This window comes from Haloferax sulfurifontis ATCC BAA-897, from assembly GCF_000337835.1.
GTDB classification, from domain to species: domain Archaea; phylum Halobacteriota; class Halobacteria; order Halobacteriales; family Haloferacaceae; genus Haloferax; species Haloferax denitrificans.
This window is the reverse complement of sequence record NZ_AOLM01000008.1, coordinates 287,536-345,206: the sequence shown is the minus strand read 5'-3', so window position 1 is coordinate 345,206 and position 57,671 is coordinate 287,536. Positions and strand designations below refer to the sequence as shown.

Genomic DNA, 57,671 nt, shown 5'->3' with positions numbered 1-57,671 from the left:
CGCAACTGCGCCCGACCCGCGCGAGGGTTTTTGAGACGACACTCGCCGACGAGAACGCGCTTCCGAGCGCCCGGTGTCGTCGCTTGCGACTACTTCAACCGCATGTTCTCGGCTCGCTCCGCCGCGAGGTCGGTGATTTCGTCGACGTCGCTTTCGGAGCGGTCCGCGAGAACCCGAACCAGCATCCCGAGTTGGACGGCCGCCGTCTCGCGCAACTCCGATGCGTCCTCGGTGTCGTTGGCGAAGTAGTACTCGTGCCGACCGTCGTCGTGGACGAGTCCGGTGTACACGGACTGGACGTCGTCTTCGCGAGTCGCGTCGGCCGCCTTTGCTCGAACGTCGTCGAACCGTGGGTTCGTCATCATCACGGTAGACGACGCGTCGCCGCCTTAGCTCTTTGCTCCGCTCGCTGTCCGGTCGGGAACGGTCACCGACCACCTGCCCAATCGCGCTCGAACCGGCTTCGAGTTCGGTTCCCCGAACGCCTCGAAGGCGCACTCCGACGCGAGCGGGTTGGGATGATTTTTTTAACCCCGCCGTGTCTCTTCAGCAGTGAGAATGAATCGCACAGGAGACGAGGTTCAGTCGCCGACCGTCCGGGTCTCGGGTGCCGGGCGAACGGAGCACGGCGAGCGCGTCTTGAGCGCCGCACGCGCCGCCGCCGACTCCGTTCGGGTCCTCCGAACGGGGCCCACCGGAATCAGCGCGTACGACCCGTTGGTTCTCGCGACCGATGCGGGGCGGACCGCGTTCTTCCCGGCCCCGGAGACATCGAGGGTCCGAGACCTCGTCGCCGACGTGGAGGACGGGGCGTTACCGACGGACGGTGCCGCGGCAGTCGTCCAACACGACGTCGAGACGACGACGCTTCCGGTTCCGACCGACGGGCCGCTCGCGGTGGGGCAACGGAGCGTCCTCGGTCCCTGTGGGTGGGTCGACCCGCTGGACCCGGCGGCGTGTCAGTTTCGCTCGCTCGACAGAGACGCGGGCGCTATCGCGGACGCCGGCCTCGTCGGTCGAGGCAGAGGAGATGCCACCGCCGACGAACCGGTCGCCGACGCCTGGCGACAGGCACGAGAGACCGACGGCGACCCAGTCGTCGTCGTGAACGCGAACGACGCGGACGACCGCCAGCGGGCGGACCGAACGCTCCTCGCCGGGTCGACGATGTCGGTGCTCGACGGGGTGGCGGCCGTCGCCGAGTACCTCGATACGACTGATGCGGTCATCCATGTCGCTGAAACCGACACCGAACTTCGAGCGCGTCTCCAGCAGGCCATTGACGCCGCCGCGGACGAACTCCCGGTCGTTCCGGTACTCGTCGAAGGCCCGGACGAGTACCGCGCCGGCGCGCCGACGGCGGCGCTGGAAGCCATCGAGGGCGCGGACAGAATCGAACCACGTCTCCAGCCACCGTCGCCGGCCGAGTACGGACTCTACGGTCGCCCGACGGTCATCCACACGCCGCGGACGTTCGCGCAGATACATCTCGCGCTTTCGGCCCCGGAGGAGTCCGACGCAGACGGCTCCGCCTCGGCGACGCGACTGCTGACTGTCACCGGCGACGTGGCCGCACCCGCGACGATAGAAATCGGCTCGGACGCCCGCCTCTCGACGGCTCGGGACGCCGTCGAACTGGAGGGCTCGTTCAAGATGGCCTGCGTCGGCGGGGTGTTCGGCGGCATCACTCGGACGTTGGACGTGACGCCGACCACAGCGGAACTGACCGCGGCCGGCCTCGGAACCGAAGGCGTCGTCGAACTGTTGAACGACGAGCGGTGTGCGGTCGCCACTGCCGGAGAGCGAGCGCGCTTTGCGTCGGAAGCCAACAGCGGGCGGTGCGTGCCGGGACGGGAGGGAACCGTCCAACTCACCGAACTGGTGCGAGCGGTCTACCGTGGCTCGCTCGACCGGGAGAAGATACGCGAACTCGGTCGGGTCATGGCCCGGTCGAGCAACTGTCGAATCGGGGCCCGTGCCCCGCGCCCGGTGCTGACTGCGATGGACGAGTTCGAATCGAGTTTCGAAGCACACGCGAACGGCCGCTGTCCGAGCGGTGCCTGCACTGACAAACTATGAGCACTGACGACCCACTCCCGGGCGTTCCGGAGATAGACGACCCACAGCACGAGACGCCGGTCACTGCGGAGTTCGAGACCGGGACCGCGAACGACCCGCCCGTCGGAACCGGCGGCGAGCGCCCGACGACGGTCACCGTCAACGGGACTCCGGTCACCGTCCCGCCGGGTTCGACCGTCATCGACGCCATGCAAGCCGTCGACGACGAGGTCGTGAGCGTGGACCCCGGTGCCGACAGCCTCGACGAGGACGCCGACGTTCCGGCGCTCTGCTACTACGACCGCGAGGGCGACGCGAGCGACGAAATCGGCCCTCGGAGCGAGTGTCGGACCTGCATGGTCGAAACGGACGAACACGGGGTCGTCCCCTCCTGTTCGTTCCCGGTGACGGACGGGCTGACGGTCGAGACCGACACGGCGACCGCCGAGGAGTGCCGGAGCGTCAACCTCGACCTCGTCCTCTCCAACCACAACCTGCGGTGTACGACCTGTAACGGAAACGGTCGGTGTGAGCTACAGGAGACGGCCATCAGCGAGGGGGTCGACCACCCGCGCTACGGCGTTTTCGACGACCGCAGCGAATACGAACCGCTCGACGACAGCTCCTCGTTCATTCAGATCGACCGCAACAAGTGCATCCTCTGTAACCGGTGCGTCGAGGGCTGTAACGACGTTCAGGTCGAAGGAGTGCTCCGTATCGAGGGCTCCGGAGCGGACACCCGAATCGGGTTCCAGTCCGACGCCGAGACGATGGCCGACTCCGACTGCGTCTCCTGCGGGCACTGTGCCACCGTCTGTCCGACCGGTGCCTTGACCGAGAAGGACATCGGTGGCGCGGGGACCCTCCCGCTCCCGGGATTCACACAGCGGAACTCCGTCGGGCGGGTCATCGAACACGAGGAGGTGGAGACCCTCGACGACACGACGGCACCGAACCGCTCGCCCGCTCCCGGTGGCGCGAGGGGTGCTGGGGGCGAAGCCAGCGCCAGCGGGGAGAAACAACGCGGCGTCGCCCGATATATGGCCCAGAGCAAACGCCGAGCGTCCGATTTCTTCGAAAAATACGGTCGGAAGGCCATGCTCGCGGGCGAACACACCGCGGAGAACCTCGCGGCCCAGACACTGCCAGAGGGTCGGCTGTTCGACATCGCGTCGCTCGTCAGCGACTACCGGCTGGGCAACCTCGACAAAGCGGAGACGACCTGTGGATTCTGTGCGGTCGGCTGTCGGTTCGAGATGTGGGGCAAAGACGGCAACGCCCTCGGCGTCCAGCCCGTCGACGACCCGGACAACGCACCGGCCAACAACTTCTCGACGTGCGTTAAGGGGAAGTTCGGACACGAGTTCGCCAACAGCGAAAACCGGCTCACGAAGCCACTGATTCGAAACGAGGACGGCGAGTTCGAGGCGGCCTCGTGGGACGAGGCGCTCGACCACGTCGCCAGCGAACTCCGCGGGATTCAGGACGAACACGGCGTCGACGCGGTCAGTTGCCTCGCGTCGTCGAAGGGGAGCAACGAGGAGGCGTATCTCGTCCAGAAGTTCGCTCGACAGGTGCTCGGCACGAAGAATATCGACAACTGCGCCCGACTCTGTCACTCGTCGACGGTGGCGGCACTCCAACAGACGCTCGGGTACGGCGCGATGACGAACCGCATCAACGAGGACATCGGCGAGGCCGACGCCTACCTCATAAGCGGGTCGAACACGACCGAATCGCATCCTGTGTTGGCGACTCGCATCAAGCAGAACGTCCGCGACGGGGCCGACCTCGTGGTGTTCGACCCCCGGAAGATCGGCATCGCCGAGCACGCCGATCAGTACACGAGGACGACGCCCGGCTACGACGTGGCGTGGCTCAACGGGCTCATCCGATACCTCATCGAACACGACCTGCACGACGAGACGTTCATCGAACGGAATACGAAAGGGTTCGAGGAGGTCAAGCGGAAGGTCCAGGCGTTCACACCCGAGAAAGTCGAGGAACTGGCCGGCGTCCCACCGGCAGAACTGCAGTCGGCCGCCGAGACGCTCGCCGACGCCGAGAGCGTCGTCTTCGGCTGGGCGATGGGCATGACCCAATCCAGCCACGGCACGGAGAACCTCCTCGCGATGGCCGACCTCGCGCTCACGCTCGGGCAGGTCGGGAAACCGGGTGCCGGACTCTCTCCCTTCCGGGGCCAGAACAACGTGCAGGGCGGCGGCGGCGACATGGGTACCCTGCCCGGCAGTCTCCCCGGGTACCAAGACCCGGCCGACGACGAGGTCGGCGAGAAGTTCGCCGAGGTGTGGGGCGAACGTCCGCCGGCAGAACCCGGACTCAAAGTCCCGGAGATGCTCAGCGAGGCCCACGAAGGCAATCTCCGCGGAATGTACATCGTCGGGGAGAACCCCGCGCTCTCGGAACCCGATATCCAGCACGCCGGTGAGGCGCTCGATAGCCTGGACTTCCTCGTCGTACAGGACATCTTCATGACGGAGACCGCGGAGTACGCCGACGTGATTCTGCCGGCGGCGACCTCGCCGGAGAAACACGGCACGTTCACCAACACCGAGCGTCGCGTCCAGCGGGTTCGAGCGTCCGCGGAACCGCCCGGAAAGGCACGCCAGGACTGGGTGATAACGCAGGAACTGGCGGCCAGGCTGGGCTACGACTGGGGCTACGACCACCCGCGGGAAGTCATGGACGAGATTAGCGACCTGACGCCCATCTACGGCGGCGTCAGCTACGACCGCCTCGAATCGGGCGACGAACACGGACTCCAGTGGCCGTGCTGGGACGACGACCACCCCGGCACGCCGTACCTCTACGACTACGACGAGGGGAACTTCAACTTCGACGACGGGCTGGCCCGCTTCGTGCCGGCAGACGGCGGCCATCCCGGTGAACTACCGGACGAGGAGTATCCCTTCACACTCACGTCCGGGCGGGTCCTCTATCACTGGCACACCGGACAGATCACCCGACGCGTCGAGGGTCTCATGAGCCACGTCGGCGAGAGCTTCGTCGAAATCAATCCGACGACCGCCGCGGAACTCGGCGTTTCGGACGGCGAGTACGTCAGGGTCGAGTCCCGCCGTGGTGATATTGTCGTCAAAGCCGTGGTGACCGACCGCGTCGGCGATGGAACGCTGTTCATCCCGATGCACTTCGCGGCCGGCGCGGTCAACAAACTCACGCAGGAGACCTTCGACCCGCAGGCCGGCATTCCGGAGTACAAAGTGTCGAGCGTGCGCGTCGAACCGCTCGGACCGGACGCCGACCCGGACGTGCTTCGGACCCCGGACGCGGGCGCTGGGAGCGCCCCACGCGGCGACGACTGATTGCCGCGAGCGTTTCGCCGCTTGGTGCGTCTTCAAATCGGTGCGTGAACGGGTGCGACCGACTCCCGCGAACGACGACTCGTTCTTCACGAGAGCACGGCGCGTACGGTTGTCCTCGACTGCCGAGTCAGGTGCTTCTCATTACCTGTTCGAAGTCGTGTCAACACACGTATTTGATGGACAGGTCACGATGGAGAAGTCGAATCGTCGGGGGCTCTCGACTCTCAACGTCGCTCATTGCCCGTCCAACCCCTGATTGTATCAGTTATCTCCGTGCAACAGACTTCTGGCTTCGACCCCGTGGGTGTCGAGGTCGACGTGCCTGCTGTCCAAGCTATCGACCACCCGTTTTGAGAGAATAACGCAAGACAATTCGGTATGACTGCACCCCTCGCCGCCACACGGTCCGGGGCCTCCAGAACTGTCCTCGTCGCTCGGTTCACCGCAGGGGTATTCGAAATGAGAGAAGTATAGGCCGTTAAACAGATGAATAAGCGGTTCTCATACGGGGTGAATCACCATCGACAACGGGTTTCGGCCACCCGAGAGAAGTCGAATGAGTCCGCAATCCGCGGGTCGTCGCACCCAAATGGCCGGAGGAGTATTGTGTAGTAGAAGCTATTCGAATGCACTTACCGAACGGGATACCGCTCGATGGACGAACACAACTGCCTTGTGCTAATTAGGGTATGACAGAGAGGAGTACATCTATTTATTTTGCCATTTGTGGCGAGTGACTCGAAGCGCCGGACGTACCCGCTCGACGGTTAAGACTAACAATTGAGTCGGGTTGACCGCCGACGGCGAGCGAAATCGCGTTTATCCGGCCCGTAGCCTGTCGCGTCGAACGTGTCGCGTCGACGCGACTCGTAGCCGGAGCGCCGTTCGCCCGGACCGACGCGCGTCGTGACTACTCTTCGATAGCGGAGACGAGCGTGCCGTCGGCGTCGAATTCGAGGCGTCGACGGTCGCCAATTTCGACGTCGTCGCGTCCCGCTAGCTCATCGAGGACGGGTTCAGAAGCCAGCATCGTCCCGGGTTCGAGAGTGTTAGTGATGCGGCCGATACGCATCTCACTCAGGTCGGGAACGCCGGTCATCGAAGCCGCGAGGATAAACGCCGTTGCATCGCAGGGGACGACGAACGGAATCTTCGAGCGTTCGGGCTCGCCGCTCGTGGTGATGTTGACGTACATGTCCTCGAAATCGACGGCTTCGACGAGGGATTGGTTGACGTAGTCTGCGAGGCCGATGCCGATTGCGTTACCGTGTGACTCCGGTGTGACCGACCGAACGTAGATTCGCGTTATCTCCGGCGAGTTCACTTCGGGCTGGTTGTGGAACCAGACCCGGCCGACGACGTTCGTGTCCATCCCCGTCCCGCTGATGTTCTTCCCCAGTTCGTCGACCATCAGGAAGTCCAACTGGTCGACGGGGAGCGAAGGGAACAGCTCTTTCGACCGTTCGAGCAGTTCCGACTCGCGTTCGGGGAGTTCCTCTGCGGAGACGCCTTCGATGAAGGCGGCGCGCTCGTGGTCGTTCTCTACGATGGCGATGCCGCCGACGATATCGGTTTCATCGAGCAGTATCTCCGCGCGTTCGGGGATGACCTCGTCGAACCCGCGAGCGATTGCGGCGTTGTGCATGTTCTCGGCACCGCGGTGTTTCCCGAGTCCGACGACGGCCATCTTACAGAGCCCAGACTCGATTGGACCGCGGTAGTCGGTGTGGAGTTTCACGCGGTTCGCGAGGAGGACGGCGTCGGCTTCGAGCGCGTCTTTCGCCGCGAATATCGGCTCGCCGTTCGGGTCTTCGGCGACTCGCTCGACGGCCATCGACGAGCGGACCTCACAGCCCATCGACGCCTCGGTGATGCCGAGTGAGGCCAACGTCTGAATCTGACCCTCCGCGGTCGCGCCGCCGTGACTTCCCATCGCGGGCATGATAAACGGGTCGAAGTTCCGGGTTTGGAGTTCCTCGACAACCGCCGCGAGGACGGCCGGCATGTCGTGAATCCCGCGACTTCCCGCCGTAATCGCCACCGACGATCCCGATGGAAGCGTCTCGAACGCCGGTACGTCGTCGACTGCCTCGACGGCGCTCGCTCGGACGTCGTCTACCTCCGGCGGGTCCGAAACCGAGCGGACGGTCGCGAAGGCTGGAAGGTCGTCGAGCGTGGCGTCGTTCACCGCTTCGAGTCGCTCTCGGCTGGGGAGGTCGAGTGTCACCATCTGTGCCTGAGTCCCGTGTTCACTTTTCGTCCATGACCGCGACGACGGGGACGTCCGCGCTCAGGAGGACCGACTGGGTCGTACTGCCGAACAGCGCCTTCCCCACCGCCGTTCGCTTTCTCCCGCCGATGACGAGATACGACGCGTCTAGCCGCTCCGTCTCGCCCAGCAGTTCGTCGACGACTTCACCGACGAGGCCGCGCGTCTCGACGTGTCCCGGCCGGTCAGTCGTCGCTTTGACGACGGACCGAGCCACCGATTCGGCATCTTTCTGGCCGTCCTCGACCGTATACCCCGCTTGGTGGACGTCGTCTCGCTCTTCGAACTCTTTCTGGTTGAGGACGTTGACGACGACGAGTTGGTCGTCGTACGCGTTCGCGAGGTCTTCGCCAATCGTCACGACGCGGTCCGGTTTCTGCTCGCCATCGACTGCTGCCAGTATCGTCATCGTGTGCCATGTATTCTCATGTGTACATAAATCTTGACGCCTCGCGCCGAGTCGTGAGAACATATAACTGCCACCGGCGGGAGTACGAGACGATGACAGACGGAGCACGACGGTTCGATGGTGTACACTGCCCGCTCGTCACGCCGTTCGACGGGGGTACGGTCGACCACGAAGCGCTCGGAGCGCTCGTCGACCACGTCGTCGATGGCGGCGTCGACGGACTCGTCCCGTGCGGGACGACAGGCGAGTTCGCGAGTCTCGACGACGCCGAGTCCCGGGCGGTCCTCGAAACCACGGTCGAACGGGCCGCCGGCAGGCCTGTGATGGCGGGCACCGCGGCGACGAGCGTCGCGGCGACCGTCGACCGAATCGACGTCGCGGCCGAGGTCGGCGCAGACGCCGCGCTCATCACGCTCCCGTATTTCCACGGGTCGAACGACCCCTCCGGTGACGTCGCGTTCGTCGAGTCGGTCGCCGACGAGAGCGCACTCCCGCTGTACCTCTACAACATCCCCGCCTGTGTCGGCCGGTCGCTCGGCGCGGACGCCGTCGTCGACCTCGCCGAGCACGGCGCTATCCGCGGTCTGAAGGATTCGAGCGGCGATTTGAACTACTTCTCGGAGCTCCTTCGACGGACTCCCGACGCGTTCCAACTGTTCGAGGGGTTCGACAGCCACCTCGTCCCGGGGCTCGTGCTGGGCGCGACCGGGGGCGTCAACGCGCTCTCGAACGTCGTCCCCGAAGCGTTCGTCGCCGCCGCGACCGCGGCCGACCGCGGCGACGTCGCCGAGGCGCGCCGAATCCACGAGCGACACATCGCACCGCTGTTCCAACAGTGCGTCGAACACGGCTTCGCGCCGGCGACGAAGGCGGCGCTCCGTGCCCGCGGCGTCCTCGAAACGGCCGAGGTCAGACCCCCGCTCGTCGGCCTCGACAAGACTGCCCGCGGCGAGATTTCGTCGCTCGTCGAGACGAGCGTCGCCGCGTATCGCTGACGGCGTTCGCACCCTCACATTCTCCGGTCACCGTGGGCTCGACAGCGACTCGGAGGCGATGCGAAATCCGTCCGAGGAGCTACGCGACAGCGTCGCAGACCGAGGGGAGAGTGTCGGGGCGACCGAACGGCGGGCGCGCCGTCGCAGTGTCACTCGCTCAGAGTGGTACTGTGGTCCAAAGCCTCGACGGCACCGTCGGAGAGGTGGAGCGCGTCGACGCCGGCGACCAGGTAGTCGACCCCCCAGTCGAGGCGGGTCGCCCGCTGGTCGGCGTCGGTCGCAAGGGTCCCGACCGCCACCCCGGCGTTGGACGCGGCCTCGACAACGCGGTCGACCGCTTCGAGGAAGTCTCCGTCGTCCCACTCTCCGAAGCGGTCCATCGACATCGAGAGGTCGACCGGTCCGATGAACACGCCGTCGATTCCATCGACCGCCGCGATGGCTTCGGCGTTCGCGACCGCGCGCTCGGACTCCAGTTGAACGTACCTCACGACGGTCTCCTCCGCGGACTCGACGTGCTCGCCGAGCGCGCGTCCGTACCCCGTCGCGCGGCCGAGGCCGAGCCCTCGCGTTCCCGTCGGCGGATAGCGACTGGCGTCGACGACGGCCGCGGCCTGTTCCGCCGTCTCGACCATGGGAACGAGCACCCCGGTCGGGTCGAGGTCGAGCGTCCGTTTCAGCGTCGCGGGGTCGTCGTCCGGCACCCGGACGAGAGTTTCCGTCTCACCCGGTGCCGCGTCGACCGCGCGGACCATGTTCTCCATCGTCTCGTACGACATCGGGGTGTGTTCCGCGTCCAAGACGACGAAATCGTATCCGACGCCGGCGAGTAGCTCCGCGGTGCTCGGGTGGGGAATCACGGCCCACGTTCCGATCAGTTGGTCCGGCGACTGGCCGGCGCGTTTCAGCCCATCGTGTTCGACCATGTGAGCACTCTCGGATTTCGAGCAGGTATAGCTTCGCAATACTCGGGGGGTCCAGCGGTCGCCTCACGCCTCAGTCGCACAGGCGTAGCCGGCGTCTGCCGCGCTCGCTCGGAGCGACTCGCCCGCACTGACGAGGGCGCTCGCGTCTCCCGCGACGTTCCCCGACTCGACGCGGCTGGTTATCTTCGCGGCGACCCGGCACTCCGCGGCGTGCAGGTCTGCTTCGATCGCGGCGACGCGTTCGCGCTCGCCCGTCGCCGACGCGTCTTCCCGGACCGCGCCGAGCTGTGTCGATACTGTCTCGGAGAGGAAGACCGCCTGTCGCCCGTGGGTGGTGAGCTTGTCCGCGTCGTCGCGGTCCCAGCCGATTTCGACCGCCTCTTCGCCGAGTGAGTCGACGAGGAACGCGGCCTTGTCGAGCGTGGCGTCGGTCGCGTCGTATCCGGGGGTTGCCACCGCGCGCGTATCGTAGCCGACGAGGACGACCCGTTCCGGCGCGCTGTACGCGTCGGCCGGATAGGCCGCCCCCACGACACCGCCGGCACCGAAGACGAACACCACGACGAGGACGAGCCCGAGGAACGCTCTGGGCGCTCCTCGAACTGGCTTGCGTGCGAAGAAGGGGTGCATTCGCGTCCGCTCCATCGTCAGCGACGCGACGCGCTCGACGAGCGCCGCCAGCGAGTGCGTGTTCTGCGACGCTCCCGTCACGACGAGGCGGCCGTCGCCGGCGACGCGAACGAACGAGTTGTGGAACCCGGTGTGACGAACGTTGAGGCCGCGACCCTCACCGAATCTGTCGCGGCGACACTCGTCGTACTCGTCCGCCGCTTCGACGGCCGCTTCGATGTCGCTGAGCGTCTGCTCGGCGTCGCTCACGGAGTCCGCAGAGACGAAGATAGAGTCGCGCTCGAAACTGAGCCCGGAGCCGTTCCGTCGGTACTCGGCGAGCCGTCGGAACGCGAACTTCGCGTGTGCGGCTACCAGCGGAATCGTCGGGAGGAGGGCGACGGCGGCGAGCGCCGTGACGTACCCGTCTCTCGAAGCGGGACCGAGGCCGTAGTGGAGGCCCACGAAGGCGAGCGCGACAGAGAGCGTCAGACAGCCACCGACGACGAACGCGCGGAGTTTGTTCATCTCATCACCCCCCGAGGAACGTCTGTTTGAGGCGACCGAAGAACCCGACTTTCCGCCGCTTACTCTCGGCTTCGAACACCGGCCCGAGTTTGGTGACGAGGTCCTCGTAACTCTCGAATCGGTCCACCTCGGCGTCTCCGAGTAGCTCTGCGAGCATGATGGAGTTCCCGTCAGCGTCCACCTGCACGTTCGCCAACGCGTGCTCGCGCTCTATCCGGCGAACTGAGACGGGGTACTCCCAGCCCGACTCCTCGACGAGAGCGTGAACCGCGTCCGGTCCGTGTGTCATGTTCGTTCGTCTGGTTTCTTCGACCATAAACCTTTCACGGAGTGGTCGGGTTTCGCGGCCGTCGATGGCGCGGATTCGTCGAGCAACGAGTCGACACACCGGTACCCCAGCCGACTCCCCGACGGGGACCGCACCTCCGAGAGGAGCGGGCGGGACCAGACGATCGTCTGGTTTCTCCCGAGGAGTTCACCGTTCGGCGTGGTGCCCCCGACGATGAGCGTGTACTGACCCCACCGTGTGGCCGTCTCGTTGCGCGGTGCAAACGCCGATGCAACCGACTGCGCGGCTCGACGCGACGGCCACAGACTGATTCCGAGCGTCAGCTTGTGACCGGACGGCGGCACGTACGTCACCGCGTGCCGTGCAGTCGGGTCGCTGAGTCGGTCCGGTTCGGTGGTCGGGTCGGACGTCGCCGGAGCTTGCGTCCACCCGTCGAGTCCCCCGGCGCTCGCCCCCGGCACGACGGCCGGGGCGAGTTCTGCTGGGCGAACGTCTCTCGGTGGAATGGGACACCCGAGGGCCGAGTACGAGATTGACTCGACGTCGGAAGGCGCGTTCTCGGCGCCGTTTTCACTACCTTGGGCGCCGGTTTGGGACTTCGGTTGCCCCGTTGTCGCCGCGGCTCCCCCTTCGCGCTGGTCGCTCGTCGCAGCGGCGGGCGAATCCGCGACCGATGGCAAACCGCCATGAGTGAGGACCGCGCCGACGCTCGCGAAGAGGAGTACTACCACGACTGCGACGACCGCACCGCTCGTGGGCGTCGGCCACCAGTCGATGCCGCGCGCTTCGTCTGCGGAACCGAATCGCGGCGAGCAAAACCGGTCCGCCGAGGGACCGAGATAGTCCACGAGTATCTCGGCCGAGCGCTCTCTGTCGACCGCGTACCGAACGACATCGAGCACCTCGGCCGCGTCAACGACGTCCGGGTCATCGGACAGTCGGGACGTGACGACGACATCGCCGGCGACCGTCGGCGGAGGGCGGTGACACACCACGAGGCGACGCGTGGTGCGCCCGTCGTCGACAGCGACGGTGGTCCCCTCCCGCGTCACGGACCGGCCGCGTTCGACCCAGAGGTCAGACACGAGTCGGGCGAGCGTCTCCGCGTCGAGACGGCGCAGTCGCGCCGAGAACCGACGCGCGTCGTCATCGCGGTTCCCGGTGAGGCGGCGCATCGGACGATTAGAGGCGCGTTCTGATGTCTTCGACGACCGCTTCGGTGGTGGCTGACCCACCGAGGTCGGGGGTTCGCGGTGCGTCGGCGTCGGCGAGTTGCGACTCGACCGCGCGCCAGATGTCACGGGCGACCTCGCTCTCGCCGAGGTGGTCGAAGAGCATCGAAACCGAGAGGACAGTCGCGAGTGGGTTGGCGATTCCCCGCCCCGCGATGTCCGGGGCGCTCCCGTGGACCGGCTCGAACATCGACGGGGAGTGACCCTCGACGTTGATGTTCGCCGAGGGGGCCATCCCCATGCTCCCGCTGACGATGGCGCCGATGTCGGTGAGGATGTCGCCGAAGAGATTCGACGCCACGAGCACGTCGAACTCGTCCGGTCGACGGACGAGGTCCATCGACGCCGCGTCGACGAGCAGGCGTTCGACGGTCACGTCGGGATAGTCGGACGAGACCTCCTCGACGATTTCGTCCCAGAACACCATCCCGTGTGCCTGTGCGTTCGACTTCGTCACGTTCGTCAGCCGGCCCTCGCGCGACCGGGCCGCCTCGAACGCCGCACGGACGATTGTCTCGGTCCCTTGGCGGGTGTAGACGGCCGTCTGCACCGCGACTTCGTGCGGGTAGCCCCGATGTTCGTGACCACCCGCATCGGCGTACTCGCCTTCGGTGTTCTCCCGGTAGACGACGAAGTCGATATCGCCCCCGTCGTATCCGCGGAGCGGGCTCTCGACGCCGTCGAAGAGCACCGAGGGGCGCTTGCAGACCTGCTGGTCAAACGCCTTTCTAATCGGAAGCATCATCCCGCGGAGCGTCACGTGGTCCGGGATGTCCGGGTGTCCGACGGCACCGAGGAGAATCGCATCGTACGTTTCGAGCGTCTCGATGGCGTCGTCCGGCATCATCGACCCCGATTCGAGGTAGCGTTCGCTCCCCCAGTCGTATCGCGTCGTTTCGAGTTCGAACCCGCCCGCGTGTGCGGCGTCGTCGAGGAGCGGCCGCGTCGCCTCGATGACTTCGACGCCGATACCGTCCCCCGGGAGAAGCGAGATAATGTATGTCACACACGAACGTCGCCGAGTGAGGGCAAAAGCGTTCCCCCGCGGGGGCGGAAATGCCGACGGCGCCGCTCCGGCGCGGTTCGAGCGGTGTCGGTTCGTCAGGCTTCTTGTTCTATCATCTTCGGTGCCGATTCCGCCCGTTCGTGCCCGTGGACCAGCGCTTCTTCGGTGTTGCGGTCGAACAGATGGAGGTCGTCTTCGTCGAAGCTCACAGTGATGACGTCGCCCTCTTCGGGTTCGGTTTCGGACGGGGCGCGGAGGCGGCACTCTTTGCCCGCGACGTCGAGGTAGATGAAGTTGTCAGAGCCGATGACCTCGACGACGTCGACGGTCGCCTCGAAGGACTGTTCGTCGGGGGCCGACGGGTCGACGTTGAGGTTCTCCGGCCGGATACTGAGGATGTATTCACCCTCGCCGCCGACGAGGTCGACGAGCGACTCGGAGACGTTGTAGGTGAACCCGTTGCCGACGAGCGTTCCGGTCCCGTCGCTTGCGACTTCGAGGTCGACATCGAAGAAGTTCATGCTCGGACTCCCGATGAAGTCGGCGACGAACGTGTTCGCCGGGCGGTAGTACACCTCCTTCGGCGAGCCGACCTGCTGAAGCTGTCCGTCGTTGAGGATGACGATTCGGTCGGCCATCGTCATCGCCTCTTCCTGGTCGTGGGTGACGTATATCGTCGTGATACCGAGTTCGGAGTGGATGCGCGACAGCTCCGTCCGCATGTGTTTGCGGAGTTGGGCGTCGAGGTTGGAGAGGGGTTCGTCGAACAGGAACACCGCCGGTTCGCGGACGATTGCGCGGCCGGTCGCGACGCGCTGTTGCTGGCCGCCCGAGAGACTGCCGGGTTTCTTGTCCAAGAGGTCCTCGATGCCCATCATCTCCGCGGCCTCGACGACTCGACGATCGACCTCCTCGTCGTTGAGGTCGGTGCTCAGGCTGAGGCCGTACCCCATGTTACCGCGAACGGTCTTGTGAGGGTACAGCGCGTACGACTGGAACACCATCGCGATGTCGCGGTCGCGGGGTGAGACGGTGTTTACCGGTTCGCCGTCGAGGCGAATCTCTCCGTCGGTAATCGATTCGAGTCCGGCGAGCATTCGCAACGTCGTCGACTTCCCGCAACCCGACGGGCCGACGAAGACGACGAACTCACCGTCGGGGATGTCGAGTGACAGCTCCTCGACGGCGATGATTGGGCCGGACGTGTCTTCGAATACTTTCGTAATGTTGTCAAATTCAACGCGTGCCATGGTAACGTACTGTGTGATTGGTTTGTCGGTCTGTTATTTATGCGTGTCCCCGAAGTGGCGGACGGTGGCCGCCACTGGACCCCGTCGCTTCAGGCACCTCCGAGGCCTTCTCCGACGTACCGCTGTGAGAGGCCGTAGAAGACGACCGGGGGTGCGACAAGAAGCACCACGGCCGCCATGAGGATGTTCCACTCGCGGAGCACGTCGCTCCCGAGGATGAAGTGAATCGCCACGGTTGCGGTTCGGACGTCTTCGTCGCTCGTGAGGACGAACACCCACAGGAAGTTGTTCCACGCCGTGAGGAACGAAAAGAGGGCGGCCGCGCCCACCGCGGGTGCCGAAAGCGGGAGGACGATGCGGAGGAACGCACCGATTTCCGTGTGCCCGTCGATGAGCGCCGCCTCTTCGATGTTCTCCGGAATGCCCTGTCTGAAAAAGCCCTGTAGCAGCCAGATGGTCTGTGGCAGGACGAAGATAGACAGCGCGATGATGATTCCCGGCAGGGTGTTTATCAGTCCGAAGACGTAGAACACCTCGTACACCGGGATGGTGATGACTATCCACGGGAACATTATCGTGAACACGGCGGTGTAGAACAGGAGCTTCCGCCCGGGGAAGTCCAGTCGCGCGAACGCGTAGGCGCCCGGAATCGAGAACACCAACGAGATGAGCGTCGCCGATACCGACACGATGACACTGTTCTGGAAGAACGTCACGAAGTCGAACTGGTTCCAGATGTCGGTGTACGCTGTGAGCGTCAGGGCGTCCAGCGCCGGGAGGTAGCCCGTCTCGGGGTTAATCGCGGCGAAGTTCGTCAAAAGCGACGTTCGGACGACCCAGAAGTACGGCGTCAACGCGAAGAGCGCGAAGACTCCGAGAGCGGCGTACAGCAGGTATCGACTGCGGCGAGTTTCGTTAATCATGGTTAGACGTACAGCTCCTCTTCGTCCTTGATGACGGTCACGTAGAAGATGGCCGCCGTCATGGAGACGAGAATCATGGCCATCCCGAGCGTGTACGCCCGCGAGAACTGCAGGTTGACGTACGCGGTCTCGTACGTGAGGATACTCATCAACATCGTCCGAGTCCCCGGTCCACCGCCGGTCAACTCGAACGGCTGTGCGAACTCCGCGACGTTCCACGCGGTGCGGAGCGCGAGGATTATAATCGTCGGCGTGACGAGGTGGGGTAGCGTCACGTCACGGAAGCGTCGGAGACGCCCCGCACCGGCCAGCGCCGCCGCCTCGTACTGCTCGCGGGGAATACCCACGATGGCGGCGGCGTAGATGATGCCCGCGTACCCGTAGTCGTGCCACGACTGGGCGACGATGAGGGAGACGTACGGCCAAATCCCGTCGGCGAGGAACGACGGCGCCTGAACGCCGAGGAAGTCCGAGATTATCATGGGGAGCATCCCGAAGTCGCTGTTCAGGAACCACATCCAGATGACACCTCCCGCGAGCGGCGCGGAGAAGTACGGGGACATGATAATCGCGCTCGTCCAGTCTCGCCACCGGCTTCGAAGTTCGCTCAACAGCAGGGCCGCGACGAGGCCGATGACCAGTTGCAGGAGCGTCGTCCCGAAGACGAAGGCCAACGTCCAACCGAACGCGAAGTGAAACAGGTCGTTCGTCAGGAGCCACGAGTAGTTTTCGAGACCGACGAAGCTACCGGCCTCGCCGAGTCGGGTGTTCGTGAACGTCAGGAAGACACCTCTGACGATGGGGTAGTAAAACAGGATTGTGAACATCACGAACGTCGGGACGATGAACAGGTAGCCAATCCAGTTCTCCCGGACCCGGTCCATGAGCGTGGTCTCCTCTAGCCCATACTTCTGTCTGATGTGTTGTGCGGTCTCTTGTGACATGGTATCGTTGTATTATAATATCGTATAAAAACGTTTGGGGTGCCCTGTCGAGGAGCCTCCCTCCGGCCTACTGTGCCAGGCGGTCCTGAATGCGCGAGCGGACGAGCGACGGCGTCTCCTCGATGGAGTGCTGTCCGGCGATGGCCTCGCTTATCGTCTCGTTGATGTCGGTCCACCGAATCGGGTCGGTGTCTCTGACGTCCCAGGACGCACCCGTCGTCGAGTACTGCTTGCCGTAGGTGTCGGCGTTCTTGTAGGCCTGCTCGGTGCTCTGTGCGAGTTCGTACTCGTCGAGAATCTTCTGCAGTTTGGGCTGGAGTCCGGGGAGCGACTCGTAGTGTTCGCCCCACGCGGGCAGGACGAACTCGTCGTCGCCGAGGAGGAACATGTTGAGGTCCCACGCGGCGTTCTGTTCCGCGTCGCTCGCGTTGAACAGCGTCTGTTGCTGTTCGAGCGCCCACATGTGGCCGCCGTGTTCGCCCTCGACGCCCTCCAGTTCGCTGATGCCGAAGTTGCTACCGAACTCGGCGTCGACCTTCGGGTGCGGAAGGAGCATGAAGTCGCCCTCGCCGTCGTTCCAGCCGAACTGGACGTCCTCTTTGATGGCGCGCCAGCGGTTCGCCGTCGGGACGGCGTAGTTGAACGACGCGACCTTGCCGGTCAGCATGAGAGACGGAATCTCCTCGTCACCGCGCTGGGCGGACTCCGAACTGCTGAACTCGTGGGCCATCTTGACGCAGGTCTTGATCATGCCGTCGGTCTTGCCCTGGTCTTCGTGGTCCTCGTTGGCGACGACGATAGTCGGGTTCTCCGGGTCGTCGCTCTGACGCATCCACGGGTCGGTACCGCCGGTGTACGCGGTCCGCGCGTACCCCCAGTAGGATTCGAGGTCGCCGGGGACGCCGGTTTCCTCGTAGGCGATGGCGTCGGTCTGCTCGTCGATTCGACGGACCGCGTCGAGGAAGCCGCTCCACGTCGAGAGCTCCGAGGCTGGGTCGCTGACGCCGACTTGGCTGAACAGTTTCGGACTGATTCCGAGGTTACTGTTCGTGTGGCGCATCCCGCCCGCGGACCAGTACTCACCGCGGTACTTCGCGGAGTCGAGGTTCGCCGCCGTGTAGTCTCCGGGGAGTCGGTCCGTCCCCTCGATGAAGGGAGAGTGGTCGGGCACCTTCCCGTCGAGGTAGAACTGGAGCCCACCACCGCCGGACTCGGCCATCGTCGGCGGGTTCCCGCTCGACACCGTCGAGGCGAGCTTCGACCGAATGTCCCCGTAGGACGCCGTCTGCATCTTCACCGTCACGTTACCCTGCTGTTCTTCGAAGGTGCTGAGCGACTCCTGGAAGTGCGACTTAATCGAAGAGTTCTCGGCCGCCTGTGCGTTCAGGTAGTCGATGGTAATGCTCTCGGAACCGCTGGAGTCGGACCCCGAGTCCGTGTTCGAGTCTGATCCAGAGTCCGTGTTCGAGTCGGACCCGCTATCGTCGGTGTTCTCTCCGCCGCCACCAGTACAACCCGCGAGCGCACCGAGTGCCCCGACAGTCGACGCGGCCGCCGCCGACTGCATGAATCGTCGTCTCGATGGCTGGTTGTCGGTCTCGTTGCTGGCGTCTTCACTACGTTCACCACTGCCCGTGCCACTACGTGACATTGTGGTAAGGTCAACATACAGGAAGGGCTTAAATGTTTCCCCATTATTGCCGAATTATCATATACAATCCGAGAATGCCATTGTGTGTCAGTCCCGTACACTTATGATGAGTGACCGTCGACAGGACGATTATGGACTCCGACGCACGGCACGCGCTCCTCGCCGACGTCGACCGCGTGTGCGACCTCGTGGGGACGACGCTGGGGCCGTTCGGGACGAACAAACTCGTCGTCGAATCGGGCGGGCGTGTGACCACGACCGCTTCGAGTACCCTGCTCCTCGAACGCCTCGAACTCGACGACCCCGCGACGACCCTTCTCCGGGACGCGGCGACCGACTTCCGTGACGAGTGGGGAGACGGCTCGACTCGGATGGTGCTGTTGACGGGTGCACTGCTCAGCCAAGCGGACGACCTCATCGAACGGGGACTTCACCCGACGACCGTCGCACGCGGGTACAGAGACGCGTTCGACATCGCCAGCGAACGACTCGACGCGCGTGCCCGCCCGCTCTCACTCGTCGGTGCCGATCGGGTTGCGGAGACCGCACTCACGGGGACGCGGAACCCGGCCACTCGCCGACGTGTGAGCGAAGCCATCGCGAGCGCCGTCACGAACGCGGCGGCCGACGACTCCGTCGACGGCGGTCGGACGAACGTCGACGTGGTCGCGCGAATCGGCGGCGTCGGCGACACCGAACTCGTCGACGGCGTCGTCATCGAGACGCCACCGGTCTCGGATGCGATGCCCCGTCGACAACGAGACGCGGGCGTCGCGCTCCTCTCGTCGACGGTGGACGTCCCCCGACTGGGCGGGGCCACCGACTCGTCCAAACAGTCGATTTCCCTCGACGTGGAGTCGTTCGAAGACCGGGCGGACGTCGGTGCGTACGAGCGCGACGAGTTCCGACGGATGCTGTCGAACGCCGCCGACGCCGGGTGTCGGTTCATCGCGACGCAGGGCGCAGTCAACGACCGCGTGAAGACGCGGGTGGCGGACGCGGGAATCACCGCTATCGAGCGCGTCGACGACGACGACATGCGGCGTCTCGTTCGCAACACCGGTGGGCGGGTCGTCCCCACGCTCGAAGACGTGACGCCCGAGACGATGGGAGCCGCCGACGTGGGGTTCGAGCGACTCGCCGGACGGGAGTTCGTCACCGTCGAAGGGACCGCCGAGCGGATGTACACGCTCCTGTGTCGGGCACCCGACCCGCGGTCGGTCTCGGCGTTCGAAGCCAGTGCAACGAGCGCGATTAGCGCGACGTTTCAGGCGCTCGCCGACGAGCGGGTCGTCCCCGGAGGCGGGGCGACGGAAATCGACCTCGAACGGTCGGTTCGGGAGGCCGCACGCGGGACCGCGAGCCGCGAACAGCTCGCGATGGAGGGGTTCGCTCGCGCGCTCACGGAGATCCCGCGAGGGTTGGCCGCCAGCGCGGGGCTCGACGGTTGGACGAGCGTGCTCCGCCTGCGCGTCGCCCACACGGAGGGCCGCTCGTCGATGGGCGTCGACGCGCTCTCGGGCGAGGTTCGGGACGTTCTCGACGCCGACCCGGTCGTCGAACCCCGTCGCCTCCAGCGTGCTATCCTCGGCGCGGCGACCGACCTCGCGGTCCAACTCATCCGAATCGACGGCCAGCTTTCCGCGTCGAACCTCGCGGACGACGAACCGTCGCCGCCGGTGCAGTAACCGAACGGTCGGTCGTCACTACCTCTGTTCTGCGGGGGTTTGAAAATCGCGTTCGAGCTAGTCGTGTTCTATCTGCGGGTCGAGTTCGTCTAAATCGAGACCGGGCGAGACGACGGCGTCGATGGTCGAGAGCTGTTCCGACGTCGCCACGGCGCTGTCGAGCGCCTGTGAGAAGACTCGGCGGGGTTCGACGACGCCGAGTTCCCACGCGTCGGCCGGTTCACCTCGTGTAACGTCGAGACCGACCGGTGCCGGGTCGGCCGCCGCGTCGGCGTGTGCGGTTCGAACGGCCGCGACGACTTCGAGCGGGTCGTAGCCGGCGTTACGGGCGAGCGTCTGCACGAGCGATTCGCACACGTCGGCGAACGCCTCGATTGCGAGTTGCTCTTTCCCCCGGACGCCGCCCGCGAACCGCCGGAGGTCCCGAGCGACCGCGAGCGGCGCCGCGCCAGCGCCCGGGAGGACCTGTCCGTCCAGCGCCGCAATCGCCGTCGTCTCGACGGCGTCTTCGACGAGTCGCTCGTGAGCCGTCCGCCCCTGTTCGGTCGGTGTCCCGACGATGACGGTGAACACCGACCCCTCGCACTCCCCGATGGTCGTCCACTTCTCGTCACCGACTCGTCGCTCGGTCACGCGCCCCGCCCGTCCGAGCTTCGAGGCGTCGAGGTCGGAGACGTGGCCGACGACCTGTGCGCCCGTCGCACGGGCGACGCGGTGGATGTCAGATTTCGGGTACTGCGCGCGGTCGACGACCGCGACGCCCCGCGATTCGAGCGCGGTCTTGACCGCATCGTCGAGTTCGGCGCGCACGACGAGCACGTCGACACCGAGGTCGGCCACGCTCGCCGCAACGTCGTCTATCGCGTCGGTACGCGCCGCCGTGTAGGCCGCCACCGACCCCGCAGAGCCGAGCGAGACGGCCGCGCCGCCGCTTCCGAAGTTTGTCGCCGTCGCTTCGACATCGATGTCGCGTTCGAGGACGGCGATTCTGGCGTCCGACAGAACACCCTCGACTGACGGTGTCCAGTCGAACGAGAGCCGGCTCTTCTCGCTCGTCTCGTGTGCACCCGGTCGCCGCCGAATGACGTGACCGCGGACGAGTTCGACCCCGTCACCTGCGCGCGTTCGCACGCTGACGTCGTCGGTGTCGAACCACTGTCCCTCTGTCGACCCCGCGAGTTCGGCGACCGCCGTCGAGACGACGTCCGCGTACGCGTCTCGACGGGACGGCGAGAGGTCGGTCGTCATCGACGTCTCGGCGACCTCGCGAAGGCGGTCGCGGTCGGTGGGGGATATCGGGCGGGCGAGGTCGTCGAGCACCTCGCCCGCACGGTTCGCCGCCATCGCGTATCCGACAGTCAGCGTGCCCTCGTGAAGGCCCGTCTCGGCGAGTCGCGCGCCCTCGTCGACGAGGCCGGCGGCGAGGAGTGCGGCGGTCGTGGTCCCGTCGTGGAGTCCGCGCCGGACGGAGTCGAGTCCGTCGACGAACAGCGCGGCAATCGGGTGAACGAACCCGTCACCGCGTTCGATTGCGTCGAGGAGTCGACCCGCGTCGGCAGTCACGACGGTCTCGGGCACCTGTTGCCCGTCGACCGTCTGCACGAGCGATGTGGACCCCTGGGGGCCGTAGGTCGAAGCGAGGAGAGACTCGACCGCACGGGTCGCTCCGACGACGTACGCTCGTGCCGCCTCGTCGCGGGCGAGCCAGTCGCCCGTCTCCGCGTTCGTATCGTGAGCCATAGTGTGCCGCAACGTACCACAGTATATAAATCTATGTTCTGTTCTCCGACTCTCACCTCGACAACCAAATGACCGAGAGGTGAATCGAGGGGGCGAGACCACACGCTGTCCGGTTCGTTGGCGTCCGAAGCGCGAGAATCTCCCGCACCACCCGCCCTCCTTCTAGAGGGCCCGGTTGACGAAACGGCGGGCACCACACGGAGCCAAATCCGCACCCATACCCGTTCGCGAAATTCGTGCGACAGTATCGAACAGGGGCCGGCCGTGGAATCGAACGCCGTTGATTCGGTCAGTCGACGGTCCGCCGAAAACCGCCGGACGGCTCCGCTAGTCGTTACTCGAAAAGACGCGTTGGACTCGGTCGAACGGCGATTCGGAGTCGCCCCCACGGAACCGTCTTCATCGGTCCTGCCAACGTCCGTTTATCCATGGTGAACGTGAGAATCGTCGACGTCTGAGTGAGATTGACGGCGACGCGCCGATTGCGAGACCAAAATATGTGTACGTTCAGTGGGTTTCTTCGCGACCCGACCATGAACTATAATTATAAACTCGAAGCACACAGTGCAATCGTTCATGGACTTGGACTGCCCTCGCAATAATTGCCTCAAAGTTGTAGATTACACTCATAGAACTGTAAAGGAGAATTTGGAACGCCGCTCAAGCCACGTAGAACCGCCTCAGAAGAACGAATCGTGATTCTGTGCGACGATAGTAAACAGGAGCCGTGAGACGGATTCGGCAGGGCGGGCGCTGGGACCATCTGATTCCGCGGTCGCGGGGGCGGTCATCGGCCGCCGACCGGTGTCGACGGCTCACCGAAGTCGTGCGGTTCGAGCGTCGTTCTCTCAGAAGGCGAACGCACGGTGCATTTCGGGAGACCGGGAGCCGGTGACGTGAGAGCATTTATTAGGTGCCCCTGTGTGAGCCGACGTATGGCACCGACTATCACGAAGATAGAGTCGACAGAGTTCAGTTACACGCTCGACGACGTCGGGACGGACGGACACGGGTTCAATCTCGTCTACGACCCCGGAGAAACGACCGAGCGGAAACTGTTCGCGTTACAGATTCACACCGACGAGGGAATCACCGGCGAGTACATCGGTGGGAACTCGCCGGGCGCGGCGCAGATTAACACGTTCGCGGACTACCTCGTCGGGAAGAACCCCCTCGAACGAGAGCGTCACTGGAGCGAGATAAAGCGGGCGCTCCGGAAGTACGACCGGATGGGAATCGGCCCGGTCGACATCGCGCTGTGGGACTTCGCCGGGAAGTACTACGACGCGCCAATCCACGAACTCCTCGGGACGTACCGGACACGGCTTCCCACGTACGCGTCGACGTATCACGGCGACGATGCGGGCGGTCTCGACTCCCCCGAGGCCTACGCCGACTTCGCCGAGGAGTGTCGCGACGCCGGGTTCCCCGGGTTCAAGATTCACGGCTGGGGCGGGGGCGACGACGCACGGGACGTGCGCCGAGAGGTCGAGACGGTCCGGGCGGTGGGCGAACGCGTCGGCGACGAGATGGACCTGATGGTCGACCCCGCGTGCGAACTGGCGACGTTCGCCGACGCGTTGAAAGTCGGCCGCGCGTGCGACGAGTACGACTACCTCTGGCTCGAAGACCCCTATCGGGACGGCGGCATCTCCCAGCACGGCCACCAGAAGCTCCGCGAACTCATCGACACGCCGCTCCTCCAGACCGAGCACGTCCGCGGGCTCGAACCGCACACCGACTTCGTCGCCAGCGGGGCGACCGACTTCGTCCGCGCGGACCCCGAGTACGACGGCGGTATCACCGGCGCGATGAAAATCGTCCGCGTCGCCGAGGGCTTCGGCCTCGACGTGGAGTTCCACGCGCCCGGCCCCGCACAGAGACAGTGCATGGCGGCCGCCCGGAACGCGAACTACTACGAACTCGCGCTCGTCCACCCGCTCGCAAACAACACCCAGCCCCCTGTCTACCGCGGTGACTACTCGGATATGTTCGATACCATCGACGAACGCGGAACCGTTCCCGTCCCGGACGGGCCGGGCCTCGGCGTCGACTACGACTGGGAGTACGTCGAAGCGAACGCGACCGGCAGTGTCCACAGCTACGAGTAATCATGACCTACAGGGCCGGAATCATCGGAACCGGGGGCATCGCTGGCATGAGAATCCTCGGGATGCACGACGAGTCGCAGATCGGGAAAGCGAAAGTGCGTGCGAGTCACGCCGGGGGGTACGACGAGACCGAGGACATCGAACTCGTCGCGGTAGCCGACGTCGACGAGGCGAAACTCGACCGCTTCGGCGAGGCGTGGGACGTCCCCGAGGAAGGGCGGTACCTCGGTCACGAAGCTATGCTGGCGAACGAAGACCTCGACGTGGTCTCCGTCTGTACGCCCTCGTACCTCCACGCCGACCACGTCATCGACGCGGCCCGCTCGGCGGCCGACCCCGAGGCCATCTGGTGTGAAAAACCGATCGCGTCGGCCGTCTCCGACGCGGAGGAGATGGTCGCCGTCTGCGACGAGACGGACACCGAACTCGTCGTGAACCACTCGTTTCGGTTCACCGACAAGCTTCGCCGCCTACGCGACCACCTCGTCGAAGACGGACTTCTCGGCGACGTCCGCTCGGTGGCGACGCAGTTCCGTATGGAACTCATGCGTAACTCCACCCACCTCCTCGACACGCTGGTCTACCTGCTCGACGCCCGCGCCGACCGGGTCGCCGGCTACATCAACGGGGAGAACGAGGCCGTCGACTCGCTCGACGCGGCGGCCGACGTCGACGACGCTGGCGGTGGGGGATTCGTCGTCATGGACGACGACACGTTCGTCACCGTCGACTGTACCATCCCGCGCGAGATTTCGTCGATGACGCTCCAGTTCATCGGCACCGAGGGGAAACTGTACATGAACAACGACGACGGGGAGTGGCGGTACTGGCGTCTCGAAGACGGAGAGCACGTCGAGACCGACCTCCCCGGTATCGACGGTGCGTGGACCTGGGACGAAGACTACCGCAACGCGTTCCCGAACGCGGCGAGACACATCGAGGCGATGCTCCGCGGCGACGCGGAGAACCCATCGACGGGCGAGGAGGCGACGCGGTCGCTGGAGATTATCGTCGCGCTGTACGTCTCCGAGTACACGGGCGGGCAGGTGAGCGTTCCCCTCGAACGACCCCTGCGCGACGTCGAAATCACGTCGTGGTGAGCGCCGGTTCGGCAGGGTTCGTCGTCGTCGCCGTCGCCATCGCCGTCGTCGATATCAGCGGTGACGGCTGACGTCGGCGGCCACCCGAATCGCGTCGACCATGCTCGTCTCGCTTGCGATTCCCTCTCCCGCGATGTCGAAGGCGGTTCCGTGGTCCACGCTGGTCCGGATGATGGGCAACCCGATAGTCATGTTGACGCCGCTGACGCCACCCGCCGCGTCGAAGCCGAGCATCTTCAACGGGATGTGACCCTGGTCGTGATACATCGAGACGACGCAGTCGAACTCGCCCCGGGCGGCGCGGACGTACACGGTGTCGGGGCTTATCGGTCCGGTCGCGTCGATGCCGTCTGCGACGGCACGCTCGACCGCGGGCGCGATCTCGTCGTCGTCCTCGTCGCCGAGGAGGCCGCCGTCGCCGGCGTGCGGGTTCAACCCGGCGACGGCGACGCGGGGGGAGTCGATACCGAGGTTCCGGAGCGCGTCGTCGGTCACGCGGACGGTTTCGAGGACGTTCTCCGTCGTCACGAGGTCGCACGCCTCTCGGAGCGGGACGTGCGTGCTGACGTGAGTCACGCGCAGGTCGTCTTCGATGAGCATCATCGAGTAGTTCTCCGTGCCGGTCCGCGCGGCGAGGAGCCCGGTATGACCCGCGTGTTCGCTTCCCGCCAGCCGCGTCGCCTGCTTGTTGATGGGGGCGGTGACGATTGCGTCTATCTCCCCTTCGACCGCGAGGTCGATGGCGCGTTCGACGTATTCGAGACTCGCGGCACCGTACTCCTCGCGGAGTTCGCCGTGGACGAGGTCGTCGACGTTGTCGCAATCGAGGACAGACAGCGCGGTCGGGTCGTCCTCGACTGCGTCGACGGAATCGACCGCGCGCATCTCGAACTCCGCGTCGCAGGCGTCTCTCGCTCGTCGCATCACGCCGAGGTCGCCGACGACGACCACGCGCGCGAACTCCGTCACGGACGGGAACGCCTTGACGGCGACTTCAGAACCGATACCCGCGGGGTCGCCCATCGTCACGGCAATCAGGGGCTTACTCGTACGCATCGTCCCCACCCAAACGGGCGATGCACTTACGTATTGCCCCGGGAGTCCCGAACGCGCCGGCCTTCGTCACGACCGGGGTGCCGTCGGCGACGCCGCCCGACAGACGGCCGAGCGGAATGCCCTCCTCGACGGCCGTCCCGGAGAGGACCACGCCGGCCGCGTCCAGCGATTCGAAGACGTCGGCGGCGACCGCACCGCCGGTCACGAACACCGACTCCGGTGCCGGGGGTCCCCCGACCCAGAGCCGTTCGACGGTCGAACCCAGCGTCTCGGCCACCCGAGCGCGGACCGTCTGGTCGTCGATGCCGAGCCGTCGGCCCGCGTCGAGCGCGCGGCGCGGGGCGTCTTCGTCAGGCGCGGAGACCAGCACCGCGACGCCGCGGTCCGCGAGGCGTGACGAACAGGCCGCCGCGGCCTCGGCACTCGCACCGGCCGGGTCTTCAACGGCCGCATCGAGGTCCAGCGAGACGACCGGCTCCGCGGGGAGCCCGTCGAGTTGGTCGAGCGTGGTCGGGTTCGTGCTCCCGACGACACACAGGACCGTTCGGTCTCGCGTGGGGACCGACGCCGGCCCGGCACCGCGGGGGGGCGGCGTCTCGACGTACCTCGCGAGCCCCGCGCTCCCGACGTAGACGACGTTCAATCCCGAGCGCGCCGCGCCGTCCGCGAGGGCTTCGAGATGCCGCTCGTGCGACGCGTCGGCGACGACGATTCCGCGACCCGTCCGAGCCCGGTCCCGTAACGCGTCCGCGACGGCCGCCGGCCCCGTTGCCACGCGGTTCACCGGCAGACGAGAGACGGAGTAGGACGACGCGGAGTACCGCGTGGGGAGGTGCGACGTCTCGACGGGCTTGTCCGGGTCGTTGCCGGCGGCGGTCTCCGCGACCGGGACGCCGTCGACGAGATGGTAGCCCTCGACGGTCGTCCGCCCGTTTCTCGGGGAGGCGGGTGCGACGAGCGCGAGGTCGGCCGCCGTCGCGTCGAGGACGGCGTCGGTCTCTCCCACGAGGTTCCCCCTGAGCGTCGAATCGACCTTCTTGTAGACGAACGAGTGGTCGTCGGTTCCGACGACGTCGTGGACTGCCGCCGCCGCGCTCGACGGGTCGGCGTATCGACTGTCCGTATCGACGACCCGGACGTCCGTGTCGGAACTCGGCGTGTCCGACGGCGCGGTCGACGCCGAGACGAGCGTTCGGAGCCCGCGAGCGGCGAACTCGTGGCCCGTGTCCGTCGCCCCGGTGAGGTCGTCTGCGATGACGAGTCCGGACGAAAGCATGTACGTGGAGACGGAGAGACTACTACTAAAATCCCACCCCCATCGGCGAAAAGACTAACACGGTACTTGCCATGAACTGTGAACATGGGACATTCGTTCGAAGGATACCGACGGTCGAACGGCCGGGTCGGTGTCCGAAATCACGTCGCCGTCATTCCAACGTCAGTCGCGGCGTCTTCGGTCGCTTCCGCGGTCGCAGACGAGGCGGGGGCGTGGGCACGGGCGACGCCGCACCAACTCGGAACGAGCCAGCCCGACCCGGCACGGCGACAGACCGAGCGCGTCCTCGTTGGAATCGGTCGAAACCCGAACGTCGGCGCGGCGCTCGTCGTCGAACTCGGGACCGAAGACATCGACGCCGAAACGGTTGCGGACGACATCGCGGCAACGGGCAAGGCGACGGAGACGCTCACCATCAGAGAGGCCGGCGGAACCGCGAACGCGCTTTCGGAAGGCGCGGACCGTCTCGACCGACTGAAAGCGGAAGCGGACCGCGCGAGGCGCGAAGACGCCGACGTCTCCGAACTCGTCTTCGGGGTCGAATGCGGCGGGAGCGACGCGACGAGCGGAATCGCCGCCAACCCCGCCGTCGGCGCCGCGTGCGACCGCCTCGTCGAGGCGGGCGGGACCGCCTCGTTCAGCGAGACGCCGGAGTTCATCGGCGCGGAGCACATCCTCGCCGACCGATGCGTCTCCGAGGAGACGCGGGAGCGTATCCTCGAACGCGTCGAGGCGCGCGAGGGGATGGCCGAGTTGATGGGCGTCGACCTCCGCGGTGCACAGCCGACGCCCGGAAATCAGGAGGGCGGACTCACCACTATCGAAGAAAAGAGCCTCGGGGCCATCTCCAAAGGGGGGACGACACCGATTCGCGGCATCGTCGACTACGGCGACGAACTGCCGACGAACGGCGGGCTCGTCCTCATGGACACGCCGGGGTACGACGTCGAGAGCGTCGTCGGGAAGGTCGCTGGCGGGGCGCAAGTCATCGCGTTCACGACCGGTCGGGGAAGCACGACCGGAAACCCGCTCGCGCCCGTCATCAAGGTGACCGGAAACCCCAAGACGTGGGACCGGATGTCGAACAACATCGACGTGAACGCGGGGACGGTGTTCGACGGCGAGTCGATAGACTCGGTCGGTGCCCGCATCTTCGAGACGCTCGTCGAGGTGGCGAACGGCCGCCGCACGGAGGCCGAACACCGCCGGTTGGAGGAGTTCGCGATAAACGAGATTCAACCCGAGGAGCTGACCGTGGAGGTGGACGGATGAAGGGCCGCGTCTTGGACGGCGCGCTCCTTCGACTGAGCACGTCCGACAACGTCGGAACGACGGTCGACGACCTCGAATCGGGAACCGAAATCGACGCCGACGGCCGAACCGTCGTCCTCGCGGAGGACGTCCCGTTCGGGCACAAGGTCGCGCTCGAACCGGTTGGCTCGGGCGGCGAAGTCCGAAAGTACGGCGAGGTCATCGGAACGGCGACGCAGGCGATAGAGGTCGGCGAGTGGGTCCACACCCACAACTGCGAGAGTACGCGCGGCCGCGGTGACCGGGCGGCCGCGAGAGGTGAGTCCGCATGAGCACGCCGAGCGCGTCCGGTCGGACGTTCGAGGGGACGCCGCGAGCGGACGGAACGGTCGGTGTCCGAGACAACGTCTTGGTCCTCCCGTCGGTCATCTGTTCACACTTCGTCGCCGAACGAATCGCCGAGCGCGTCGACGACGCCGTGGCGACCCCGCACGACCACGGCTGTGCCCAGCTCGGGGCCGACAACGAGCAGACCCGGCGGACGTTCCTCTCGATGGCGCAGAACCCGAACGTCGCCGGAACGGTCGTGGTCGGACTCGGCTGTGAGGAAGTCCAGAGCGCCGAGGTGGCGACCGCGCTCGAATCCCGCGACGTCGCCGTCCGCGAACTGTCCATTCAGGGTGTCGGCGGAACCGACGAGTGCATCGAACGGGGCGTCGAAGCCGCGACCGAACTCGTCCAGTCGCGGCGCACGTCGCAGACGGTCGCCGACCTCAGCGACCTGACGCTCGGCGTCGTGTCGAGCGACCTCGACGCGTCCACGGTCGCGTCGGCCGACCCGCTCGTCGGCCGCGTCGCCGACGAAATCGTCGACGCCGGGGGTCGCGTGGTCGCCGCCGGCAACGAGCGGTTGGTCGCCAACCCGGACGGGGCGCGCGACGCCGCAATGGACGAGGCGCGGGATGCGATGGAGGCCCTTCTCGACAGACACGAGGGACACCCGGCCCGGGCGACCCGCGTCGGCCAGTTCGCGCGTGACCGCCCGTTCGAGGAGGTCACGCGAGCGTGGGGGAGAAACACCGTCTCAGAAGTGCTCCCGTACGGCGAGCGTGCGACCCTCTCGTCGGGCCTCGCCGCCGTCGACGCCCCGTCTCGGTTCGGCGAGGCGACGACTGCGCTCGCCGCGGCGGGGGCGAACGTCGTCGTGCACGTCACTGGCGACGGAATCCTCTCCGGGCACCCGCTCGTCCCGGTCGTCAAGGTGACCGGCGACCCGGGGACCGCGGCGGCGCTCCCGAACGACATCAGCCTCTCCGCGCGGCGTGCCGACCCGGACGACGTACTGGAGCGACTGGTCGACGTGGCGAACGGAACGGCGTGTCTCGCCGAAGAACACGGCTTGACGGAGTTCGCAATCACCCGCGTCGGCCCGTCGATGTGAACGGCGCGGCGGCTCGGGTGCGTTCGACGGGTGGACGCGCTCGCGAGAGAGAGAGCCGGCGGGCACGGCGGCCGGACGGGAGGGGAAACGAAGGGCGGTCGTGCGACGTTCGGTGAGAGACGCTTGTCGGCGCGCGGACCGCTATGAGTACGTCAGGTTGAGTTCGATGACGTTCGCGGCGCTCATGACCTGTTCCGGGATTTCCGATTCGAACCGTTCGCCCTTCATCCGACTCGTCGGGCCGGAGACGCTCACGGCACCGATGGCGTGGCCGTCGGGGTTCTTGATGGGCGCCGCGATACACCGAAGCCCAGAGAGGCGTTCTCCCTTGTCGTAGGCGTACCCCCGCTCGCGAACCGCCGCGAGCTCTTCTTCGAGCGCCTCGCGCGAGGTGATGGTCGTCGCCGTCTGTGCGGGGAGGCCCCAGCGCTCGATGATTTCGTCGACTCGCACCTCGGGGAGGTACGCGAGAATGGCCTTCCCGAGCGACGTACAGTGGAGCTTGACGCGCATCCCGGCGTGCGTGTCGAGCGAGACGGCCTGTTCGCCCTTCGAGCGGAAGAGGTAGACGCCCTCGCCGTGCTCTTCGACGAGCAGGTTCGCGAGCTCTCCCGTCTGTTCGGCGAGTCCTTTCACTTCGGGCTTCACCACCTCGTACAGGGGCATCCGGTCGCGGGTGTGCTCGCCCAGACTGAGGAACTTGAGTCCGATGCAGTAACGCTCGTCGCGCTGGACGACGTATCCGTGTTCTCGGAGCGTCCGAAGGTGACTGTAGACCGTACTCTTCGGGAGGTCGAGTTCGGTGGCTAACTCTGTGACACCCGCCGACCCTCGTTCTTTCAACGCTTCGAGAATCTCGAGCGAGGTTCCCAACGCCCCGATCGTGTTTGCCATGTTCGTTCCCATGCTACCCACCTGTTGACATTCATCGTTAATAATTGTTGTTCACGATTGTCGTATGTCTGTTCGTCATCGCTAGGCGGTCGCGCCCGAAGTTGTCGAAGGCGAAACCGTTTTGCCGGGTGCGCGTGTCGCCGTTAGACATGCAACGCGTTAGATTTCGCGACCCAGCGGGGAGTGTCAGAACCGGCGAATGGACCGACGACGGTATCTCGTTCGGCGGCGAAACGTTCGACCCGGCGACCGTTGACGTCCTCCCGCCGTGCGAGCCGTCGAAAATCGTCTGCGTCGGCCTGAACTACGAAAAGCACGCCGAGGAGTCGGGGATGGACATCCCGGAGCGGCCCCTGCTGTTTCTCAAGCCGCCGAACGCGCTCGCTGCGCACGGAGACACGGTCACCCTCCCCGCCGGGAAACAGCGCGTCGATTACGAAGCCGAACTGGGCGTCGTCATCGGAGAGCAGTGCCGGAACGTCGAGCCGGACGACGCGATGGACGTGATTGCCGGGTTCACGTGTCTGAACGACATCTCGAACCGAGACGACCAAGAGGTCGAACAGAACTGGATTCGCGGCAAGGCGTTCGACAACAGCGCGCCGCTCGGACCCGTCGTCTCGACGCCCGACGAGGTCCCTGCCGACGCGCGCATCGAACTCAGAGTCAACGGCGAGACGAGACAGGACTCCTCGCGGGCAGACTTCATCTTCACGATTCCAGAACTCGTCGCGGAGATTACGTCGTACATGACGCTCGAACCGGGAGACGTCATCTCCACGGGGACCCCCGAAGGCGTCGGCCCGCTCTCCGACGGCGACCGTGTCGAAGTCGATATCGAGGGGATTCGGACGCTGGAACACACCGTCCGGGCCGACTGACCGAGCGGTCGGTTTCAGCCCAAAGATTCATGTGCAACGGTAACACACAGTATATCGTACGGGAAAGAGAGGCGACTCGTCAGACTATCAACCATCAATCGCGTGACTAATTGCGATACCGCCGCAACCAGCCCGTCTCTTCTTCCCGTATTTCCACCCATCCATAGCGTGAGCGAGGCCCTCGTCCACTCGCGGCGGTGCGGAGATCTCGTTCCTCGGTAACAATTATGTAGTAGTGGCCGTTCCGTCTTTTCATGCGATATCACGCACTCGCGGGGACAGAGCGGTCAGCACTCGCTGTGTCCGAGGGCGGCGACGTCTACGACCTCACGAGCGCCAACTCCAACGTAGAGACCTTCTGTGACCTCGCTCGGGCGGCGGACATCACTGGGCGGACTATCGACGACGTGGCCGCGGGACTCCTCGACGACGCGGAGCGTCTCTCTTCTGAGTACGTCGACGAGCGAATCGAGCGTCCGGTGGTTCCCGACGAGGTGTGGGCCGCGGGCGTCACGTACCACATCAGCGAACAGGCGCGAGAGGCCGAAAGCGAGACGCCGGACGTCTACCTCGACGTCTACGATGGGGAGCGTCCAGAAATCTTCTTCAAGGCGACGGAGAGCCGGACGGTCGGTCCGAACGAGGCTGTGGGCGTCCGGGGCGACTCCACGTGGGACGTCCCGGAGCCCGAACTCGCGGTGGTCCTCCATCGGGGTGCGATAGTCGGCTACACTGTCGGCAACGACGTGAGCAGTCGTTCCATCGAGGGCGAAAACCCGCTGTACCTGCCGCAGGCGAAGGTGTACGACCGCTGTTGTGCTATCGGACCGTGTGTCGCGTCCGCCGAGTCGGTGAGCGACCCGCACGGACTCGAAATGTCGATGCGCATCGAACGCGACGGGACCGTCCTCTACGAGGGGTCGACCTCGACATCCGAGATGGTGAAGTCGTGCGAGGAAATCGTGTCGTACTTCACCCGACACAACTCCGTCCCGGAGATGGTGGTGTTGTTGACCGGGACGGCACTCGTCCCCGAAGAGGGGTTCACCCTGAAACCCGGTGACGACGTCAGCATCGAAATCGACGACATCGGCGTCCTCGAAAACACGGTCACGGCCGTCTGACGAACGGGTGGTTCGGGAACAACCTCCCGGCCGAACCGTTCTCGACTTCGACTCGCCCCGTCCCCCGAACTCCGTTTCCCATCACCGGACGGTCCTGCCCCACGACCGAGACTGATTGAGTTCGAGGCGACGCGATTTCACGCGCCCGCCCCGCGTTTTTCGACGAACTTACCGGAGAGACGGCCCGCACACAGTTCGAGCGTTCAGTATCGTCGCACGGATGTCTACAGAGTCAGAGGCGTCCGAATTACAGCTCTACGTCCGTAACGAGATTGGGGCGGACGAGCCGAATCGACCGAGGGAGACGAGATGCAATGTGACACAGTGACGCGGGGAGACCGTGGTCGTGTTCACCATCGCTGAACGGGACGTCGCCACTGGGTTCGGGCGCAGTGACCGTCGGGACGTTCGAACAGTATCCGACACGTATTTCAGCACACCGTGAGATTGACACCCAATGCCATATTCACGCGGGTCGGAGCTATCCACGGTCTACGAGCGGGCGCGAACGAGCGGGTACGGGTTCGTCGCGAGCAACATCACCGAGACGAACATCCTGACCGGACTCGTCCGCGGCGCGGAGCGCGTCGATTCGGACCTCGTCGTGCAGGTGAAACGTGACACCGCCGCGTTCGCCGGGAACGGCGACCCCCACACGGGGTTAGATATCTTAGCGACGCACGTCGAGAAACTCGGCGAAGACGCTGACGTCGGCGTGTTCCTCAACGTCGACCACGTCCCCGCAGACGACCGCGCGTTCCTCGAATCCTGCGTCGCTTCCGGGGTCCCCTCCTCGCTGATGGTCGACGCGTCGCACGAACCGTTCGAGGAGAACGTCTCGCGCACCCGCGACGTGGTCGAGACGGTTCGAAACCGCGAACAGGACATGCTCGTCGAGGCCGAGCTCGGGATGATTAAGGGCATCGAGGGCGGCGTCGAGACGACCGAGGCGTACTACACCGACCCCGAACAGGCCGTCGAGTTCGTCGACAGGACGGGCGTCGACCTCCTCGCGATTTCCATCGGGACGGAACACGGCGTTTCGAAGGGCCGCGACCTCGAACTCCGTCCGGACATCGCACGCGACGTGGGGCAGGCGCTGGCGGACCACGGCCTCGATACGCCGCTTGTCGTCCACGGGTCGTCTGGACTCTCCGATAGGCAGGTCCAAGACCTCCTCTCGACCGGGGTGTGTAAGCTGAACAAGAACACCAGATACCAGTACGAGTTCGCCAGAACGGCCTGCGAGTTCTATCGGGACCACGAGTCGAGCATCCTCCCACCCGAGGGCGTCGACGACGACCGACAGGGGTTCTTCGGCGACGCGGAGTGGTCGCCGAACAAACGCGACTTCACGCCTCACCGGGTCTGTCGAGAGGTTCAGGACCGAATCGCCGACGTGATGACCGAGGTCGCCGCACTCTCCGGGAGCGCCGGCGAGAGCCTGTACGTGTGAGTGCCATGGAGACGGCAGACGACCCACTCCTCCTCGGAGTCGACGCGGGATTGACGAACGTCAAAGCCGCGGTGTTCGATACCGACGGGAGAGAGCGGGCAGTCGCGGTTCGACCGACCCCGAACGAGCGCCCCCGCGCCGGCCGCGTCGAGCGCGACCTCTCGGCGTTCTGGGACGTGACGTGTGAGACGATTCGCGAGGTTCTCGGGGAGTCCACCGTCGAGGCGGGGGCCATCGCCGGGGTCGGCGTCGCCGGCCACGGACACGGACTGTACGCGCTCGACGACCGCGGACAGCCGGTCAGAGACGGCATCACGTCGTTGGACAGCCGCGCGAGTGACGTCGTCAAGTCGTGGGACGAAAGCGGCCGCTCGGAGGCGGTTCGCTCGATTACGGGGTACGAACCTTTCGTCGCCGACCCGTTGAGCATCCTCGGATGGATTCGGCAGGAAGAACCGGAAGTCTACGGCGCTATCGACCGACTCCTGTTCTGCAAGGACTACCTCAAATACCGACTCACGGACGTCGTCTGTACGGACGAGATGGAGGCGAGCGTTTTCTACGACATCGAAGACGAGGCGTACTCGTCGGAGCTGTTCGACACACTCGGCCTCGGCGACTGCGCTGACGCACTGCCACCCGTCGTCCGGAGTACGGCGGTCTGTGGCGAGGTGACCGCGTCGGCGGCCGACGAGACCGGACTCGAAGCCGGCACGCCCGTCGCCTCCGGACTTCACGACGTCGGCGCTGTCGCGCTCGGGTCGGGTGCGGTTCGACCGGGGCAGGGGTCGCTCATCGTCGGCACCTGGGGGCAGAGTATCTACGTCTCCGCCGACCCGGACAGCGCCGACGGCGGAGGGCTGAGTCGGCGGTACCTCGGCGACGCGTGGCTCCGGTACCGCGGAAGCAGGTCCGCCGCGGCCGCGGTCGACTGGTTCACCCGAGAATGCTGTCGCGATTGGCACGACGAGGCGGCGTCCGACGCCGCGTTCTACGCCAGACTGAACGAGACGGTCGCGGAGGTCCCAATCGGCTCGAACGGGGTCGTGTTCCTCCCGAACCTTCAGGGGTCGACCGACGACCCGAACGAACGCGGCGCGTTCGTCGGGCTGACAATCGAACACGACCGAGGCGAGATGTTACGGTCGATATACGAAGGCGTCGCCCTCTCGTTGAGCGACCGGTTGCTCGAACTCGCGTCCGAAGACGGACTCACCGACGTCCGTCTCGGTGGAGGCGGCGCGAAGAGCGCGGTGTGGTCCCAGATGTTCGCCGACGTTCTCGACGAACGGGTCGTCGTCCCGGCGGGCCGAGAAGCGGGTGCCCGAGGTGTCGCTATCTGCGCCGGCCTCGCCGTCGGCCTGTACGACGACGTCGAATCCGCCGTCGAGCACGTCGTCGGGGTCGAACGTCGACACGACCCGACGCCCGCGCACACCGACGCCTACCGGGAGGTCCACGAGGCATACCGACTGGCCGCCGAGGGGATCGCCCCGGCCTGGGAAAAATTAACGTCGATTGAGCGGGAGACCCAAACGAATGACGATTGAAACCGTGCTCCTCTGTGGAGACCCACAACAGCCGAGCGAGTACATGTACGAGGCGGCCTCGTTCCTCGAATCAGAAGGCGTGTCGTTTTCCCGCATCGACTGGAAAGGCGACGTCTCCGCGGAACGGTTCCGGGAGGTCACGATGGAGATGGAGTCGCGCGGCCCGTCCGCCTACGACACGCCGATAATCGAGGAGCACCTCGACGGCGTGGACGCCCTCGTCGTGCACAAAGCGCCCGTCTCCGCGTCAGTAATCGAGGCGGGGGACTCGTTGCAGGTCGTCGGGGCCGCCCGGGGTGGCGTCGAGAACGTCGATGTCGAGGCGGCCGAGGCGAACGACGTCGCCGTCCTCCACGCGCCCGGACGGAACAAGAACGCGGTCTCCGACTACGCCGTCAGCCTCTTGCTCACGACGGTCCGCGAGATTCCGCACCACACGAGGGCGCTCCACGCCGGCGAGTGGAGCCAAGAGTTCGACCCGAGCCGGTTACCCCGCGACATCGAGGCGATGACCATCGGTATCGTCGGGTTCGGAAACATCGGCCAACAGGTCGCCCGACGGCTCTCGGGGTTCGGCCCCGAACTCCTCGCGTACGACCCCTATCAGGACGAGTCGACGTTCGACGACGCCGGTGTCGAACGCGCGACGCTCGACGGCCTGCTCGAACGCGCGGACGCCGTGACGCTTCACGCGCGACTGACCGAGGAGACGCGGGGACTGCTCGGCGAAGACGAGTTGGCTCGGATGAACCAGTCCGCGATACTCGTCAACTCCGCCCGTGGAGGGCTCGTAGACGAAGCCGCGCTCGTCGACGCGTTGCGAACGGGGTCGATTGCGGGGGCGGCGCTCGACGTCTTCGAGACCGAACCCCTCCCGGAGGACCACCCGTTCCTCGAAATGGACAACGTCGTCCTCTCACCGCACACCGCGGGGTCGACGCGCGACGCCGTGACGAACGGTCCCCGCATGATTGCCGAGGGAATAGAGAGCCTCATCGGTGGCGTGGACCCCGACAACCGAATCGCCTAGCCGGAACCAGACCTGAGTTCTGCGTGCAGGTATCCGATATTCGCCTGCATGCGCCCGTGGACGCGCCGTCTCACATCGGTCGAGAGCGGTCACACCGCGAGTGTCCGGCCGTTACTCGACCGCCTCTAGCAGGCCTTTCAGGTACCCCGTCGCGTACAGTCGCCCGAGCGTCATGTACCCTGGGTTCGAGTTCTCCTCGCCGGCCATCGTCGGGACGTGGTCGGGTCGAACCGGCCCGTCGAACCCGATGTCGCGGTACGCCTGGATGCAGGCGCGCATATCGGTCGGCCCCTCGTCGTGCCACGTCTCGACGAACCGCTCGTTCGTTCCCTCGACGTCGCGGAAATGCACGAAGTTGATTCGGTCGCCGAAGCGTCGAATCGTCTCCGGGATGTCCGCGCCCATCGCGGCGAAGTTGCCCTGACAGAAGGTGATTCCGTTGTGTTCGCTGTCGTACATCTCCATCACGCGCTCGTAGTGCTCCGGCGACGTGACGATTCGGTCGACGCCGCGGAGGTTCTCAATCGGCGGGTCGTCGGGGTGCAACGCGAGCTTCACGCCCGCCTCCTCGGCGACTGGGACCACCTCGTTGAGGAAATGTTCGAGGGCGTCCCACAGCTCGTCCGCGTGGACGGGGGCGAGTTCCTGTTCGGGCGCGTCTTCCATGAACTCGTTACTGTACGCCGTCGTCAGCGACCCACCGCGGGCGGGGAGCGCCGTGGAGGTCCGCGCCCACCGCTTGCCCGCCATCCAGTCGTAGGCGACGACCGGCACGTCAAGCGAACCGAGATGTCGAAGGTACTGCTTGAACCGCTCTATCTCCTCGTCGCGACCGTCGCGACCGAGTCGAGTGTCGTCGGAAATCGGAACACAGCCTTCGATAACCCCGACGTCGAGACCGTAGTCGCGAAACTCCCGAGTCAACGCGAGCAGTTCGTCGTACTTCCACGGGCGCGACCCGTCACCGATTTCAAGCGTGTGGACGACGGCGGTCTCGACGCCGACCTGTTTCGCGAGGTCCCACCGTTCGTCGCGCTCCGGCGGTAGTATGAGTGATGGCTCCATACCACACGGTTTCGTTCGAGTGTTATCAGTGTTTCTCGTCTTCCGCCCCGTCAGTGGTCGCCCGGTTCGAGGACGTCGTCGACGAACTGCCCGTCTTCGAACTCGACGGGTGTGGGCTCTTCGACGACGCGCAGGTCGTCGCGGTCGCGCGCCTCCTCGATGAGCGGTGCCGAAACGGCGAGGCGGCCGAGACGCATCGTGTCGCGAATGCGAACGACGCGCGGGGCTTCGAGGGCCCCCACGCCGATGGTGGACAGCGAGGCGATGAGACCGGTCCGGTCGGTTTCGACGGCCGGCGGAATCCGGGCGGCCCGCGGGGTGCTCGCGGTGAGGACGTTGACCAGCGTGTCGCTCCAGTTCAGTTCCTCGAACAGGTCCGCGTGGATGAAGTCCGCCGACCCGAGCCCCGAACCGTTCCCGTGGGAGGCCGGCGTCAACCCGCGAACGAATATCCGAGTGATGTCCGGTTTCGGTGGGTCCGGTTCGAACCCGTACACGATTCGTCCGATGACGTTCGTGTCCATGCCCGCCCCGGAGATGTCCTTTCCCATCCGGTCTACCACGAGCACGTCGACCTCGTCGAACGGGATGGTCGGGAGGTGCTCGTAGGCGAGTTCGAGGAGTTCCGCCTCTCGGTCCAAGAAGCCCGACGGCGGCACCCCCTCGATGAATGCGGTGTCGTCGTGTTCGTCCTCGACGATGGCGATGCCGCCGGCAATCGGGAGGTTCTCGACGTGCAGGCGCGCGATTTCGGGGAGCATCTCCCGGAAACTCCAGTCGGCGGCCCAGTCGTGTGCCGTTTTCGCGCCGCGCTGTTTGCCCATCCCGATGACGAGCATCTTCGAGAGCCCCGACTCCACGTCGCCCCGAAAGTCCGTGTGGGGCTTCACGCGGTTGGCCGGGATTATCGCGTCCGCGGCCGCCGCGTTCGCGTCCGCGTGGACCTCGACGTCTCGGTCCGGTGTCTTCCCGATGACGACCGTATCCATCGTCGCTCGAATCTCACAGCCGAGGCGCTCTTCGGTTATCCCGAGCGCTTCGAGCATCTCGCGTTGGCCCTCGGCGGTGGCACCCCCGTGGCTCCCCATCGCCGGGAACACGAACGGCTCGTACCCGCGGTCGTCGAGCGCGTCGACGACGGCGCTAACGATGGTCGGAATGTTCGCGATACCCCGGCTCCCCGCCCCGACGGCGACTTCGCCGCCGTCCGGTACCCCGTCGAATTCGAGCTGTTCGACGGCGTCGAACACGCTGTCCCGAAGCTCCGCGTCCGGAATCGGGTCCGTCTCCCACAACTGTTCGACGATGCCCACCTCCGGGACCGAGTCCATGCCGCTCGCTTCGAGAACAGTCGCCTCCGAGATCGGGACTGGTCCGTCCCGACGATTGTCACCGTCTACCATGTGATTTACGTTTGCACATTCGAAGAAAAGTCTGCCGCCGTCAGCCCTCGGCTTCCAGCGGTTCTTCGCCGGCGGCGAGTCGGTCGTTTACCTCGCCGACGTCGAGGTCGATGCCGAGGCCCGGCCGCTCGGGAACCGCGATCGCTCCGTCTTCGATGAGTGGACCGCCCGTGTGCAGGTCGTCCCACCAGTCGACGTCGCGAGCGTGGTATTCGAGCGCGAACGCGTTGGGAACCGTCGCACAGGCGTGGACGGACGCCATGGTTCCGAGCGGGCTCGCGACGTTGTGCGGGGTGATTGGCACGTCGTACGCGTCGGCGACGGTCGCAATCTTCCGGAACTCGCTCAACCCGCCGCACTTCTGGATGTCCGGGGCGGCGATGTCGATTGCCCCCGCCTCGAAAAACGGAAGAAAACCCTCCGTGCGAACGAGGTTCTCCCCGGCGAGGATTGGGGTGGTCGTCCCCGCCGTGACTCGCCGGTGCGCGTCGGCGCTCTCCGGCGGGACGGGGTCTTCTATCCACGCGAGGTCGTACGGTTCGAGCTTGCGCGCGAGTCGAAGGGCCGTCTCGACGGTGAAACTCCAGTGGAAGTCGAACGCGAGCGTCGGCTCCACCCCAATCCGCTCCCGAATCGCGTCCACGATATCGACCTTGTGTTGGACGGCGGCGTTCGTGAGGCGACGCGTCGCCGTGTCAGTGTCCCCCGGCGCGACGTCGAGGTCGAACTTCAGCGCGTCGAACCCCTCACCGACGACGGCTTCGGCGACGTCGGCGTACACGGCCGGGTCGTACGTTTCGTGGGGGTCGTCGCCGCCTTCGCCGAGGTGTTCGCCCGCGTGGCAGTCACAGTAGATGGCGACCGAGTCGCGGAACTTCCCGCCGAGCAACTGATAGACTGGGAGGCCGGTGAGCTTCCCGACGGCGTCCCAGAGGGCGGTTTCGATACCGGACACCGCCGCCTGCGAGTAGCCTTCGCCCCCGGCGAGTCCGGACAGCATCTGGGTCATGTGCTCGGTAAGGCGCTCGACGTCGTAGGGGTTCTCGCCGACGAGGCCGTTTTCAAGGAACTCGACGTGTTCGCTGACCGGTCCGGCGAACGCTTCACCGTATCCGCGGACGCCGGCGTCCGTCTCGACGGTCACGAGGTTCCACGGGAAGTTCCCGCCGAGCACTCGGCAGTCGACGGCCGTAATCTCGACGTCCCGTGTCGGGTCGCGGGACAGCCCGTCGTCCGCGAGGTTCCGCCATCCGACTCCTGCGTTCATCTCCGTTACGAGATGCTCGTACTTCGAGTGAGGCATCGTCGTGATGGTCGCGGGCCACCGTCAATAATCTTCCCCGCGGAAGCCGCGACGCACAGCCCTGAGATCGTGCGGGAACCCGCTCCGTGGCGGGAAGCTCCGACCCGTCTCTTACTCCGGTGCGATGAGTTCGACCGGATGGACGACGTCCCGTTCGAACAGGTCGCCGAGCTGTTCGGTACAGGAGGTCCCGCTCGCGACGAGCGTGCGGTCGGTCGCGTCTGCGAACTGCGCTTCGAGGTCGCTCCCGACGTCCATGCTGAGTTCGTAGTACTCGCTTTTGTAGCCGAAGCTCCCCGCCATCCCACAGCACTCGACGTCCGACGTGATGAGGTCGAAGCCGAGGTCCGTCAGGACGGCCTCGGTGTACGTCTCGACGCCGATGGTGCGCTGCTGACAGTGGCTGTGGTACGCAAGCGGCTCCGACGGCTCGGCGAGAACGCTCGCGTCGGCACCGGTGTTGAGTAAGCCGTAGACGTACTCCATAACGTCGTAGGAGTTCCCTGCGAGTCGCTCGTGTGTCTCCCCGTCGAGGAGCTTCCCGTACTCTCGGCGGAACGCGGCGAGGTCCGAGGGCTCGATGACCACGACGTCGAACCCGTCGTCGATGTACGTCGTCAGGTCGGCACTCACCTCGGACGCCCGCCGGGTTGCCGTCCGTATCATCCCCTGTGAGAGCGGTGCCCGGCCGCTCTCCTGTGGCGCCGCGAGTTCGACCTGCGCGCCCAGCGCCTCGAGCGTCCTCACCGCCGCCTTCCCCCGGTTGACGAGCACGTAGTTGGTGTACGCGTCGGGGTAGACGACCACCTCGCGCCCGTCGTTGTCCGGCGAGTCGTGTGCGGCGAACCAGTCGGCGAACGTCTCACGCTCGAACGTCGGGAGGTCGCGCCGGGCGTCGACGCCGAAGAACCGCTCCATCGCCGACCGCACCGGCCCGAGCTCCGCGAGTCGGGTCGAGAGCGGTGCCGTCGCCGACCCGACCCGTGCCAGCGTCCCGAAGTTCCCGAAGAGACGCTTCTGCGCGTCGAGACCCCCCGGCTCCGCATCGGGAGTCAGCCCCTCGACGAGGAAGTCGAAGGCGTCTTCGTCCGACTCGCGGTTGATTCTGTCGCGGACGACCGTGTTTATCCACGGAATGTCGATTTTTACGGGGCAGGCGTCCGCACAGCGCGAACACCCCGTACAGAAGTCGTTGAACGTCGCCGCCGAGTCCTGTCCGTGAACGCCGGCTTCCCACCCGGTCGCGATACCGCCGGTGTAGGTCTCGCCGCCGAAGGCGTGGCCGCCGACGTGCTGGAAGTTCGCACAGGAGTTCGCGCACGCCCCGCACCGAATGCAGTAGAGCGTCTCGCGCAGTTGGTCGTCGTCTCGCATCGCCATCCGACCGTTGTCCACGAGGACGAGATGGAACGCTCTGTCGTCGTCGCCCGACCCGAGCGGTTCGGTCGGCCGAGAGAAGTCGATAGTCGGCGACTCCACGGGCGGGGTGAGCATCGTGACGTACTGGGAGATGGGCTGTCCCGTCGCCGCCTTCGCGATGAGCTCGACGAACGGTTGGAGTTCGTCGGCGCTCGGGATGACTTTCTCGACGCCCGCGACCGCGATGTGCGTGTTCGGGGTCACCGCCGTCTTGCGGGCGTTCCCCTCGTTCGTGACGAGCGTAATCGTGCCCGAATCAGCGAGGACGAAGTTCGCACCGGTCATCCCCACGTCTGCAGAGCGAATGCGGGTTCCGAGGTAATCACGCGCGAACGCCGTGAGCTCTTCTGCCGTCTCGAACGGCTCGTCCGGGTCGAACCGTTCGTTGAACAGTCGAGCGACGTCTTCCTGTGAGCGGTGGAGCGAGGGGCCGACGAGATGCGACGGCGACTCGTCTGCGACCTGGAGGACGAACTCGCCGAGGTCGGTCTCCCAGACGTCGACGCCGGCGGCTTCGAGGTGGTCGTTGACGTCCAACTCCTCGGTCGTCATCGACTTCGATTTCACCACGGTGTCCGCGTCCTCGTCGTCGACGACGGCTTCGATGTACCGGTTGGCGTCCGCCGCGTCGTCGGCGACGTAGAGCTCGCCGCCGTTGGCCTCGACGCTCTCGCGGAGCCGGTCGATGAGCTCCGGAAGTCGGTCGATTGCGTCTTCCTTGATTCGGCGCGCCCGACTGCGGAGCCCCTCGTAGCCGTCGAAGCTCTCGGAGACTTCGTAGCGGTCTTCGTTGAACACGGTCGTGTTCTCGCGAATCGCGCGGCCTTCGGTCTCCAGTAAGTGACGGATGTGTCTCGCTTTCGCCCGGCGCTCTTCGAGGCTCATAGTCCCTCCACGAGGACCACGCGAACCGTCTTCGGTCCATGGACCCCTTTCACGAGTGCGCCCATATCGCCGGTCGCGCTCGCTCCCGTGGCGAAGACGACCGACCCGCCGTCGGAAAACTGCTCGGCGAGCTTCGGCATCGCCTCGGTCACGTCCTCGAGAACGTCGCTCTCGCGGACGACGCCGACGTGTGTCGGCGGGTAAAGCGAGACGGGTTCGTTCCCGGCGGCGTTCGACTCGACGACGAGCGTCCCGTACTGTGCGATTGTGCGCCCGATTGGCGTGACGCCGGTCCGCGCCTCGGTGAGGTCTCTCGGCGTGAGTTCCGTCGTTACGGGAGTGTCCTTCAGCGAGACGCCGTCGAAGCCGAGCGGGGTTCCGACGGCCGGTTCGTCGACGACGCTCGCGAGCGTCTCGGAGAACGTCGCGGGGGTCGCGCGCGTCAACTCCACGCCGACGTCTGTAAGCGACCGTTCGAACGCCCCGATAGTACCGATAGCCATAGCAGTACCATACGGGACGAAAATGATAATTGTTGTCATGGGACTCGGAGGAGTCCGTCTCGATTCCGGACGGTTGCGGCGTCCGGTGCGCGATTGGTATCGCTGGGTGCTGTCGTCGGCCCGCCCGTCGTTTCTGGTGCGTGCTCACCAGCGGCTGAGACGAGAGAAACGTCCGCTGAAAACGAACCGGCGGCGGTCAGTAGGTGATGTTCTGACCGGTCTCGTCGTCGAACAGGTGAATCTTGTCGAGCGTGGCCGAAAGCGAAATCGATTCGCCCGGCTCGACACTGCTCTCGGGGGCGACGCGGGCGCTGAACTCCGTGTCATCGTCGGTCTTCGAGGTCACCGTGAGGAACTTGTCCGAGCCCATCGGCTCGACGACTTTCACCTGTGCGTCGAGAGTGCTGTTTTCGGTGTACTCGTCCTCGTCGAGGACCGACAGGTCGCTCAGGTCCTCGGGACGCACGCCGAGCGTGAGGCTGTCGAGGGACCCGTCCCACTCGTCGACCGCCCGCTCGACGTCCACCGGGAGGCCGAACTCGAAGAACTCCTCCCGTAGTCCGGCGTCGAACCCCAGCTCACGCGGTTTCGTCCGCGGGGGCGGGTCAGTGAGTTTCGGGTGAGTGTCCCGTTTATTCGTCGTCACCCTCCCACGGCGGTGTCACCCGCGGCGGTGAGAACACTTCGATACCGACGGCGTCGACCTCGCCGCGGTTCTCGGCCGAGTGTGGGACCGCTCCCGGAATGACGTAGGAGGTGTTCGGCCCGACGAGATACTCTTCGCCGTCGACCGTGAACAGCAACTCCCCCGACGACACCCATCCGATCTGTTCGTGTTCGTGGCTGTGCGTTCCGACGAGCGCGCCCGACTCGATACGGAAGTGTTGAACACTGCCCTGACGCCCCGTCGCAAGCTGTGCGAGGTGGACCCCGTCGAGAACCTCCTCGCCGTCGTCCGTCATCGGTTGAACGTCCATACGAGCGTCTCGTACGGCATGGACTTAACCAGTCCCCCGTGTTCGGTGCGTTCGAGTCACGTTCGACACGACTGAACGTTCCCACGGAGTGACGCGACGGCGTCGATAGCGCCGTTCCCCGGAGTAGCGGAGCGAACCGTCGCTGTGACCGCCCCGCGTGGCCGCCGCTCACTACACCGGGGTTTACTATCGCCGGATGCGAGGTGGCCCAATCCTCTGGACATTACATAAGTACACCTGTAATACAAACTTCGATGTGCTCGCGGAGAACAGCGAACACGTTCGCTCTCGTCGCACGCCGACTCGGCGGCGCGCCGCCGCCGGGGGAGCCTCGGACGGTCGTCGCACGACCCCTTCGAGAGACAGACGGCTCTCCGGGGTGGCGTACGGGGGAGTCGACCGATTGGCGTCGCCGCTAATCGGAGGAGTCGACGCTCCCGACGACGAAGCCGGTGGCTCCGATGCGACCGTCTCTCAGTATCCCTGCGGCGACCGCCGGAGGGGTCACTGCCACGGCGCACCGTCGCGCTCGACGAAGCGCGTGCGCCGTTCGATGTCGTCGATGCGGGCGACGTCTTCGTCGTCCAGTTCGAGCGCGGCGGCACCGAGGTTGTCTTCGAGGTGGGCGCTGGAGGTGGCTTTTGGAATCGCGACGACGTTCTCGTGGCTCGTCACCCACGCGAGACACACCTGCGCGGGCGACGTCCCGTACTGTTCGGCGATGTCACGGATGGTCGCGTTCGTGAGAGCCTCGCCGCGCGCGAGCGGCGAGTACGCGACGAGCGTGTAATCGCGTCGCTGTGCGTCTTCGACGAGCTCACGTTGCGGCAAAAACGGGTGCATCTCTACTTGGTGTGCGAAAAGCGGAGATTCGAGGACCTCGCGGGCCTCGTCGAGGAGGTCGACGTCGAAGTTCGACACGCCGATGTGTCGGACGCGGTCCGCTTCGACGAGGCGTTCGAACGCGCCGAGGGTTTCGTCGGCCTCGTACTCCCCGACCGGCCAGTGAACGTACAGGAGGTCGAGATAGTCGACGCCGAGTCGCTCCATGCTCGCGTCGGCCTCGTCGAGGACTTCGTCGTGGGTCAGCCCACCGCTTATCGGGTGGACTTTCGTGGCGAGAAACAGCTCGTCACGAGGCGCGTCGGCTTCCTCGATGCCGTCGCCGACGGCCGATTCGTTCCCGTAGTGCTCTGCGGTGTCGACGTGTCTGTACCCCAGTTCGATGGCGGTCCGGACCGACCGGGCGCACTGCGCCGGGTCGTCGTTTTCCCACGTTCCGAGCCCGATTGGTGGCAGAGGTGATACCATACGACGTATCACCCGTATCTGCAAGTAAACTCTTTCGCCGTCGGCGTGCCCCCGCCGGCCCACCGGGACGAATCCGGAGCGGGGAGTCTCGTCTCCGCGCGCTGGGGTAGATTGATACGATGGCGGACGAATGTACGGTCCGATGACGAGTTTGACTGTCAGACTTCCAAGCGGGGACGACCTTCCGAAGGTCGGCCTCGGAACGTGGGATATCGATGGCGCGACCGTTCGCGCGTCTGTACGCGCCGCACTCGACGGTGACTACACCCACGTCGACACGGCCGAGGGATATCAAAACGAGGGCGAAATCGGTGAGACGCTCGCGGACTACGACCGCGAAGACCTGTTTCTCACGTCGAAGGTACTGCCGGCGAACCTCAACTACGAGAGCGTCATCGAGTCGTGTGAGAACTCGCTCGACAGACTCGGCACCGACTATCTCGATTTGTATCTGATTCACTGGCCGAACCCGGCGATTTCGCTCCGAGAGACGCTCGACGCGATGAAGACGCTCTCCGACGACGGGAAGGTGCGCAACGTCGGCGTATCCAACTTCAGCGGCTATCAGCTTAGTAACGCGCTGCACGTCACCGACGTCCCCATCGCCGTCAATCAGATCGAGTTCCATCCGTGGTTCCAGCGGCGCGATTTGGTCGACTACTGCCAGTCGAACGGGGTGGCCGTCGAAGCGGCCGCACCGCTCGGGCGGACGAAGGTGCTCCAAGATTCGACGATTCAGGATATCGCAGAGACGTACGACAGATCTCCCGCGCAAATCGTCCTCAAGTGGGCCGTCGAGAAGGACATCGTCGTCCTACCGAAATCGAGTTCCGCGACGCACATCGCCGAAAACGGTGCGCTGTTCGACTGGGAACTCGATACGGAAGACCAACGACGTATCGACGAGTTGGACCGGAACCAACCGGTCTACGATACGCTCGAACGAGATTGGTCTCGGGAGGTGTACGGGATTCCAGAGTAGTCGATTCGGCCTGACGAAGGTGGGCTCTGTTGTCGGTGTGGCGCACGGAGGGCGCGTTTGCCAGCACCTCGGTTCGCGCTCCGCCGTCAGAACGTGTCAATCACTGGGATTCCGACGGTGTCGAAGTCCGTCATCGAAGCCAGTATCTCGGGGGTCTGGTCGAGAGACACCATCTCGGATATCACTGCCGCCGGTTCGAGCGCACCACGGTCCATCATTCTGAAGATTTCGTCGTACCGCGGTCGAGGCATCCCGACCGCACCGATGAACTGGAGTTCGTCGAGTACCATCCGGTCCGTCGGGAGCGCGACCTCGCCGCCCTCCTCGTTCGACGTGAGTCCGACTTGCACGTGCTGACCTCTCTTTCGGAGGCTCTTGACCGCGTTTTGGCACGTTTCGGCGATTCCGAGGGCGTCGACCGAGACGTGAGCGCCGCCGTCTGTCAGCCCTCGCACCTCCGACGGAACGTCAGCGAGGTCGTTTGCGTTGAGCGTTTCGACAGCGCCCAGTTCGCGCGCAAACGACAACTTCTCGTCGAAGAGGTCGACGGCGACGACGTTGGCCCCGAGCGCGTCGGCGATGTGAACGGCGGACAGACCGACGCCACCACAGCCGTAGACGACCACCCAATCGCCCGCGGTGACGTCTGCGCGGTGGACGAGGGCGTGAAACGAGGTCATGAACCGACAGCCGAGACCGGCCATCTCGACCGACGAGACGCTGTCCGGGAGCCGGACGACGTTGTAGTCCGCCCACGGTACGTGGAATCGTTCGGCGAAGGCCCCGTTGGCCTCGGGTGCGAGTCCGAGCGGGACCCGGTTATCGCAGACGTTCGAGTGACCCGAACGACAGGACGGACACGTCCCGTCGCCGAGGTTGAAGGGGACTGTCACTCGGTCGCCTTCGCGGACGTGTTCAACCTCGTCGCCGACCTCGACGACGACGCCGGCCGGTTCGTGACCGAAGACGTGTCCGTCGTCGAAATCCCGAGACTCCCAGAGCGGGTCGCCCTGCCACGCGTGCCAGTCGCTTCGGCAGATTCCGCACGCCTCCGTCTCCACGATGACACCCGCCTCGTCTAGTCCCGGTTCGTCGACCTCCCGAATTTCGAGCGGCTCACCGGGAGTTGTGAAAGTTACTGCGCGCATCGTACCATGGTGATTGCTGGCAATTAGTATAGTTGTACGGGGATGTCATCCCAGTATCGCGGACGCCAGACCACAGGCGGGGCGAGTACGCGACGAATGAGCGAGAACAGTTGGGGTGACGCCCGCGCCGTTTCACTTGCTCGCTCGTCGCTTTTCGGGGCGAAACAGACAGACACATATATAATACTGTTATCTGATAGTATTGGAGACAAGCGCCGCCTCGTCAACCGTGTGTCGTCGGAGACGAGCGACACTCAAACGGGCGTGGTTCGGAGGGGGTGCGTCGGCGAGACCCGATTCGTCTCGATGGATACCAGCCCCGACCGTCCGCCGCGACAGAGGCCGTCACGACTCCCTTTCACCCACGATTCTGGTCGAAAGGTGGCCCACGCGCCAATCTGAGTCGAGATAAACTATCCCGTGAAAGTCGTCTCGTCGGCCTCACGCAACCCCGAAAGTGAGTTCGACCCGCACAGGCCTCTGTCGTAACGCGGGTATCACGAAACGTGAACCAGCGCCGAACACGCCGAGGAAAACCGAGCCGAATAATAGTCATTTTACGTATATTTAACTATACATAATCGTATACTGATAATATTGATTCGACGTCGAACGCCGTCGCTACGTCGCCCGTCCGGCGGTGAAAGTTCGACCGCATGCGCGAGCGAAACGACCATCTACCGCAACCGTCGGGGCGACGAGTCCGAGACGCCGGTGGTGGAACTCGTCCGGATATCCGGGACCGCCCGCGAGTCGAGCGAACAGTTCACCGAGGCGAAACGTCGGCGTCTCCGACTGAGCGGCCGGCCAGTCACGGTTAAGTATCTCCCGTCGAACTTTCACGGAGAACAGCTATGAGTGAGACGGTGAACGAGGTGGCCGTCCTGCACGTCGACGACGACGAGGCCTTCGCGGAGTTGGCGGCCGCGTTCCTCGAACGGATGCACGACCGGTTCCGGGTCGAGACCGAAACGTCGGTGGCGGCGGGACTCGACAGACTTGCCGACGAGGAGTTCGACTGCGTCGTCTCGGACTACGACATGCCAAGCCTCGACGGTCTCGACTTCCTCGAAGCCCTCCGCGAGGACGCCCCAGACCTCCCGTTCATCCTCTTTACTGGCAAAGGAAGCGAGGAGGTCGCGAGCGACGCCATCTCCGCGGGCGTCACCGACTACCTCCAGAAGGAACACGGGACCAGCCAGTACACCGTCCTCGCCAACCGTATCGAGAACGCCGTCGAACAGTACCGCTCACAGCGCGCGCTCGAGGCGAGCGAACAACGGCTCTCCCTGTTCATCGAACAGTCGCCTCTCGGCGTCTTAGAGTACGACAGCGACTTCCGCATCGTCGGCCTCAACGAGCGTGCGGAAGATGTTCTCGGCTACTCCGAGGCGGAACTGCGCGGCCACACCTGGGAGGCCATCGTCACGGAAGGCAGTTACGACAACGTCGACACCGTCACGGACCAGCTCGCCACGGACACCGGCGGCTACCACAGCGTCGACGAGAACGTCCGAAAGGACGGCGAACACATCCACTGCGAGTGGCACAACCGCGTCGTCACCGACGACGACGGCGAGGTCGTGGCGGTCTTCTCGCTGTTTCAGGACGTGACCGAGCGCATCGAGCGCGAGGCGCGACTCCGGGAGACGACGGCGCGGGTCACCGCGCTCTTCGAGGAGTCGCCCGACATGGTCAACGTCCACAACGTCGACGGCGACATCCTCGACCCGAACCCCCAACTGTGCGAGGCGACCGGCTACAGCGCCGCGGAACTCACCGAGATGAAGGTCTGGGACCTGGACCGAACGCTGGGCGCCGAGCGAGCCACGGACATCTGGAACGACATGGAGCAAGGCGACAGGCGGCGGATCGAGGGCGCCTACACCCGCAAGGACGGCTCGACGTTCCCGGTCGAGGTCCACGTCCGCCGGCTCGACCTCGCCGGCGAGGACCGCTTCGTCGCCATCAGCCGCGACATCTCCGAGCGCGTCGACCACGAAGACGAACTCGAACGGACCAACGTCCTGCTTTCGACGCTCGTCGGGGCGCTCCCGGTCGGGGTCCTCGCCGAGAACAGCGACCGGACCGTCCTCGCGGTCAACGACCGACTGCTCGAACTGTTCGACATCCAGGAGTCACCCGCGGAGCTCGTCGACGCGGACTGTCGGAAACTGGCGCGAGAGGCCGGCGAACTCACCACCGACCCCGAGGGCTTCGTCGAGCGCGTCGACGAACTGATATCCGGGTCCGAATCCGACTACTCCGAGTCGGTCGAACTGGCGCGCGGCCGGACGCTCGCCCGAAGCTACGAACCCATCGAACTGCCCGAGGGGACCGGCCACCTCTGGATGTACCGCGACACGACCGAACAGCGCGAGCGCGAACGACAGCTCCAGCGGCAAAACGAGCGGCTGAGCGAGTTCGCCAGCGTCGTCAGCCACGACCTGCGGAACCCGCTGAACGTCGCCACCGGCAACGTTCAGCTGGCGCGCGAGGAACACGACAGCGACCGACTCGCCACCGCCGCGGAGGCGCTCGACCGCATCGGTGACCTCATCGACGACCTGCTGACGCTCGCCCGCGAGGGCGACGACGTCGGCGACTGCGAAACCGTGGCGCTGTCGTCGCTCGTCGACGACTGCTGGCGGACCGTCGAGACGGCGGACGCCGACCTCCGAAACGACCTGACGACGACCGTCGTCGCCGACCGGAGCCGGCTCCAGCAACTCATCGAGAACCTCGTCCGTAACTCGGTCGAGCACGGCGGCCCGGGCGTGACGGTGACGGTCGGCGACCTCCCGAACGGCTTCTACGTCGCCGACGACGGCGACGGTATCTCGGCCGACCACCTCGACACGGTCTTCGAGGCCGGGTACACCACCTCGCGCTCGGGGACCGGCTTCGGTCTCGCCATCGTCAAGCAGGTGGCGGAAGCCCACGGCTGGGAGGTCCGCGTCACCGAGTCCGCCGAGGGAGGCACTCGCTTCGAAATCACGGGCGTCGACTTCGCCGACGGCCGGGCGTGAACACGGCGCACGGAGGGCGAGACGGTCAACTCAGTACGGAACGCCGCAACTCGGACACATCGGCGGCGCTCCCTCGGGGAGGTCGACACCGCAATGGGGACACTCCACGTCCGCGTCGGGCGACGTAATCTCGGCGACCGCGGACGCGGTCGTGTCTCGAACGCCGGCGAGCGTCCCGACGCCGTCGGCCGGCGAGTCACTGCCATCGCCGTCACCCGACGCCCGGAGAAAGCGGACCCGCTCGGCGACGAACTCGGCCGCCGCGTCTGACTCCGTATCGAGTACCGAGTCCGGAACCGTCACCGACTCGCCGCGCTCGCGGGCCAACAGCCCGAGTGCCTCGGCGGCGCGCCCCGGACGAAGGCGTTCTCGTCGGCGAGCCGAGCGGAGAGCGCCGACCGACCCGCGCCGAGCGAGTCCGGGGCGTCACAGCCGATGGCCGCCATCGCCGTACAGAGGTGGTATCTGACGAGTACGTCCGGGTCGTCGAGGTGTTCGACGAGCGTCGAGACGCGGTGGCGAAGTCGACCGGGGTCGCCGAGCGCCACGCATTCGAGCGCCTTCGCCAGCTTCCGTTTCACCTCGGGTTCGTCGAACGAGAGACCGACGCGGAGGTCCGCGAGCATCTCCGGCGAGGCGACCGCGTCGGGGTGTTCGAGCGCGACGTAGCCCAGCGCCTCGGCCGACCGAGCGCGGACGTAGTAGAACTCGTCTTCGTCGGCGAGGCGCTCGGCGAGCGCCGGAACCGCGGGAGCGGCCGCATCGGGAGCGGCCTCCGCGACCGCGACGAGCGCCTTCGCGGTCAACAGCCGGACGGCGCGGTCGTCGTCGGTGAGAAAGGGCGTGACGGCGGGGAGGAACGACTCGAACGCGATCGGCCGGTCGTCCGCGAGGCCTCGAAGCTCGCGGAGGGCCTGTTTGCGGTCCTCGGCCGACGCCGTCCGGAGCGCCCCGAGAGAGTCGCTCACCTCCTCGTCGGCTCGGGTCTCGACTGATTCGACGAGGCGCTTCAGCGGAGACGCGCGGCGTGTGTCGTCCATCGGTTCGTGCTCCTCGTTGGCGCAGTATCCCCTCGGCACGGCAATAAGTTGGTGGGGAGTACGTCGTCGAATCAGGGCAGGGGCCGGGAACGCGGAGTCAGTCCAGCGGGAACCGCGCGACTGCGCCCTCTTCGACGTACGAGACGAACACCGACGACGGCTCGACGCGGAGAGAGAGTCGGCTGTGCGAGTCCGGTTCGTACGACCACCGCGTCTCGCCCGTCTTCCGGGAAAGCACCTCGAAGCCCCGGTCCCAGCCGGCGACGACGTGGGAACCCGTGACGGCGAGCGAGTCCAGCGACGGGAGTCCGGTTACGGTCTGCCACCGCCGCGTGCCGTCGAGGTCAAAGCAGTCGATTCGGCCGAGCATCCCGCCGTCGGGGTCGTCGACGCGGCTCCCGACGAACACCGCGTCGTCCGTGGCCTCGACCGCCCGAATCTGGTAGCCCGTGGGGTTCGCCCACAGGCGCTCGCCCGTCTCCCGGTCGAACGCGAGCAGTTCCTGCCGCCCGTCTTCCCGGTCGCGGGTGAGGTACGTCTGCGACCCGAGCACCATCGTCCGCCCCACGTCGCCGATGGGGACGTGCCACCGAACGCTCCCGTCGGAGAGTTCGTAGGCCGTCAGCGTCCCGTCTCTCGCGGCGGCGGCGAGTCGGACGTCCGCGGCCACGTTGGAATACCACCGCCGGGGCTCGGTCCGCCATCGAACGCTCCCGTCCGCCGGCGAGAGCGAGACGACGCGCGATTCGCTCCCGCCCGCCGGCACGGGCACCACGAACGAGTCGTCGGTGACGCCGTCGAGGAAGTACGACGAAACCGCCCGTTCGAAGCGTCGGTCGCCGGTCTGCGGGTCGTAGCCCGTGAGCGTGTTCTCGGAGCCCGCGAAGTCGAGTTCGGCGACGAGCGACCCGGTGCGGACGAGTCGCGCCCGGCGCGCCGTGCCCTCGTCGCGCCACAGTTCCTCGCCCGCCGCATCGACGGCGTAGAGGTCGCCGTCGGTGCTGTGGACGTGGTACGGGCCGCCGGACGGCGGAGCGACGGGTCGCGTCTCTATCGGGCCGCCCGTCTCGAACCGGAGTGTGGTCGATCCGTCCTCGCGTCGCAGGCCGTACAGCGCCTTGTCCTGCATCCCGGCGAGGACCAGTTCGTCGGTGACGGCGGGCGGGCCGGCCATGAACGCCCCGTCGATATCGCGTCGCCAGACCGGTCGTCTCCCGCCGAGTCCGGGAATCGAGCTACAGCCGGCGACGGAGAGCGAGCCGACGGCCGCGAGCGTCCCGAGCACCTCGCGGCGGGTGACGGTTTGCTCCCGGCTTCCGGCCGAACCCGTCCGCTCCGGACGCTCACTCGGCATCGAGCACCTCCGCGTCGAGCCGAGCGAGTTGCTACTCCTGTCCGACGTAGACGCCGTCGCCCGCGGCGACGACCCAGTTCACCGTGCCGCCGTCGAGGTAGCCCTCGAACCAGTACTCGCCGAGGAGGGTGCCGTCGGTCGCGTGGACGTACAGCGCGGTCGGTTCGAACGGGACGGTCCCGCTGTGCCCCCGGACGAGGAGGTCAGACCCCACGACGGTCACCAGTCGGTCGCCGACGCGGGTCGGTCCGCAGGTCACGGGGCCGGCCAGTTCGCGCCGCCACAGTCGGGTTCCCGTCTCGGCGTCGAAGGCGTACAGGAAGTAGTCCGCGCCGCCGACGTACACGCGGCCGTCGGAGACGAGCGGCCGGGCGAACGCGGTGTTTCGGAGCGACCCGCGCCACCGAGGCTCGCCGGTCGCCGCGTCGAGCGCCAACAGTTCCTCGGTCGCGCTCCCGACGAAGACGGTGTCGCCGGCGACCGCCACCGACGACGGCGACGGGCCCACGTCGACGCGCCACGATTCGGAGCCATCGGTGGCGAACCGGCGAACTGTTCCGTCCAGAATGGGCGCGACGACGCCGGCTTGGGAGCCGTCGCCGGCGGGTGCGGACGCGGGCGCGCCGGCCAGCGACGCCGGAAGTTCGGCGCGAAAACGCCGCTCGCCGTCCTCGCGGGACATCCCGAGCAGTCGGTCTACCACGTCGTTTTCGGTGCCCGAGATGGGGAGGACGACGGTGTCGTCGGCGACGACGGGCGGGTACTGAACGACGCCCGGGTCGGCTCTATCGACGCCCGTCAGCCCGATGTTCCACGCTCGCTCGCCCGCCTCGTAATCGACCGCCGTGGCCCGTCCCGCCTTCGAGAACAGGTACGCATACTGGTCGTCGACGCCGAGCGGCGACCGGTAGCCCTTCCGGCCGGTCACCGCCCAGCGCTCCTCGCCGGTCTCGGGGTCGAGCGCGGACACCATCGGGTCGGCGTGAAACGGGCTCCCGGTTCCGACGAGCAGGGGGCCGGACGGCGGGCGCAGGGCGCGGGTCGGAGTCCGCACGCCCGCCGTCCACGCGGTCGGCATCGGAAGCGAGTCGTCGCGGCCCGTGAGGCTCGCACAGCCGGCGAGCCCGGCGGCGAGCGCCGGGAGAGCCTTCAGCGCGTCGCGTCTCGAATAGGAGGGCATCAGCGAGGACGTGTGGTCCGGCTGATAATACTCCTGTTGGTTTCGACGGCGGCGCGACCGGCCGCGGCCGGCGAACCCTTCGAGCGAGGAGCCACGAAGGTTTTTATCCCGCGCCGAGACGGCGGTCGTATGCTCTCCAGACGCGAGGTACTGGCCGCCGGCGGAGTCGCGCTCGCGGGCGGGGTCGCCGGGTGCGGCGGCTCACCACCGTCTCCGGACGCGACGTTCGACGCGCCGACGAGGGCGTGGCCGACCGCCGGCTACGACCCGCAGGCGACGGGCCACGCACCGGCCGGCCCGCCCGAGGGAACCGTCTCGTGGAGCGTCTCGCGGGGGAGCCTCGACCCGCCGCTCTACGGCGCGCTCGCCCCGCCGGTCGTCGCCGACGGGGCCGTCTACGCGACCGGACTCGCGACCCGACACTACAGGCCGGACGACTTCACCAGCCCGCTGGCCGCGATTGACGCCGAGTCCGGGTCGGTCCGGTGGGTCGAAGGCTTCCCGGACGGGCTCAGCGGCGGCCCCGCGGTCGTCGGCGACGACCCGGGAATCGTCGTCGTCGGAGGCTACGACGGCACCCTCCACGCCGTCGGAAGCGACGGGTCGAGCGAGTGGGCCGCGGACCTCGGCGGCCGGCTGGGAACCCCGACGGCGTACGGGAACAGACTGTACGTCGAAAGCGGGAACGGCCGCCTACACGCCGTCGGGAGCGATGGAAGCCGACTGTGGACCGCCGACCGGCCGGGGGCGCTCGAACTCCTCGTCGGCCCGGACGAGCCGGTCGAAACCACGATGCCCGTCGCCGACGACCGCGGCGTCTACGCCGCCTTCACGCCGTTCGAGCGGGAGCGCGAGGCGGTCGTCGTCCTCGGCTACGACCACGGCGGCGGGCGGCGCTGGCGGACGGTGCTCGACGGCCGGTACGGCCGGTCGCCCGGGGGCCTCGCCGTCACCGACGACGCGCTGTACGCGACCGTCGGCGGAACCGTCTACGCGCTCGACGCCGACACCGGCAAGGAGCGCTGGCGGTTCGTGACCGGCTCGGAGGCCGCCGGCCCGCCGACGGTCGACGGCGAGCGAGTCTACGTCGGCGCGAAGAACCTCTACGCGCTCTCCCGGACCGATGGCGTCGAGCGCTGGCGCGTGGTGAACGAAGCGCCGCCGAGCCACGACCGCGACCCGACGGAGCTCCCGTATCTCGCTCGCCCGCCCGTCGCCGACGGGCGAGTCTACCTCCGAACCGGAGCCGTCGACGCCGCCGACGGGACGCGGCTGTGGGGCGGCGACGCCGACGAGTGGCTCCAGTCGGGGAACTACTTCGCCCAACCGTACTACAGGCGGCCGATGGCGTCGCCGGTCATCACCGAGGAGGCGATGTATCTGACCCACGCGCACCACGGGGTGGTGAAGGTCGCATGACCGACACCGGCCAGCGACCGACTCGGCGTCGACTCTTGGCGAGTCTCGGAAGCGCCGCCGCCGTCGGCGCGGCGGGCTGTCTCGGAACGCGGTCGGAGCACAACCCGACGAGCGGGGAGTGCCCCGAGTACGACCCCGTCGAGCCGGCGACCGCGGACTGGCGCGGCGTGATGGGTCCGACGACGAACACCGGAGCCGTCGCGTCCGAGGCCGTCCCCGAGGGCGACCTCGCCGTCGATTGGACGGTGCCCGTGGAGACCTACGTGGGCCACCACGTCCCGGTCGTCGCCGACGGCACCGTCTACGTCCACGACATGGACGACGAACTCTCCGCGGTCGACGCCGACACGGGCGAGCGAACGTGGACCAGACCGCTCACCGACCCCGAGCCCGCGCCCGCAGTCGGCGACGGAACGCTCGTCGTCGTGACCCGCGAGGAGACCCACGCCTTCGACGCGGCGACGGGTGACCGACGCTGGAAGCGGGAGGGACTCGGCGGCGGCATCTTCGGCGCGAGCCCCATCGTCGCGGGCGACACCGTCTACGTCCAAGCGGGCGTCGCGACTCACGCGCTGTCGCGTTCGACCGGCGAGACCCGCTGGCGGGCCGCGACCGGGTTCCCCTCCGACTCGACGCCCGCCGTCGCCGGCGACACCGTCTACACCGCCGGCGACGACACCTACGTCCGGGCGCTGGCGACGGCCGACGGGACGGAGCGCTGGCGCGCGAAGACGAGCGCCCGAATCGCGTGCAACGTCTCGGTGGTCGAGGGAACCGTCCTCGTCGGGACCGGTGCCGGGAGCGTGCTCGGACTCGACGCCGAGACGGGTGCAGAGCGCTGGCGCTACCGGCTCGAACCGCGGCGAGCGGGCGGCGAACGCCGACCGAGGCGGCCCGAGACCATCGCGACCGACGGCAGTCGGGTGTACGTCGCGACCGACGACCGACTGGTCGCGCTCGCGTTGGCCGACGGGACCCGCTGTTGGGACAACCTGAACTACGCCGGAAGCTACGCGAGCGGCATCGCCGTCGGCGCGGGGACCGTGTTCGTCCCGACGCACGACGACAGCGGGGATGCGATAACCGTCCTCGACGCCCCCACCGGAAACACGCGGCAAGAGCTGGCGGCGGGCAAACGCCAGCGCTTCGACATCGGCCCGAGCGTCGCCGAGGGCGGCGTCTACTTCGCCGGCCGGGGCGCCGTCGTCCGACTCAGTTAGGTCGGTCTTCGGGCGGGACCGACCCGAGTGGTTCGTCGACCCGTCAGTTCGGAAGCGGCGGCCACGTCGTCGCCACCGTCTCGGCGATGAGCCGGGTCTGCGCCCGTCGGAGTCGCTCGGAGGCCGAGGAGGCGGTGATGCCGAGGTCGTCGGCGACCTCCCGCAGGGTGGCCCCGCGGGGGATGTCGAAGTAGCCCAGTTCGTACGCCGTCCGGAGCGCCTCGTCCTGTCGGTCGGTGAGCCCCTCGCCCGGCGGTTCGGGGTCGCCGTCGCGGGCGAGGCGTCGGAGGTCGAAGCCGGCGTTCCGCCGCCAGAACGACGCGAACCGCCCGAACGCGTCGCGGTCCGCGAACCAGCCGGTCTGTCGCCAGCCCGCCGGTCGGACCTCGATGCGCTCGATGA

At 66.4% G+C, this 57,671-nt stretch carries 46 protein-coding genes and 1 pseudogene (1 of these 47 running past the window's edge); 19 read left to right on the top strand and 28 right to left on the bottom strand.

Annotated elements, in window-relative coordinates:
* Nucleotides 1-89: 89 nt before the first annotated feature.
* A complete protein-coding gene (locus C441_RS06070; protein ID WP_007274317.1) occupies nt 90-365 on the bottom strand; it encodes a hypothetical protein in 276 nt (91 codons plus the stop codon).
* Nucleotides 366-558: 193 nt separating this feature from the next.
* On the opposite strand from C441_RS06070, the gene C441_RS06065 reads away from it, so the two are divergent.
* Nucleotides 559-2,079 carry an NADH-ubiquinone oxidoreductase-F iron-sulfur binding region domain-containing protein gene (locus tag C441_RS06065; protein WP_007274316.1) on the top strand — a complete coding sequence of 507 codons (1,521 nt, stop codon included), beginning with the start codon at nt 559-561 and terminating at the stop codon, nt 2,077-2,079.
* Nucleotides 2,076-5,402: a formate dehydrogenase subunit alpha gene (gene fdhF / locus C441_RS06060; RefSeq protein ID WP_007274315.1), complete on the top strand. Its 3,327-nt coding sequence runs from the start codon at nt 2,076-2,078 to the stop codon at nt 5,400-5,402. The genes C441_RS06065 and fdhF overlap by 4 nt, the downstream gene beginning before the upstream one ends.
* Before the next feature lie 910 nt (nt 5,403-6,312).
* Here the strand turns inward: fdhF and C441_RS06055 are convergent.
* Both C441_RS06055 and C441_RS06050 read right to left on the bottom strand, forming a co-directional pair.
* The gene (locus C441_RS06055) at nt 6,313-7,632 is read right to left on the bottom strand and encodes a DUF362 domain-containing protein (RefSeq protein WP_007274314.1); all 1,320 of its coding nucleotides are present in this window, start codon (nt 7,630-7,632) and stop codon (nt 6,313-6,315) included.
* A gap of 19 nt (nt 7,633-7,651) precedes the next feature.
* Complete coding sequence (locus C441_RS06050; RefSeq protein ID WP_004968630.1) at nt 7,652-8,080, bottom strand: universal stress protein; 429 nt, start codon at nt 8,078-8,080, stop codon at nt 7,652-7,654.
* 92 nt (nt 8,081-8,172) lie between these two features.
* On the opposite strand from C441_RS06050, the gene C441_RS06045 reads away from it, so the two are divergent.
* Nucleotides 8,173-9,075: a dihydrodipicolinate synthase family protein gene (locus tag C441_RS06045; RefSeq protein WP_007274313.1), complete on the top strand. Its 903-nt coding sequence runs from the start codon at nt 8,173-8,175 to the stop codon at nt 9,073-9,075.
* Nucleotides 9,076-9,224: 149 nt separating this feature from the next.
* On the opposite strand, the gene C441_RS06040 is transcribed toward C441_RS06045, so the two are convergent.
* The 3 genes from C441_RS06040 to C441_RS06030 form a co-directional block, all read right to left on the bottom strand.
* A complete protein-coding gene (locus C441_RS06040; protein ID WP_007274312.1) occupies nt 9,225-10,001 on the bottom strand; it encodes an HpcH/HpaI aldolase family protein in 777 nt (258 codons plus the stop codon).
* A 63-nt stretch (nt 10,002-10,064) separates the two neighbouring features.
* Nucleotides 10,065-11,138: a hypothetical protein gene (locus tag C441_RS06035; protein ID WP_007274311.1), complete on the bottom strand. Its 1,074-nt coding sequence runs from the start codon at nt 11,136-11,138 to the stop codon at nt 10,065-10,067.
* Nucleotides 11,139-11,142: 4 nt separating this feature from the next.
* The gene (locus C441_RS06030; RefSeq protein WP_007274310.1) at nt 11,143-11,427 is read right to left on the bottom strand and encodes a hypothetical protein; all 285 of its coding nucleotides are present in this window, start codon (nt 11,425-11,427) and stop codon (nt 11,143-11,145) included.
* Nucleotides 11,428-12,113: 686 nt separating this feature from the next.
* Here C441_RS06030 and C441_RS19500 point away from each other — a divergent pair.
* Nucleotides 12,114-12,626: a hypothetical protein gene (locus C441_RS19500; protein WP_152420713.1), complete on the top strand. Its 513-nt coding sequence runs from the start codon at nt 12,114-12,116 to the stop codon at nt 12,624-12,626.
* Here C441_RS19500 and C441_RS06020 read toward each other — a convergent pair.
* The 5 genes from C441_RS06020 to C441_RS06000 all read right to left on the bottom strand — a co-directional run bounded on the left by C441_RS06020 (nt 12,610) and on the right by C441_RS06000 (nt 18,433).
* Nucleotides 12,610-13,665 carry an isocitrate/isopropylmalate dehydrogenase family protein gene (locus C441_RS06020; protein ID WP_007274308.1) on the bottom strand — a complete coding sequence of 352 codons (1,056 nt, stop codon included), beginning with the start codon at nt 13,663-13,665 and terminating at the stop codon, nt 12,610-12,612. The genes C441_RS19500 and C441_RS06020 overlap by 17 nt on opposite strands.
* Before the next feature lie 95 nt (nt 13,666-13,760).
* Nucleotides 13,761-14,915, bottom strand: coding sequence for an ABC transporter ATP-binding protein (locus C441_RS06015; RefSeq protein ID WP_007274307.1), 1,155 nt, complete (start codon nt 14,913-14,915; stop codon nt 13,761-13,763).
* An 89-nt stretch (nt 14,916-15,004) separates the two neighbouring features.
* Nucleotides 15,005-15,838 (bottom strand): carbohydrate ABC transporter permease, encoded by an 834-nt coding sequence (locus C441_RS06010; RefSeq protein ID WP_004968622.1) that lies wholly within the window; start codon nt 15,836-15,838, stop codon nt 15,005-15,007.
* 2 nt (nt 15,839-15,840) lie between these two features.
* Nucleotides 15,841-16,782 carry a carbohydrate ABC transporter permease gene (locus C441_RS06005; RefSeq protein WP_239640662.1) on the bottom strand — a complete coding sequence of 314 codons (942 nt, stop codon included), beginning with the start codon at nt 16,780-16,782 and terminating at the stop codon, nt 15,841-15,843.
* 67 nt (nt 16,783-16,849) lie between these two features.
* Nucleotides 16,850-18,433, bottom strand: a complete 1,584-nt coding sequence (locus C441_RS06000; RefSeq protein ID WP_229722648.1) for an ABC transporter substrate-binding protein — start codon at nt 18,431-18,433, stop codon at nt 16,850-16,852.
* Nucleotides 18,434-18,564: 131 nt separating this feature from the next.
* On the opposite strand from C441_RS06000, the gene C441_RS05995 reads away from it, so the two are divergent.
* The gene (locus C441_RS05995) at nt 18,565-20,121 is read left to right on the top strand and encodes a TCP-1/cpn60 chaperonin family protein (RefSeq protein ID WP_007274306.1); all 1,557 of its coding nucleotides are present in this window, start codon (nt 18,565-18,567) and stop codon (nt 20,119-20,121) included.
* 57 nt (nt 20,122-20,178) lie between these two features.
* Here C441_RS05995 and C441_RS05990 read toward each other — a convergent pair whose 3' ends face one another.
* Nucleotides 20,179-21,861, bottom strand: coding sequence for a TCP-1/cpn60 chaperonin family protein (locus C441_RS05990; RefSeq protein WP_007274305.1), 1,683 nt, complete (start codon nt 21,859-21,861; stop codon nt 20,179-20,181).
* 935 nt (nt 21,862-22,796) lie between these two features.
* Between C441_RS05990 and C441_RS05985 the strand changes: the two genes are divergently transcribed.
* Complete coding sequence (locus C441_RS05985) at nt 22,797-23,972, top strand: enolase C-terminal domain-like protein (protein ID WP_007274304.1); 1,176 nt, start codon at nt 22,797-22,799, stop codon at nt 23,970-23,972.
* 2 nt (nt 23,973-23,974) lie between these two features.
* Complete coding sequence (locus C441_RS05980; protein ID WP_007274303.1) at nt 23,975-25,072, top strand: Gfo/Idh/MocA family protein; 1,098 nt, start codon at nt 23,975-23,977, stop codon at nt 25,070-25,072.
* A gap of 54 nt (nt 25,073-25,126) precedes the next feature.
* Here the strand turns inward: C441_RS05980 and pdxA are convergent, their stop codons facing one another.
* Nucleotides 25,127-26,128 (bottom strand): 4-hydroxythreonine-4-phosphate dehydrogenase PdxA, encoded by a 1,002-nt coding sequence (gene pdxA, locus C441_RS05975; protein WP_049920466.1) that lies wholly within the window; start codon nt 26,126-26,128, stop codon nt 25,127-25,129.
* Entirely contained in the window at nt 26,115-27,404 is a 1,290-nt protein-coding gene (locus C441_RS05970; protein WP_007274301.1) for a four-carbon acid sugar kinase family protein, read from the bottom strand. The genes pdxA and C441_RS05970 overlap by 14 nt, the downstream gene beginning before the upstream one ends.
* Nucleotides 27,405-27,488: 84 nt before the next feature.
* Between C441_RS05970 and C441_RS05965 the strand changes: the two genes are divergently transcribed.
* Genes C441_RS05965 through C441_RS05955 form a run of 3 tightly spaced genes read left to right on the top strand, consistent with a single transcriptional unit; the run spans nt 27,489 to nt 30,096 of the window.
* A complete protein-coding gene (locus C441_RS05965) occupies nt 27,489-28,676 on the top strand; it encodes a UxaA family hydrolase (RefSeq protein ID WP_007274300.1) in 1,188 nt (395 codons plus the stop codon).
* Nucleotides 28,673-28,987, top strand: a complete 315-nt coding sequence (locus C441_RS05960; RefSeq protein ID WP_007274299.1) for a UxaA family hydrolase — start codon at nt 28,673-28,675, stop codon at nt 28,985-28,987. The genes C441_RS05965 and C441_RS05960 overlap by 4 nt, the downstream gene beginning before the upstream one ends.
* Nucleotides 28,984-30,096 (top strand): UxaA family hydrolase, encoded by a 1,113-nt coding sequence (locus C441_RS05955; protein WP_007274298.1) that lies wholly within the window; start codon nt 28,984-28,986, stop codon nt 30,094-30,096. Before C441_RS05960 ends, C441_RS05955 begins: the two co-directional genes overlap by 4 nt.
* Before the next feature lie 141 nt (nt 30,097-30,237).
* On the opposite strand, the gene C441_RS05950 is transcribed toward C441_RS05955, so the two are convergent.
* Nucleotides 30,238-31,002 (bottom strand): IclR family transcriptional regulator, encoded by a 765-nt coding sequence (locus C441_RS05950; protein ID WP_007274297.1) that lies wholly within the window; start codon nt 31,000-31,002, stop codon nt 30,238-30,240.
* Between the two features lie 137 nt (nt 31,003-31,139).
* Between C441_RS05950 and C441_RS05945 the strand changes: the two genes are divergently transcribed.
* The 5 genes from C441_RS05945 (at nt 31,140) to C441_RS05925 (ending at nt 37,031) form a co-directional block, all read left to right on the top strand.
* Nucleotides 31,140-31,871: a fumarylacetoacetate hydrolase family protein gene (locus C441_RS05945; RefSeq protein WP_004968610.1), complete on the top strand. Its 732-nt coding sequence runs from the start codon at nt 31,140-31,142 to the stop codon at nt 31,869-31,871.
* 254 nt (nt 31,872-32,125) lie between these two features.
* Nucleotides 32,126-32,995: a fumarylacetoacetate hydrolase family protein gene (locus tag C441_RS05940; protein ID WP_049920465.1), complete on the top strand. Its 870-nt coding sequence runs from the start codon at nt 32,126-32,128 to the stop codon at nt 32,993-32,995.
* Between the two features lie 457 nt (nt 32,996-33,452).
* Complete coding sequence (gene fba / locus C441_RS05935) at nt 33,453-34,451, top strand: class II fructose-bisphosphate aldolase (protein WP_007274295.1); 999 nt, start codon at nt 33,453-33,455, stop codon at nt 34,449-34,451.
* A gap of 5 nt (nt 34,452-34,456) precedes the next feature.
* Nucleotides 34,457-36,001: an FGGY-family carbohydrate kinase gene (locus tag C441_RS05930; RefSeq protein WP_007274294.1), complete on the top strand. Its 1,545-nt coding sequence runs from the start codon at nt 34,457-34,459 to the stop codon at nt 35,999-36,001.
* Nucleotides 35,991-37,031, top strand: coding sequence for a 2-hydroxyacid dehydrogenase (locus C441_RS05925; RefSeq protein WP_007274293.1), 1,041 nt, complete (start codon nt 35,991-35,993; stop codon nt 37,029-37,031). The genes C441_RS05930 and C441_RS05925 overlap by 11 nt, the downstream gene beginning before the upstream one ends.
* Nucleotides 37,032-37,142: 111 nt before the next feature.
* Here C441_RS05925 and C441_RS05920 read toward each other — a convergent pair whose 3' ends face one another.
* From C441_RS05920 to C441_RS05885, 8 genes are all read right to left on the bottom strand, one after another.
* Nucleotides 37,143-38,096 (bottom strand): mannonate dehydratase, encoded by a 954-nt coding sequence (locus tag C441_RS05920; RefSeq protein WP_007274292.1) that lies wholly within the window; start codon nt 38,094-38,096, stop codon nt 37,143-37,145.
* 50 nt (nt 38,097-38,146) lie between these two features.
* On the bottom strand, nt 38,147-39,499 hold the full coding sequence (locus C441_RS05915; protein WP_049920464.1) for a DUF362 domain-containing protein: 1,353 nt from the start codon (nt 39,497-39,499) through the stop codon (nt 38,147-38,149).
* Nucleotides 39,500-39,539: 40 nt separating this feature from the next.
* The gene (locus tag C441_RS05910; protein WP_083874902.1) at nt 39,540-40,802 is read right to left on the bottom strand and encodes a mandelate racemase/muconate lactonizing enzyme family protein; all 1,263 of its coding nucleotides are present in this window, start codon (nt 40,800-40,802) and stop codon (nt 39,540-39,542) included.
* Nucleotides 40,803-40,913: 111 nt separating this feature from the next.
* A complete protein-coding gene (locus C441_RS05905) occupies nt 40,914-43,106 on the bottom strand; it encodes an LUD domain-containing protein (RefSeq protein ID WP_007274289.1) in 2,193 nt (730 codons plus the stop codon).
* Nucleotides 43,103-43,609, bottom strand: a complete 507-nt coding sequence (locus tag C441_RS05900) for an LUD domain-containing protein (protein WP_007274288.1) — start codon at nt 43,607-43,609, stop codon at nt 43,103-43,105. Before C441_RS05900 ends, C441_RS05905 begins: the two co-directional genes overlap by 4 nt.
* A 196-nt stretch (nt 43,610-43,805) precedes the next feature.
* A complete protein-coding gene (locus tag C441_RS05895; RefSeq protein WP_007274287.1) occupies nt 43,806-44,255 on the bottom strand; it encodes a TOBE domain-containing protein in 450 nt (149 codons plus the stop codon).
* Nucleotides 44,242-44,586, bottom strand: a complete 345-nt coding sequence (locus C441_RS05890) for a cupin domain-containing protein (protein WP_007274286.1) — start codon at nt 44,584-44,586, stop codon at nt 44,242-44,244. Before C441_RS05890 ends, C441_RS05895 begins: the two co-directional genes overlap by 14 nt.
* Nucleotides 44,587-45,090: 504 nt before the next feature.
* Nucleotides 45,091-45,897 carry an aldo/keto reductase gene (locus tag C441_RS05885; RefSeq protein WP_007274285.1) on the bottom strand — a complete coding sequence of 269 codons (807 nt, stop codon included), beginning with the start codon at nt 45,895-45,897 and terminating at the stop codon, nt 45,091-45,093.
* Nucleotides 45,898-46,039: 142 nt separating this feature from the next.
* Here C441_RS05885 and C441_RS05880 point away from each other — a divergent pair, with 142 nt between their 5' ends.
* Nucleotides 46,040-46,879, top strand: a complete 840-nt coding sequence (locus C441_RS05880) for an aldo/keto reductase (RefSeq protein ID WP_049920474.1) — start codon at nt 46,040-46,042, stop codon at nt 46,877-46,879.
* A gap of 86 nt (nt 46,880-46,965) precedes the next feature.
* On the opposite strand, the gene C441_RS05875 is transcribed toward C441_RS05880, so the two are convergent.
* Nucleotides 46,966-48,027, bottom strand: coding sequence for a zinc-binding dehydrogenase (locus C441_RS05875; protein ID WP_049920463.1), 1,062 nt, complete (start codon nt 48,025-48,027; stop codon nt 46,966-46,968).
* An 854-nt stretch (nt 48,028-48,881) separates the two neighbouring features.
* Here C441_RS05875 and C441_RS05870 point away from each other — a divergent pair.
* Nucleotides 48,882-51,056 (top strand): PAS domain S-box protein, encoded by a 2,175-nt coding sequence (locus C441_RS05870; protein ID WP_007274282.1) that lies wholly within the window; start codon nt 48,882-48,884, stop codon nt 51,054-51,056.
* 30 nt (nt 51,057-51,086) lie between these two features.
* Here C441_RS05870 and C441_RS05865 read toward each other — a convergent pair.
* The 3 genes and pseudogenes from C441_RS05865 to C441_RS05855 form a co-directional block, all read right to left on the bottom strand.
* Nucleotides 51,087-52,096, bottom strand: a pseudogene (locus C441_RS05865) (HEAT repeat domain-containing protein).
* Nucleotides 52,097-52,193: 97 nt separating this feature from the next.
* Nucleotides 52,194-53,450, bottom strand: a complete 1,257-nt coding sequence (locus tag C441_RS05860; protein WP_007274281.1) for an outer membrane protein assembly factor BamB family protein — start codon at nt 53,448-53,450, stop codon at nt 52,194-52,196.
* A 31-nt stretch (nt 53,451-53,481) separates the two neighbouring features.
* Nucleotides 53,482-54,630, bottom strand: coding sequence for a PQQ-binding-like beta-propeller repeat protein (locus tag C441_RS05855; protein ID WP_007274280.1), 1,149 nt, complete (start codon nt 54,628-54,630; stop codon nt 53,482-53,484).
* Between the two features lie 129 nt (nt 54,631-54,759).
* Between C441_RS05855 and C441_RS05850 the strand changes: the two genes are divergently transcribed.
* Both C441_RS05850 and C441_RS05845 read left to right on the top strand, forming a co-directional pair.
* Nucleotides 54,760-56,049, top strand: a complete 1,290-nt coding sequence (locus tag C441_RS05850) for an outer membrane protein assembly factor BamB family protein (protein WP_007274279.1) — start codon at nt 54,760-54,762, stop codon at nt 56,047-56,049.
* Nucleotides 56,046-57,269, top strand: a complete 1,224-nt coding sequence (locus C441_RS05845) for an outer membrane protein assembly factor BamB family protein (protein WP_007274278.1) — start codon at nt 56,046-56,048, stop codon at nt 57,267-57,269. Before C441_RS05850 ends, C441_RS05845 begins: the two co-directional genes overlap by 4 nt.
* Before the next feature lie 43 nt (nt 57,270-57,312).
* Here C441_RS05845 and C441_RS05840 read toward each other — a convergent pair whose 3' ends face one another.
* On the bottom strand, nt 57,313-57,671 hold the 3' portion of the coding sequence (locus C441_RS05840) for a helix-turn-helix domain-containing protein (RefSeq protein WP_007274277.1). It continues 328 nt past the right edge of the window; 359 of the gene's 687 nt are visible here — the last part of the coding sequence; its start codon lies off the right edge, out of view; the stop codon is at nt 57,313-57,315.

Bases quoted from the DNA above. Each gene is read 5' to 3' on its own strand.
- C441_RS05930 (WP_007274294.1), top strand. From the start codon at position 34,457: ATGGAGACGGCAGACGACCCACTCCTCCTCGGAGTCGACGCGGGATTG.
- C441_RS06055 (WP_007274314.1), bottom strand. From the start codon at position 7,632: ATGGTGACACTCGACCTCCCCAGCCGAGAGCGACTCGAAGCGGTGAAC.
- C441_RS05945 (WP_004968610.1), top strand. From the start codon at position 31,140: ATGCAACGCGTTAGATTTCGCGACCCAGCGGGGAGTGTCAGAACCGGC.
- C441_RS05995 (WP_007274306.1), top strand. From the start codon at position 18,565: ATGGACTCCGACGCACGGCACGCGCTCCTCGCCGACGTCGACCGCGTG.
- C441_RS05960 (WP_007274299.1), top strand. From the start codon at position 28,673: ATGAAGGGCCGCGTCTTGGACGGCGCGCTCCTTCGACTGAGCACGTCC.
- C441_RS05905 (WP_007274289.1), bottom strand. From the start codon at position 43,106: ATGAGCCTCGAAGAGCGCCGGGCGAAAGCGAGACACATCCGTCACTTA.
- C441_RS05880 (WP_049920474.1), top strand. From the start codon at position 46,040: ATGACGAGTTTGACTGTCAGACTTCCAAGCGGGGACGACCTTCCGAAG.
- C441_RS05965 (WP_007274300.1), top strand. From the start codon at position 27,489: ATGGGACATTCGTTCGAAGGATACCGACGGTCGAACGGCCGGGTCGGT.
- C441_RS05850 (WP_007274279.1), top strand. From the start codon at position 54,760: ATGCTCTCCAGACGCGAGGTACTGGCCGCCGGCGGAGTCGCGCTCGCG.
- C441_RS06035 (WP_007274311.1), bottom strand. From the start codon at position 11,138: ATGAACAAACTCCGCGCGTTCGTCGTCGGTGGCTGTCTGACGCTCTCT.
- C441_RS05890 (WP_007274286.1), bottom strand. From the start codon at position 44,586: ATGGACGTTCAACCGATGACGGACGACGGCGAGGAGGTTCTCGACGGG.
- C441_RS05910 (WP_083874902.1), bottom strand. From the start codon at position 40,802: ATGCCTCACTCGAAGTACGAGCATCTCGTAACGGAGATGAACGCAGGA.
- C441_RS05925 (WP_007274293.1), top strand. From the start codon at position 35,991: ATGACGATTGAAACCGTGCTCCTCTGTGGAGACCCACAACAGCCGAGC.
- C441_RS05915 (WP_049920464.1), bottom strand. From the start codon at position 39,499: ATGGTAGACGGTGACAATCGTCGGGACGGACCAGTCCCGATCTCGGAG.
- C441_RS05980 (WP_007274303.1), top strand. From the start codon at position 23,975: ATGACCTACAGGGCCGGAATCATCGGAACCGGGGGCATCGCTGGCATG.
- C441_RS05855 (WP_007274280.1), bottom strand. From the start codon at position 54,630: ATGCCCTCCTATTCGAGACGCGACGCGCTGAAGGCTCTCCCGGCGCTC.
- C441_RS05875 (WP_049920463.1), bottom strand. From the start codon at position 48,027: ATGCGCGCAGTAACTTTCACAACTCCCGGTGAGCCGCTCGAAATTCGG.
- C441_RS05970 (WP_007274301.1), bottom strand. From the start codon at position 27,404: ATGCTTTCGTCCGGACTCGTCATCGCAGACGACCTCACCGGGGCGACG.
- C441_RS06045 (WP_007274313.1), top strand. From the start codon at position 8,173: ATGACAGACGGAGCACGACGGTTCGATGGTGTACACTGCCCGCTCGTC.
- C441_RS06010 (WP_004968622.1), bottom strand. From the start codon at position 15,838: ATGATTAACGAAACTCGCCGCAGTCGATACCTGCTGTACGCCGCTCTC.
- pdxA (WP_049920466.1), bottom strand. From the start codon at position 26,128: ATGCGTACGAGTAAGCCCCTGATTGCCGTGACGATGGGCGACCCCGCG.
- C441_RS06065 (WP_007274316.1), top strand. From the start codon at position 559: ATGAATCGCACAGGAGACGAGGTTCAGTCGCCGACCGTCCGGGTCTCG.
- C441_RS05990 (WP_007274305.1), bottom strand. From the start codon at position 21,861: ATGGCTCACGATACGAACGCGGAGACGGGCGACTGGCTCGCCCGCGAC.
- C441_RS05845 (WP_007274278.1), top strand. From the start codon at position 56,046: ATGACCGACACCGGCCAGCGACCGACTCGGCGTCGACTCTTGGCGAGT.
- C441_RS05870 (WP_007274282.1), top strand. From the start codon at position 48,882: ATGAGTGAGACGGTGAACGAGGTGGCCGTCCTGCACGTCGACGACGAC.
- C441_RS06015 (WP_007274307.1), bottom strand. From the start codon at position 14,915: ATGGCACGCGTTGAATTTGACAACATTACGAAAGTATTCGAAGACACG.
- C441_RS06030 (WP_007274310.1), bottom strand. From the start codon at position 11,427: ATGACACACGGACCGGACGCGGTTCACGCTCTCGTCGAGGAGTCGGGC.
- C441_RS05940 (WP_049920465.1), top strand. From the start codon at position 32,126: ATGCGATATCACGCACTCGCGGGGACAGAGCGGTCAGCACTCGCTGTG.
- C441_RS05900 (WP_007274288.1), bottom strand. From the start codon at position 43,609: ATGGCTATCGGTACTATCGGGGCGTTCGAACGGTCGCTTACAGACGTC.
- C441_RS06050 (WP_004968630.1), bottom strand. From the start codon at position 8,080: ATGACGATACTGGCAGCAGTCGATGGCGAGCAGAAACCGGACCGCGTC.
- fdhF (WP_007274315.1), top strand. From the start codon at position 2,076: ATGAGCACTGACGACCCACTCCCGGGCGTTCCGGAGATAGACGACCCA.
- C441_RS06000 (WP_229722648.1), bottom strand. From the start codon at position 18,433: ATGTCACGTAGTGGCACGGGCAGTGGTGAACGTAGTGAAGACGCCAGC.
- C441_RS05860 (WP_007274281.1), bottom strand. From the start codon at position 53,450: ATGCCGAGTGAGCGTCCGGAGCGGACGGGTTCGGCCGGAAGCCGGGAG.
- C441_RS19500 (WP_152420713.1), top strand. From the start codon at position 12,114: ATGAGTGAGGACCGCGCCGACGCTCGCGAAGAGGAGTACTACCACGAC.
- C441_RS05985 (WP_007274304.1), top strand. From the start codon at position 22,797: ATGGCACCGACTATCACGAAGATAGAGTCGACAGAGTTCAGTTACACG.
- C441_RS05885 (WP_007274285.1), bottom strand. From the start codon at position 45,897: ATGGTATCACCTCTGCCACCAATCGGGCTCGGAACGTGGGAAAACGAC.
- fba (WP_007274295.1), top strand. From the start codon at position 33,453: ATGCCATATTCACGCGGGTCGGAGCTATCCACGGTCTACGAGCGGGCG.
- C441_RS05955 (WP_007274298.1), top strand. From the start codon at position 28,984: ATGAGCACGCCGAGCGCGTCCGGTCGGACGTTCGAGGGGACGCCGCGA.
- C441_RS05950 (WP_007274297.1), bottom strand. From the start codon at position 31,002: ATGGGAACGAACATGGCAAACACGATCGGGGCGTTGGGAACCTCGCTC.
- C441_RS06040 (WP_007274312.1), bottom strand. From the start codon at position 10,001: ATGGTCGAACACGATGGGCTGAAACGCGCCGGCCAGTCGCCGGACCAA.
- C441_RS06005 (WP_239640662.1), bottom strand. From the start codon at position 16,782: ATGTCACAAGAGACCGCACAACACATCAGACAGAAGTATGGGCTAGAG.
- C441_RS05920 (WP_007274292.1), bottom strand. From the start codon at position 38,096: ATGGAGCCATCACTCATACTACCGCCGGAGCGCGACGAACGGTGGGAC.
- C441_RS06070 (WP_007274317.1), bottom strand. From the start codon at position 365: ATGATGACGAACCCACGGTTCGACGACGTTCGAGCAAAGGCGGCCGAC.